Annotated in this window: 50 protein-coding genes (2 of these 50 cut by a window edge); 21 read left to right on the forward strand and 29 right to left on the reverse strand. The window is 71.2% G+C overall.

Translation table 11 applies throughout. The annotated features are described in order from the left end of the window. From OG371_RS34580 to OG371_RS34600, 5 genes are all read right to left on the reverse strand, one after another. Positions 1–1,817 carry the 5' portion of a potassium transporter Kup gene (locus OG371_RS34580; protein ID WP_329059862.1) on the reverse strand. 118 nt of this gene lie to the left of the window's left edge, so 1,817 of the gene's 1,935 nt are visible here — the first part of the coding sequence; it begins with the start codon at positions 1,815–1,817; the stop codon falls past the left edge of the window. A 79-nt stretch (positions 1,818–1,896) separates the two neighbouring features. Further along, positions 1,897–2,766: a class I SAM-dependent methyltransferase gene (locus OG371_RS34585; protein WP_329059863.1), complete on the reverse strand. Its 870-nt coding sequence runs from the start codon at positions 2,764–2,766 to the stop codon at positions 1,897–1,899. Beyond that, on the reverse strand, positions 2,763–3,107 hold the full coding sequence (locus tag OG371_RS34590; RefSeq protein WP_329059864.1) for a VOC family protein: 345 nt from the start codon (positions 3,105–3,107) through the stop codon (positions 2,763–2,765). The genes OG371_RS34585 and OG371_RS34590 overlap by 4 nt, the downstream gene beginning before the upstream one ends. Beyond that, positions 3,104–3,280 carry a CopG family transcriptional regulator gene (locus tag OG371_RS34595; protein WP_329059865.1) on the reverse strand — a complete coding sequence of 59 codons (177 nt, stop codon included), beginning with the start codon at positions 3,278–3,280 and terminating at the stop codon, positions 3,104–3,106. The genes OG371_RS34590 and OG371_RS34595 overlap by 4 nt, the downstream gene beginning before the upstream one ends. Positions 3,281–3,297: 17 nt before the next feature. Continuing rightward, complete coding sequence (locus OG371_RS34600; RefSeq protein WP_329059866.1) at positions 3,298–4,437, reverse strand: winged helix DNA-binding domain-containing protein; 1,140 nt, start codon at positions 4,435–4,437, stop codon at positions 3,298–3,300. Positions 4,438–4,580: 143 nt separating this feature from the next. Between OG371_RS34600 and OG371_RS34605 the strand changes: the two genes are divergently transcribed. Both OG371_RS34605 and OG371_RS34610 read left to right on the forward strand, forming a co-directional pair. Then, entirely contained in the window at positions 4,581–5,783 is a 1,203-nt protein-coding gene (locus OG371_RS34605) for a nucleotide disphospho-sugar-binding domain-containing protein (RefSeq protein ID WP_329059867.1), read from the forward strand. Between the two features lie 95 nt (positions 5,784–5,878). After that, complete coding sequence (locus OG371_RS34610) at positions 5,879–6,841, forward strand: hypothetical protein (protein ID WP_329059868.1); 963 nt, start codon at positions 5,879–5,881, stop codon at positions 6,839–6,841. A gap of 13 nt (positions 6,842–6,854) precedes the next feature. Here the strand turns inward: OG371_RS34610 and OG371_RS34615 are convergent, their stop codons facing one another. The 4 genes from OG371_RS34615 to OG371_RS34630 form a co-directional block, all read right to left on the reverse strand. Beyond that, positions 6,855–7,772: an oxidoreductase gene (locus tag OG371_RS34615; protein WP_329059869.1), complete on the reverse strand. Its 918-nt coding sequence runs from the start codon at positions 7,770–7,772 to the stop codon at positions 6,855–6,857. A gap of 21 nt (positions 7,773–7,793) precedes the next feature. Next, entirely contained in the window at positions 7,794–8,255 is a 462-nt protein-coding gene (locus tag OG371_RS34620; protein WP_329059870.1) for a MarR family winged helix-turn-helix transcriptional regulator, read from the reverse strand. Positions 8,256–8,320: 65 nt separating this feature from the next. Beyond that, positions 8,321–10,711 (reverse strand): excinuclease ABC subunit UvrA, encoded by a 2,391-nt coding sequence (locus tag OG371_RS34625; RefSeq protein WP_329059871.1) that lies wholly within the window; start codon positions 10,709–10,711, stop codon positions 8,321–8,323. 119 nt (positions 10,712–10,830) lie between these two features. Beyond that, complete coding sequence (locus OG371_RS34630; RefSeq protein WP_329059872.1) at positions 10,831–11,181, reverse strand: VOC family protein; 351 nt, start codon at positions 11,179–11,181, stop codon at positions 10,831–10,833. Positions 11,182–11,414: 233 nt separating this feature from the next. Between OG371_RS34630 and OG371_RS34635 the strand changes: the two genes are divergently transcribed. After that, positions 11,415–14,648 (forward strand): TIM-barrel domain-containing protein, encoded by a 3,234-nt coding sequence (locus OG371_RS34635; RefSeq protein WP_329059873.1) that lies wholly within the window; start codon positions 11,415–11,417, stop codon positions 14,646–14,648. A gap of 57 nt (positions 14,649–14,705) precedes the next feature. Here OG371_RS34635 and OG371_RS34640 read toward each other — a convergent pair whose 3' ends face one another. After that, positions 14,706–15,311, reverse strand: coding sequence for a TetR/AcrR family transcriptional regulator (locus OG371_RS34640; protein WP_329059874.1), 606 nt, complete (start codon positions 15,309–15,311; stop codon positions 14,706–14,708). Between the two features lie 109 nt (positions 15,312–15,420). Between OG371_RS34640 and OG371_RS34645 the strand changes: the two genes are divergently transcribed. Beyond that, entirely contained in the window at positions 15,421–16,185 is a 765-nt protein-coding gene (locus OG371_RS34645; RefSeq protein ID WP_329073354.1) for a class I SAM-dependent methyltransferase, read from the forward strand. A 7-nt stretch (positions 16,186–16,192) separates the two neighbouring features. On the opposite strand, the gene OG371_RS34650 is transcribed toward OG371_RS34645, so the two are convergent. Together OG371_RS34650 and OG371_RS34655 are read right to left on the reverse strand one after the other, a co-directional pair. After that, positions 16,193–16,510: a hypothetical protein gene (locus OG371_RS34650; RefSeq protein ID WP_329059875.1), complete on the reverse strand. Its 318-nt coding sequence runs from the start codon at positions 16,508–16,510 to the stop codon at positions 16,193–16,195. 175 nt (positions 16,511–16,685) lie between these two features. Beyond that, entirely contained in the window at positions 16,686–17,162 is a 477-nt protein-coding gene (locus OG371_RS34655) for a MarR family winged helix-turn-helix transcriptional regulator (RefSeq protein ID WP_329059876.1), read from the reverse strand. A 99-nt stretch (positions 17,163–17,261) separates the two neighbouring features. On the opposite strand from OG371_RS34655, the gene OG371_RS34660 reads away from it, so the two are divergent. Next, entirely contained in the window at positions 17,262–18,152 is an 891-nt protein-coding gene (locus OG371_RS34660; protein WP_329059877.1) for a VC0807 family protein, read from the forward strand. Here OG371_RS34660 and OG371_RS34665 read toward each other — a convergent pair. Then, entirely contained in the window at positions 18,136–19,920 is a 1,785-nt protein-coding gene (locus OG371_RS34665) for an RICIN domain-containing protein (protein ID WP_329059878.1), read from the reverse strand. The two genes, OG371_RS34660 and OG371_RS34665, sit on opposite strands and share 17 nt — an antisense overlap. A 306-nt stretch (positions 19,921–20,226) precedes the next feature. On the opposite strand from OG371_RS34665, the gene OG371_RS34670 reads away from it, so the two are divergent. The 13 genes from OG371_RS34670 (at position 20,227) to OG371_RS34730 (ending at position 37,316) form a co-directional block, all read left to right on the forward strand. Beyond that, positions 20,227–21,108: an SIS domain-containing protein gene (locus tag OG371_RS34670; RefSeq protein ID WP_329059879.1), complete on the forward strand. Its 882-nt coding sequence runs from the start codon at positions 20,227–20,229 to the stop codon at positions 21,106–21,108. Positions 21,109–21,110: 2 nt separating this feature from the next. Continuing rightward, the gene (locus tag OG371_RS34675) at positions 21,111–22,010 is read left to right on the forward strand and encodes an ROK family protein (protein ID WP_329059880.1); all 900 of its coding nucleotides are present in this window, start codon (positions 21,111–21,113) and stop codon (positions 22,008–22,010) included. Beyond that, positions 22,007–22,909, forward strand: coding sequence for a 1-phosphofructokinase family hexose kinase (locus OG371_RS34680; RefSeq protein WP_329059881.1), 903 nt, complete (start codon positions 22,007–22,009; stop codon positions 22,907–22,909). Before OG371_RS34675 ends, OG371_RS34680 begins: the two co-directional genes overlap by 4 nt. Positions 22,910–22,919: 10 nt before the next feature. After that, complete coding sequence (locus OG371_RS34685) at positions 22,920–23,774, forward strand: class II fructose-bisphosphate aldolase (protein WP_329059882.1); 855 nt, start codon at positions 22,920–22,922, stop codon at positions 23,772–23,774. A 186-nt stretch (positions 23,775–23,960) separates the two neighbouring features. Further along, entirely contained in the window at positions 23,961–25,343 is a 1,383-nt protein-coding gene (locus OG371_RS34690; protein WP_442876196.1) for an ABC transporter substrate-binding protein, read from the forward strand. Further along, the gene (locus OG371_RS34695) at positions 25,343–26,293 is read left to right on the forward strand and encodes a carbohydrate ABC transporter permease (RefSeq protein WP_091616027.1); all 951 of its coding nucleotides are present in this window, start codon (positions 25,343–25,345) and stop codon (positions 26,291–26,293) included. Before OG371_RS34690 ends, OG371_RS34695 begins: the two co-directional genes overlap by 1 nt. Before the next feature lie 10 nt (positions 26,294–26,303). Beyond that, complete coding sequence (locus OG371_RS34700; RefSeq protein WP_091616030.1) at positions 26,304–27,233, forward strand: carbohydrate ABC transporter permease; 930 nt, start codon at positions 26,304–26,306, stop codon at positions 27,231–27,233. A 6-nt stretch (positions 27,234–27,239) separates the two neighbouring features. After that, positions 27,240–28,310 (forward strand): ABC transporter ATP-binding protein, encoded by a 1,071-nt coding sequence (locus OG371_RS34705; RefSeq protein WP_329059884.1) that lies wholly within the window; start codon positions 27,240–27,242, stop codon positions 28,308–28,310. Next, on the forward strand, positions 28,307–30,175 hold the full coding sequence (locus tag OG371_RS34710; RefSeq protein ID WP_329059885.1) for a DUF5107 domain-containing protein: 1,869 nt from the start codon (positions 28,307–28,309) through the stop codon (positions 30,173–30,175). Before OG371_RS34705 ends, OG371_RS34710 begins: the two co-directional genes overlap by 4 nt. A 205-nt stretch (positions 30,176–30,380) precedes the next feature. Further along, entirely contained in the window at positions 30,381–31,166 is a 786-nt protein-coding gene (locus OG371_RS34715; protein ID WP_329059886.1) for a DeoR/GlpR family DNA-binding transcription regulator, read from the forward strand. A 202-nt stretch (positions 31,167–31,368) separates the two neighbouring features. Next, complete coding sequence (locus tag OG371_RS34720) at positions 31,369–34,488, forward strand: TIM-barrel domain-containing protein (protein WP_329059887.1); 3,120 nt, start codon at positions 31,369–31,371, stop codon at positions 34,486–34,488. A gap of 279 nt (positions 34,489–34,767) precedes the next feature. Further along, positions 34,768–35,886 (forward strand): tryptophan dimethylallyltransferase family protein, encoded by a 1,119-nt coding sequence (locus tag OG371_RS34725; RefSeq protein WP_329059888.1) that lies wholly within the window; start codon positions 34,768–34,770, stop codon positions 35,884–35,886. 56 nt (positions 35,887–35,942) lie between these two features. Beyond that, entirely contained in the window at positions 35,943–37,316 is a 1,374-nt protein-coding gene (locus OG371_RS34730; RefSeq protein WP_329059889.1) for a tryptophanase, read from the forward strand. A gap of 57 nt (positions 37,317–37,373) precedes the next feature. On the opposite strand, the gene OG371_RS34735 is transcribed toward OG371_RS34730, so the two are convergent. The 7 genes from OG371_RS34735 to OG371_RS34765 all read right to left on the reverse strand — a co-directional run bounded on the left by OG371_RS34735 (position 37,374) and on the right by OG371_RS34765 (position 44,862). Further along, positions 37,374–37,928 carry a GTP-binding protein gene (locus OG371_RS34735; protein ID WP_442876197.1) on the reverse strand — a complete coding sequence of 185 codons (555 nt, stop codon included), beginning with the start codon at positions 37,926–37,928 and terminating at the stop codon, positions 37,374–37,376. Between the two features lie 16 nt (positions 37,929–37,944). After that, entirely contained in the window at positions 37,945–38,316 is a 372-nt protein-coding gene (locus OG371_RS34740) for a DUF742 domain-containing protein (protein WP_329059891.1), read from the reverse strand. Then, positions 38,313–38,738 (reverse strand): roadblock/LC7 domain-containing protein, encoded by a 426-nt coding sequence (locus OG371_RS34745; RefSeq protein ID WP_091616049.1) that lies wholly within the window; start codon positions 38,736–38,738, stop codon positions 38,313–38,315. The genes OG371_RS34740 and OG371_RS34745 overlap by 4 nt, the downstream gene beginning before the upstream one ends. A 52-nt stretch (positions 38,739–38,790) precedes the next feature. After that, positions 38,791–41,247, reverse strand: coding sequence for a sensor histidine kinase (locus OG371_RS34750; protein WP_329059892.1), 2,457 nt, complete (start codon positions 41,245–41,247; stop codon positions 38,791–38,793). A 496-nt stretch (positions 41,248–41,743) separates the two neighbouring features. Beyond that, positions 41,744–42,250, reverse strand: a complete 507-nt coding sequence (locus OG371_RS34755) for a hypothetical protein (RefSeq protein ID WP_329059893.1) — start codon at positions 42,248–42,250, stop codon at positions 41,744–41,746. Positions 42,251–42,338: 88 nt separating this feature from the next. Further along, a complete protein-coding gene (locus tag OG371_RS34760; protein ID WP_329059894.1) occupies positions 42,339–43,754 on the reverse strand; it encodes a lamin tail domain-containing protein in 1,416 nt (471 codons plus the stop codon). 220 nt (positions 43,755–43,974) lie between these two features. Then, complete coding sequence (locus OG371_RS34765) at positions 43,975–44,862, reverse strand: RNA polymerase sigma-70 factor (RefSeq protein ID WP_329059895.1); 888 nt, start codon at positions 44,860–44,862, stop codon at positions 43,975–43,977. Between the two features lie 169 nt (positions 44,863–45,031). Between OG371_RS34765 and OG371_RS34770 the strand changes: the two genes are divergently transcribed. Next, positions 45,032–45,517 (forward strand): carboxymuconolactone decarboxylase family protein, encoded by a 486-nt coding sequence (locus OG371_RS34770; protein ID WP_329059896.1) that lies wholly within the window; start codon positions 45,032–45,034, stop codon positions 45,515–45,517. 55 nt (positions 45,518–45,572) lie between these two features. Here the strand turns inward: OG371_RS34770 and OG371_RS34775 are convergent, their stop codons facing one another. From OG371_RS34775 to OG371_RS34815, 9 genes are all read right to left on the reverse strand, one after another. Continuing rightward, on the reverse strand, positions 45,573–46,145 hold the full coding sequence (locus OG371_RS34775) for a S8 family serine peptidase (protein ID WP_329059897.1): 573 nt from the start codon (positions 46,143–46,145) through the stop codon (positions 45,573–45,575). After that, positions 46,135–46,758: a hypothetical protein gene (locus OG371_RS34780; protein WP_329059898.1), complete on the reverse strand. Its 624-nt coding sequence runs from the start codon at positions 46,756–46,758 to the stop codon at positions 46,135–46,137. The genes OG371_RS34775 and OG371_RS34780 overlap by 11 nt, the downstream gene beginning before the upstream one ends. After that, positions 46,755–48,926 carry a hypothetical protein gene (locus OG371_RS34785; protein ID WP_329059899.1) on the reverse strand — a complete coding sequence of 724 codons (2,172 nt, stop codon included), beginning with the start codon at positions 48,924–48,926 and terminating at the stop codon, positions 46,755–46,757. Before OG371_RS34785 ends, OG371_RS34780 begins: the two co-directional genes overlap by 4 nt. A gap of 105 nt (positions 48,927–49,031) precedes the next feature. Beyond that, positions 49,032–49,820 carry an FAD-dependent monooxygenase gene (locus OG371_RS34790; protein ID WP_329059900.1) on the reverse strand — a complete coding sequence of 263 codons (789 nt, stop codon included), beginning with the start codon at positions 49,818–49,820 and terminating at the stop codon, positions 49,032–49,034. Beyond that, a complete protein-coding gene (locus tag OG371_RS34795; RefSeq protein ID WP_329059901.1) occupies positions 49,742–50,437 on the reverse strand; it encodes an FAD-dependent oxidoreductase in 696 nt (231 codons plus the stop codon). The genes OG371_RS34790 and OG371_RS34795 overlap by 79 nt, the downstream gene beginning before the upstream one ends. Then, positions 50,430–51,092, reverse strand: a complete 663-nt coding sequence (locus tag OG371_RS34800; RefSeq protein ID WP_329059902.1) for a VC0807 family protein — start codon at positions 51,090–51,092, stop codon at positions 50,430–50,432. The genes OG371_RS34795 and OG371_RS34800 overlap by 8 nt, the downstream gene beginning before the upstream one ends. After that, complete coding sequence (locus OG371_RS34805) at positions 51,089–51,691, reverse strand: TetR/AcrR family transcriptional regulator (RefSeq protein ID WP_329059903.1); 603 nt, start codon at positions 51,689–51,691, stop codon at positions 51,089–51,091. Before OG371_RS34805 ends, OG371_RS34800 begins: the two co-directional genes overlap by 4 nt. A 116-nt stretch (positions 51,692–51,807) precedes the next feature. Further along, positions 51,808–52,527: a MerR family transcriptional regulator gene (locus OG371_RS34810; RefSeq protein ID WP_329059904.1), complete on the reverse strand. Its 720-nt coding sequence runs from the start codon at positions 52,525–52,527 to the stop codon at positions 51,808–51,810. Between the two features lie 161 nt (positions 52,528–52,688). Further along, on the reverse strand, positions 52,689–52,955 hold the full coding sequence (locus OG371_RS34815) for a GlsB/YeaQ/YmgE family stress response membrane protein (protein ID WP_329059905.1): 267 nt from the start codon (positions 52,953–52,955) through the stop codon (positions 52,689–52,691). A 168-nt stretch (positions 52,956–53,123) separates the two neighbouring features. On the opposite strand from OG371_RS34815, the gene OG371_RS34820 reads away from it, so the two are divergent. Beyond that, positions 53,124–56,096: a hypothetical protein gene (locus OG371_RS34820; protein ID WP_329059906.1), complete on the forward strand. Its 2,973-nt coding sequence runs from the start codon at positions 53,124–53,126 to the stop codon at positions 56,094–56,096. A gap of 12 nt (positions 56,097–56,108) precedes the next feature. After that, positions 56,109–57,671: the beginning of a serine/threonine-protein kinase gene (locus tag OG371_RS34825; RefSeq protein WP_329059907.1), read on the forward strand. 1,839 nt of this gene lie beyond the right edge of the window; the window shows 1,563 of its 3,402 coding nt (coding positions 1–1,563); it begins with the start codon at positions 56,109–56,111; its stop codon lies off the right edge, out of view.

Raw genomic sequence — 57,671 nt, forward strand, 5'->3', positions numbered from 1 at the left:
ATGCCGCCGGGCGGGCCGGGCTCGATGGTGACCCTGGAGAGGAAGTAGAACGCGTTCTCCAGGTCGGTTTCCAGCTCGCTGGTGAGCATGAACGCGTCGCGCAGGGCGGCGGGGATGTCGGCGTCGTCGGAGAAGCCGAAGCGGACCGACAGGTGGACGATGCCGTCGTCGGAGTGGGAGAGGGAGTCGACGGCCAGGCGTTCGTTGCGGGGAACGTGCGGCACGCTCTCGAAGATCACCGAGACGATCACGACGTGCTCGTGGACAGCACCGTTGAACTCGACGTTCGCGCGCAACGCCAGCGGCACCGTCTCCTTCGTCGGGTGCGGGAACACCGCCGTGCCCGGCACGCGCGTCGGCGGGTCCTCGCGCAGCTGGTCGACGAAGTCCGACAGCTTGCCCTCGGTTTCGGTGCGCCGGTCGGTGATCAGGCGGCGCCCGCGCTGCCAGACCAGCATGATCGTGACGGCCATCCCGCCCAGCAGCAGCGGCAGCCAGCCGCCGTGCACGATCTTGGTCAGGTTGGCCGCGAAGAAGGTCAGCTCGACCCCGCCGAAGACGACGGCCACCAGAGTCAGCTGCCACCACGGCCAGTGCCACACCGAAGCGGCCAGGATCAGGAACAGCGCGGTGGTCAGCAGCAGCGTGCCGGTCACGGCCACCCCGTAGGCGGTGGCCAGCGAAGCCGACGAGCCGAACGTCGCCATCAGGACCAGCACGGCGCCCATCAGGATCCAGTTCACCCCGGGCACGTAGATCTGGCCGCTCTCCTCCTTCGAGGTGTGCCGGACGGTCAGGTGCGGCAGGAAGCCCAGCCGGATCGCCTGCCGGGTCACCGAGAACGCGCCGGAGATGACCGCCTGGGACGCGATCACCGTGGCGAAGGTGGCCAGCACGACCATCGGGATCTGCGCCCAGTTCGGCACCAGCAGGTAGAACGGGTTCTTCACCGAGCTGGGCTCGCCGAGGATCAGCGCGCCCTGGCCGAGGTAGTTCAGGATCAGCGCGGGGAACACGACGGCGAACCAGGCCCGGCGGATCGGCGGCCGGCCGAAGTGGCCCATGTCGGCGTACAGCGCTTCGGCGCCGGTGATCGACAGGACCACCGCGCCCATCGCGATGAAGGCGATGTACGGGTGATCCAGGACGAAGCCGATCGAGTACGTGGGGGAGAGGCTCCGCAGGATCCCCGGGCGCTCGACGATGTGCGGCAGGCCGAGCACCGCCAGCGCCAGGAACCAGAGCAGCATCACCGGCCCGAACAGCCGGCCCACCCGGTGGGTGCCGAACCGCTGCGCCAGGAACAGCACGATCAGGATGACCGCGCCGATCGGCAGGATGGACCCGCTGATGCTGGGGGCGACCACGTCGATGCCCTCGACCGCGGACAGCACCGAGATCGCCGGGGTGATCACGCTGTCGCCGAAGAAGAGCGAGGCCCCGATCACCCCCAGCATCGTGGCCACCGCGACCAGCCGCTTGCGGTCCGAGATCTGCCGCCGGATGAGCGCGGCCAGCGCCAGGATGCCGCCCTCGCCGTCGTTGTCGGCGCGCATCACGAAGATCACGTACTTCACCGAGACGACGATCAGGATCGACCAGAAGACCAGCGACAGCACGCCGTAGACGTCGTCGGGCACCGGCTTCACCGCGCCGTTGTCGATCGAGAACACGGTCTGCATCGCGTACAGCGGGCTGGTGCCGATGTCCCCGAACACCACCCCGAGCGCGCCCAGTGCCAGTGCCGCGCCCGCGGACCGTTGCGGATGGCCGGCGCCGTGGGTGGACGGCTTCGCTTCGTTCTGCTCTGAGCTCACCGGGTCAGTCTGCCCGGCCCGGCCGTCCCGGGCGCGCGGGCATCGCCGTGCGTCAGCCGGTGTTCACCTCCGCGGCGGTTCAGGTGGTGGCGACCAGGAAGTCTTCACCGCTGGACGGGCGCAGGCCGTCGGGGCGGCCGGCAAAGTAGCGTTCGGACAGTGCGGTTCCCGGAACGTGCTGGATGTCCGTAAAGCCCGTTTCTTTGGCCATTTCCAGCATTTCCTGCGGTGAATACAGGCTGACGAAGGGCGTGCCGGAGGCCTTCGCGCCGGTGCGGACCTTGGTGAGCCCCGGGCGGTCGGCCTCGTCGAGCAGCTCGGGCGGCAGCAGGAACGTCATGGCCACAGTGGACCCCGCGGCGAGCCCGGCCAGCCGGCGCAGCGTGGCCCTGGTGGTCTCTTTCGCGAGGTACATGCTGACGCCGGTCGAGGCCACGACCGCGGGCTCGGCCGGGTCGAAGCCCGCCGCGACCAGCTGGTCCCACCAGGACTGCCCGGCCTCGAAGTCGACCGGCACCAGCCGCAGCGCCTCGGGCACCGGGTGGCCGAGTTCGAGCAGCCGCCGCCGTTTCCACGCCTGGGTGCCGGGCTGGTCGATCTCGAACACCCGCAGCCGCGCGGTGAGTTCCGGCCGGCGCTGGACGAAGGTGTCCAGGCCCGCGCCCAGCAGGACGTACTGGCCGACGCCCCGCCCGGCCTGCTCGGTGACCAGGTCTTCGACGAACCGCGCGCGGGACACCACGCCCGCCCGGAACGGCCGGGTGCCGTCCGGGTCCATGTCGGGCCGCTGACGCCAGTCTTCCCCGGGATCGGCGAGCCGTAAGGCGAAATCGTCCTCGAAGACGTGCGGTGGGGCGTCGACTTCCAGGTGCAGGGCCCGCCAAAGGGCGACGCGCACGGCAGTGTGATCCGGCACAGTGTCCGCTGACGCAGTGTCCACTGTGCTCATTTCGGCCCGGGCGCTTGCAGGATCCAGATCCGCCCGTCGGGATCGCGGACGGCCATTTCCCTGGTGCCGTAATGGGTTTCCTCGAACGGGGCGACGACCTCGAGGGAGGGGTCCGGCTCGAACGTGTCGGCGTCGGGCACTGTCAGCACTAGCCGCGACCGGGTGTCCTGGCCTTCGGGGACCTCGGCGACGAACACCCGCGGCCCGTCGCCGTTGCGCAGCTGCCCCGAGTTGTGGTCGGTTTCGAAATCCAGCTCGAAACCCAGTGACTGCAGGAACTTCGCCGCCTTGCCCCAGTTGTGGGTCTCCAGGAACACGGCTTCGATCCCTTGGGTGGTCATGTTCGCTCCTTCCGTGTTGGTGGCTGTTCGCGGGGCTCGTCGAGGTAGGCCCGCAGCGCGTCCGCGACCAGGGCCGAGAGGGACGAGCCCGTCTCGATGGCGCGGAACTTCACCTGCTTGATCAAGCCGACCGGCAGGTACACGTTGAACTGCTTGACTTCCTCTTCGCCCACAATTCGATACTAGCATGCTAGCAATCGTCTGTGACCAGCAATTTTTCCTCGGCACTGTCGGAGAGGAACGCGGACAGCCGCTGTCCCTCCTCGGTGACGGCGGCTCGGTCGGCCCGGGAGAGACGGCGCAGCGGGTGGACGGTCACCGTGCCCGCCTCGTCGGTCCAGGTCGCGGAGACGCGGCCGTCGACCAGGACCAGGCGCTCGCCGGCGACGGACAGGCCGCGGTGGGCGTCGTCGATGATGCGGCCGCGGTCGGCGTAACCGAGGACCGCGTTGTCGAACGCGGGCAGGAACCGGACCGGGGCGGGGGTATCGGGGCCGGGCCGCGGCGAGCCGGGCAGGTCCAGGAGTTCCCGGCCGCGTTCGTCGCGAAAGGACACCAGCTCGTCGCGGATCGCGGCCACCGCGCCCGGCAGCCCGGCAAGCCCGCTCCAGCCGCGCAGGTCGGCCGTCGCGGCCGGGCCGTACGCGGCCAGATACCGGCGGGCCAACGCTTTCCCGGCCGAGTCGGCGTCCCCGGATTTCCTTGCCGGGTAGGCGTTTCCGGTCGAGCCGTCGTCGGACGGCAGGGGCTCGACTTCGCGGCCGAGCCAGTCGGCCATCGGCACGTACCGGGCGCCCGCCTTCGTGCGCCACAGCCCGCGCGGCGGCAGCTGCACCGCCGGGATGAGGGCCGCGATCAGCATTTCGCCCAGTGCCCGCGGGCCCGGTTCCGGCCAGCGATCGGCGATGGCCCGTGCGAGTTCGCCCATGGTGCGCGGTTCGCCCTCGGCCAGCACCTCGCGGCCGGCCGCCGCGAGGTGGTCGAGGTCCACCCCGGCCAGCTCACGGCGGTAGGTGCCGAGCACGCGTTGCCGCAGCATGGCGTCGTGCCGCGCGCGCCAGGCCAGTGCGTCATCGGCGGCCACGAGGTGGACAGTGCGGCGCATCAGATGTGTCCGCACCACCTTCCGTGTGGTCAGCAGCTCGTCCAGCGAAGCCGGTTCGAACGCGCGCAGCCGCGACCAGAGCCCGGTGAACGGCGCCTGCGGCTCTTGCGCTTGCAGTCCGCCGAGGTGCGTCACGGCGTCGAGCACCGGCAGGTCGGCGCGGTCGAGCAGGAGCTGCCGGGCGAGCGTCGCGCGGTTGAGCGCCCGGGTGTCCAGCACAGTCATGCGGTGGTGGCTTCCTTCGGTGGTGATCGAGTCGCCGCGATTCTGGCAGGGAAAGCGGACAAAGTGTGGCCGCTACTCGGCGCGGAACGGCGTGGCTGCGCGAAGGTCTCCGCGGGCGGCCCGGTTCTGGCAAGCTCGGGTGGGTGAAGATCCTGTTCTGCTCCGCGCCCGGCTACGGGCTGACCTTGCCGCTGATCCCGTTGATCTGGGCCGCGCGCGCCGCGGGTCACGAGGTGCTGCTGGCCACCACGTCCGAGATGACCGAGGCGGGCGCCCGCGCCGGGCTGCCGGTCTGCGACGTCTTCCCGCAGCGCGACGTGTGGCACGACCTGATGCCTTCGATCGGGCCGGGGGCCGGGCCGCACGACGACCTGCCGGAGGAGTACCGGCTGGCGCGCGAGGCCGGCAACCCGTTCGGGCTGTTCGTGGTGACCATGACCGAGGGCACGATCAAGACCGGCCGCGCGTTCGGCGCGGAGCTGGTCGTCTACACCTCCGACCACGCCGCCGGGGCGCTGGCCGCCGCCGCGCTCGACGTGCCCGCGCTGGAGGTCGGCAACCGCGTCTCCTGGTCGATGCGCGACGTCGACTGGCGCGACGCCGGGCATCACCCGTTCGGCGAGGACGAGGTCAGCGTCATCATGCGGGAGAAGCTCGGGATCGGTGACGCGAAGCCGAAAGTCGTCGCGCGGATCGACCCGCGGGCGCCCAGCATGGGCGGGCTGGACGCGGCCGCGGAGCACGCCGACGAGCGCGACGGCGTGCCGTGGTGGCCGATGCAGTTCGTGCCGTACAACGGCGGCACCGTGGTCCCGGAGTGGGCGCTGCACCGTCCGGAGCGGCCGAGGGTCGCGGTCACGCTCGGCACGGTGGTGCCGGCGATGTCCGGCGTCAGCAGCCTGCGCGTGGTGATCGAGGCGCTCGGCGGGATGGACGTCGACGTGGTGCTCGCCGCCGGCACGGCCGACCTGACCGATCTCGGCGAGCTGCCGTCCAATGTGGACTCCGTCGGCTTCCTGCCGCTTTCGGCGTTCCTGCCGACCTGCGCGGCGATCGTGCACCACGGCGGCTCGGGCACCACCGCGACCCCGCTGTTCTACGGGGTCCCGCAACTGGTGCTGCCGGCGTTCGCGGACAACCCGATGTCGGCCCAGCGCGTCGCCGACCGCGGCGTGGGCCTGACCCACGATCCGGCCACTGTGGACGTCGCCACCGTCCGCGCCCTGGTCGGCCGGCTGCTGGAGGAGGACGCCTTCCGCACCGCGGCCGCGCAGGTCCGGGCCGAGATGGCCGCCCAGCCCAGCCCGAGCGCCGTCCTGGAGCGGGTGGTCGCCGCATTGGGCTGATCGAGTCATCGTCGGGTGAACCGGACCGAGGGGACCACGGCCTCGGTCATCATGGCCAGGGCAGCAGCCACGGACGGCGTCGAGGAGCGGTGAACATGTCCGAAGGTGATCAGGGATCGAATCCGGCGTCGATCGGCTACGTGCCGCCGCCCGATGTCGGCTGGGGACCGGTCCAGGAACCGGTGCCCGACTCCGGGACCGGGTCGACGACGTCGGACGACCCCACGGTGAAAGGTCCGACAGACCGAAGCCCGGACGAGGGCCCGAACCAGAGCCATGAGGAGCCGCCGGTCTCACCGCCGCCGGCGCCGACGGCGTCGCGGCGGCCGGTTTCGCGGCAGCCGCCGTTGTCGCAGGTGTCGCCGCAGAAGCTGGAAGCCGACGAGGCGGAGGTGGTGGCGCGCTTGCTCACCCGGCGCCAGGCCTTGCTGACCGGCGAGCCGTCGACGCTGACGGTCGGTCCCGCGGACGTCTCGCCCACCCTGCCGCTGGCCGTGCCTTCGAGCGGTTTCCGCCGGGCCCTGCCGGTCTCGCTCTACCTGGAGAACGACGAGGACAAGCTCGAGGTGCAAGGCGCCCTGATGGAGGTTCTCAAGGTTTTCGACATCGAAGTGCGCGATCTGTGGCCGGAGATCCGCGGCTCTTCGTTCCGCTCCTTCCTGGCTCGCACGCGCACGAGTATGCGCTCGCCCGAGTTCCGGACCCGGCTCGCGAAGATCGAGCGCGCGGTGGAATTGCAGGCGCTGCACAAGGTTCAGGCGGAGGTCGACGCCGCGCAGGGTGACGCTGTCGCCAAGCTGATCACCGCGCTCGGCTCGACGCCGACCGCGATGATCCAGATCGGCTCGGTACTGCTGATGAAGATCGACGGCGAGGTCACCGTGCGGAACCTGACCCAGCTCGAACTCCTGCATCTCGAACGCAATCCCGCGCTCCTGCGCGCACCGGCCGAGGCGCTGCACGAACTGCAGCGCCTGAACTCGGCCGTGGAAAGCCGGCAGAAACCCGCCGTGGAAAGCGAGCCGAGCAGTCCCGTGCAGGCAGTCACGCAACCGTGATCGCGGCCGGGGGTCAGCTGAACGAGTACCGGACGCCGGTGAGCTCGGTGGAGATCTCCCACAGCCTCGCGGCGGTGTCCGGGTCGGTGGCCCGCGGGCCGGGCCGCAGGACGACCGGGGGACCGTACATCCCGCTGCGGCCGCCCGGTCCGAAGAACTGGCCGCCCTCGACCTCCGGCGCGGTCGCGGCGCGCAGCTGGCTCGCGGCGCCGCGCTCCACCGGCTGCGCCACCAGCGCGTTGCCCACGCGCAACACCAGCCCGGCGAACCCGCGCGCGCCCGAGGACGGCAGGTTCGTCGAGGTGAACCCCGGGTGCGCCAGCACGCTCGCCACCGGCAGCGCGGCCGCGCGCAGCCGCCGGTCCAGCTCGAGTCCGAAGAGGACGTTCGCGAACTTGGACTGCCGGTACGCCTGCACCGGCCGGTACGCCCGCTCGCCCTGGAGGTCGTCGAAGTCGATGGACCCGTCGCGGTAGGCCTCCGAGCTGACCGTGACGACGCGGGCGCCCTTGCCCCGCCGCAGCAGGGGCAGCAGCAGCCCGGTCAACGCGAAGTGCCCGAGGTGGTTGACGCCGAACTGCGACTCGAAGCCCTGCGCGGTCAGCGAACGCGCCGGCATCCCGATGCCCGCGTTGTTGACCAGCAGGTCGATCGGCCGGTCGCGCGCGCCGAGCGTGGCGGCGAATTCGCGGACCGACGCGAGGTCCGCGAGGTCGAGGCGCAGCATTTCCAGCTCCCCGGTGGCTTCGGCGCGCAGCCGTCCGAGCGCGGACTGGCCACGGCCTTCGTCACGCGAGGCCATGACTACGTGCGCGCCGCGGGCCGCCAGGACCCGGCAGGTCTCGTAGCCGAGGCCGCTGTTGGCGCCGGTGACCACCACCGTGCGCCCGCTCTGGTCCGGAATCCGCGAGTCACCCATCGCTCGTTTCATCCGCCCGACGGTACCGGGGAATCAGGTTCCGGTGTGCCGCCGCTGGTTTTCGGTGATGTCGGTGAACAGGCGCTTGAACCGGTCGTACTCCGCGCGCCCGAGCCGCCGGGCGTGGCGCTGCTGGATGTTCGCCATGATGGCGTCCGCGGCCTGTGACTGGGCCAGGCCGCGGTCGGTGGGGCAGACGAGTTTCGCGCGGCGGTCGCGCGGGTCCGGGCGCCGCCGGACGTAGCCGAGCGCCTCCAGCTCGTCGACCAGGGTGCCGATGATCTGCTTGTGCTGCCCCGAAAGCCGGGCCAGCTCGGTGGCGCGGACGCCGTCCGGATCGAGGTAGGCGAGCACGGCGCCGTGCCGGTGGTTCAGGTCGTCGAAGCCCCGCGCGGCCAGCTCGGTGAACAGCTCCCGCTGCACCGCGAACAGCAGCCGGCCCGCCAGCACGCCCAGATCGGGGTCCGTCGCGTTCCGCTCGGCGCGGGTGACCATCCGCCGTTCTCCCCTCGACCAGCCGTTTTCCCGCCCACCTTACCGACCGCCGCCTCCGGTGATCATCAGCCGCCGACGTACGCGGCCAGGTGCTCGCCGGTGAGGGTGGAGCGGTCGGCCACCAGCTCGGCGGGCGTGCCCTCGAAGACGATCCGGCCGCCGTCGTGGCCGGCGCCGGGGCCGAGGTCGATGATCCAGTCGGCGTGCGCCATCACGGCCTGGTGGTGCTCGATCACGAGCACCGACTTGCCCGCGTCGACCAGCCGGTCGAGGAGGGCGAGCAACTGCTCGACGTCGGCCAGGTGGAGGCCGGTGGTCGGCTCGTCGAGGATGTAGACGCCGGCCTTGTCGGTCATGTGGGTGGCCAGCTTCAGCCGCTGCCGCTCGCCGCCGGACAGGGTGGTGAGCGGCTGGCCGAGGCTGAGGTAGCCGAGCCCGACGTCGGCCAGGTGGGTGAGGATCTTGTGCGCCGCCGGGATCTTCGCCTCGCCCTCGGCGAAGAATTCGACCGCCTCGGCCACCGGCATGGCGAGCACCTGGCTGATGTCCTTGCCGCCGAAGGTGTATTCGAGCACCTCGGCCATGAACCGCTTGCCCTCGCACACCTCGCAGGGGGTGGCGACGCCGGCCATCATCGCCAGGTCGGTGTAGATCACGCCGGCGCCGTTGCAGGCCGGGCAGGCGCCCTCGGAGTTGGCGCTGAACAGGGCCGGCTTCACGCCGTTGGCCTTGGCGAACGCCTTGCGGATCGGCTCGAGCAGCCCGGTGTAGGTCGCCGGGTTGCTGCGCCGCGAGCCGCGGATGGGGGTCTGGTCGACGGCCACCACCCCGTCGCCTTGCGAGACCGAGCCGTGGATCAGCGAGCTCTTGCCCGAACCGGCCACGCCGGTGATCACGGTCAGCACGCCGAGCGGCAGGTCGACGTCCACTTTCTGCAGGTTGTGGGTGTCGGCGCCGCGGACCTCCAGCGCCCCGGTCGGCTTCCGCACCGACGGCTTGAGCGAGGCCCGGTCGTCCAGGTGCCGGCCGGTCCGCGTCCCGCTGGCCCGCAGTCCCTCGACGGTGCCCTCGAACACCACCTCGCCACCGCCCGCGCCCGCGCCCGGGCCGAGGTCGACGACGTGGTCGGCGATCGCGATGGCCTCCGGCTTGTGCTCGACGACCAGCACGGTGTTGCCCTTGTCCCGCAGCTGGAGCAGCAGCGCGTTCATCCGCTCGATGTCGTGCGGGTGCAGCCCGATCGTCGGCTCGTCGAACACGTAGGTGACGTCGGTGAGCGAGGACCCGAGGTGGCGGATCATCTTGGTGCGCTGGGCTTCGCCGCCCGAGAGCGTGCCCGCCGGGCGGTCGAGGCTGAGGTAGCCCAGGCCGATCTCGGTGAACGAGTCCAGGGTGTGGCGCAGCGAGCCCAGCAGCGGCGCGACCGACGGCTCGTCCAGCTTGCGCACCCACTCGGCCAGATCGCTGATCTGCATCGCGCACGCGTCGGCGATGCTGGTGCCGTTGATCTTCGACGAGCGGGCCAGCTCGCTCAGGCGGGTGCCGTCGCAGTCGGGGCAGACGGTGAACGTGACCGCCCGCTCCACGAACGCGCGGATGTGCGGCTGCAGGGAGTCGACGTCCTTGGACAGCATCGACTTCTGCAGTTTCGGGATCAGGCCCTCGTAGGTCAGGTTGATCCCGTCGACCTTGATCTTGGTCGGCTCCTTGTACAGCAGGTCCTGCAACTCCCGCTTGGTGAACTTGCGGATCGGCTTGTCCATGTCGAAGAAGCCGGAGCCGCCGAAGATCCGGCCGTACCAGCCGTCCATGCTGTAACCGGGGATGCTGAGCGCGCCCTCGCTGAGCGACTTGCTCTCGTCGTAGATCTGGGTGAGGTCGATGTCGTTGACCGAGCCGCGGCCCTCGCAGCGCGGGCACATGCCGCCGACGATGCTGAAGCTGCGGCGCTCTTTCGTGCTCCGCCCGGCGCGCTCGATGGTGACCGCGCCCGCCCCGCTGATCGACGCGACGTTGAACGAGAACGCCTGCGACGAGCCGATGTGCGGGGTGCCGAGCCGGCTGAACAGGATGCGCAGCATCGCGTTCGCGTCGGTGGCGGTGCCGACGGTGGAGCGCGGGTCGGCGCCCATCCGCTGCTGGTCGACGATGATCGCCGTGGTCAGCCCTTCGAGGACGTCGACGTCGGGCCGCGCCAGGTTCGGCATGAACCCCTGCACGAACGCGCTGTAGGTCTCGTTGATCATCCGCTGCGACTCCGCGGCGATCGTGCTGAACACCAGTGAGCTCTTGCCCGAGCCGGAGACGCCGGTGAACACCGTCAGCCGCCGCTTCGGCAGCACCACGCTGACGTCCTTCAGGTTGTTCACCCGGGCGCCGTGCACGCGGATCAGGTCGTGGCGGTCGGCCTCGTGCGGCGCAGGCGGCTGCGGGCCCGGCTTCGCGGTCTTGCTCATCGGTGTCTCCGTCTCTGTCCTCGGGCGGGCGCGGTCCGCAAACGGCGTCGCTCCTAGGGGGATCTAACCAGGTCCGAGCGCTGCGCCCGGCCAGGTTTCCCCCGGCCGGGCGGGGGTGCTCAGCTGTCCTGGAGCAGCCCGAGCACGTTGCCGTCGAGGTCGGTCACGGTGGCCACGCGGCGGCCGGGGCCGACCTCGCGCGCGGCGTCCTGCACGGTGGCGCCCGCGGCGGTCAGCTCGGCCAGCTTCGCCTCGATGTCGGCCACCTCCCAGTAGGCCACCGGCGAGGTCATCGCCTGCGGCCCGCCCTTGGGCACGAGCCCGATGTGCTGGCCGCCGGCCTCGAACCCGACGTAGTACGGGGAGTCGGCGCTCGGCTCGACACCCAGCAGCACGGTGTACACGGCCTTGGCCTTCTCCAGGTCGGAAACGGGGTGCAGCACGGTCTTGATGCCGGGAGTGGCGTTCATGAGTGGCTCCTGAATTCGTGGTTCGGTCTGTGGTCGCCAACGCTAGGCGGGCTTCGGGGAAGGTGCTTCTCGATTCCTGATCGTTTGCCGGACCGTGGAAAAGGCTGCGGACAGACTGCGGACAGCTTCACCGGCGGCGCTGGACAGTGGCTGTCATCCGCTGCGATCCTGGTGCGCAGATTTCCAACGTTGTAAAAACGTGGGGCGGTGCTGCCCCAGGGATGGAGTCGACGGTGAAAACGCGCACCGTGCGCCGGCTGGTCCGGTCCGCTCGAAGAAAGGTCGCGGTCCTCGCCGCGGTGGGGGTCGCCGCGACCGCTGCGCCGGCCGCTGCCCTGGCTGACCCGGCCGCGGCGCAGCTCGCGGCGGCGACCGTGCTGGCCGGGGACGCGCGGTTCGTCGTCCTCTCGCCGACGCTGATCCGGACCGAGTACGCCGGCGACGGCAAGTTCACCGACCAGGCGACGTTCAACGCCATCGGCCGCACCGCTTTCCGGCCGACGCCTTACAGCGCGCGCGTTTCCGGTGACCTGCTCACCGTCACCACCAGCGCGATGACACTGACTTACGAGAAGGGCTCCGGGCCGTTCTCCGCGAAGAACCTCAGCGTGCAGCTGAAAGCCGGCACCCAGCCGGTGACCGCCGCGCCGTGGCAGCACCTGATCTGCGCGGCCGGCGCGCTGTGCGAGGCGGAGGACCTGGCGTACGGCGGGGTGAGCACCGCGAACGACCACTCCGGCTACGGCGGCAGCGGATTCCTGGCCGGGTTCCAGGGCCAGGGGAGCCGGGTCTCGGCGGACGTCGACGTCGCTACCGCGGGCTCGTACCAGTTCGACCTGCGGTACGCGAACGCCGTCGCCGGGGACGGCCAGCACATCACGCGCACGCTCTCGCTGTCGGTCGACGGCGGGGCGAACCAGACGGTGAGCCTGCCGCCCACCGACACCTGGGACACCTGGGCGCTCGCCGGTCCGAAGCTGTCGCTGGGCGCGGGCCGTCACACGATCACGCTGACCCGCACGGCCGCCGACTCCGGCAACGTGAACGTCGACAGCGTCGCGCTGGTGGCCCCGGACTCGCCGTACCCGTCCGCCGCCACGCGCGCGGTCGTCGACTGTCCTTTCGGGACAACCTGTGAGGCCGAGGTGGGGCGCCCGGCCGGGTCGGCCATCCGGGCGACCAACCACCAGGGCTACTCCGGCAACGGTTTCCTCGCCGAGCTGAACCAGGGCGCGGGCCTGACCGAGCCGGTGGTGAACGTGCCCGTGGACGGCACGTACGCGGTGCAAGTCCGCTACGCCAACGGTGTCGGCGGCGACGGCCTCCACCAGGACCGGACCGCGACCGTCTCGGCCGGCGGCGCGGCGCGGCAGCTGACCCTGCCCGTCACGAAGGACTGGGACACCTGGGGCACCGCTTCGGTCAACGTCCCGCTCAAGGCCGGCGCGAACGCCCTCGTGTTCGGCTGCCCGGACGCCGTGTCCTGCCACGTCAACCTCGACACTGTGGCCGTGACGGCGGCCGGCGCGCCCACCCCGGCGCCGCACCTGGCGCTCGGCGGCTACCGCCGTGGGCTCGACGGGTTCAACGGCGACAACGGCGCCCCGGACACCACGCCGGGCCTGCTGAACCGTGACGGCTGGTACCTGCTGGACGACACCACCTCCGCGCTGTACGACCCGGCCACCCGCCAGGTCACCCCGCGCCCCGGGCACGGCGGACAGTCCTATCAGGACGGTTACCTGTTCGGCTACGGGCACGACTACCAGCAGGGCCTCGGCGACCTGGCCACCCTCACCGGCCCGCCGGAGCTGCTGCCGCGCTGGGCGTACGGCGTCTGGTACTCCGAGTACTTCGACCGCACTGCCGCGGACTACCGCGACACCATCCTGCCGCGCTTCCGCTCCGAGAACGTGCCGCTCGACGTGCTGGTCACCGACACCGACTTCAAGGCGCCCGACACCTGGGACGGCTGGTCGATGGACCGGACGAAGTTCCCCGACCCCAAGGGTTTCTTCGACTGGTCGGCGTCGCAGGGGCTGCACAACACGCTGAACATCCACCCCAGCATCAAGAGCTCCGACCCGAAGTTCGCGCAGGCGCAGGCCACCGCGAAGGGCAAGCTGGCCAGCTGTGGAGGCGACTGCTACACCTTCGACTGGGGCGACCCGGACCAGCTCAAGGCGTACCTGGACCTGCACCAGGAGATGGAGACCCAGGGCAACGACTTCTGGTGGCTGGACTGGTGCTGTGACAACTCGCAGTCCTCTTTGGACGGCGTGACCCCGGACGCGTGGATCAACCAGCAGTACGCCACCGACGCCGACAAGACCGTCGGCCGCGGGTTCGTCATCTCCCGGGCGTACGGCTCGCTGCAGGCCGGCGGCTACGGCAGCCCGGGCGCCCTGCCCACCGGGCCGTGGGCGGACAAACGCTCCACCATCCACTTCACCGGGGACACCTCCTCGACCTGGGGCACGCTGAAAGCCGAGGTCGGCTACACGCCGGGTGAGGCGGTGGCCACCGGGATGTCCGCGATCAGCCACGACATCGGCGGCCACAACGACACCACCGGCCTGACGGGGTCGGAGACCTACGTCAGCGGCGGGCAGACGCACCAGACCGCCAAACTGCCCGACGACATGTACGCGCGCTGGGTGCAGCTCGGCACGTTCCAGCCGGTGGACCGCCTGCACAGCAACCACAGCGACCGGCTGCCCTGGCAGTACGGGGCCGAGGCGAAGGCGTCCGCGGAGAAGTTCCTGACGCTGCGCGAAGACCTGGTGCCGTACACCTACACGCAGGCGCAGCAGGCCGCCACGACCGGCGTTCCGGTGGTCCGCCCGACCTATCTCCAGTACCCGGAGGAGGAGAACGCGTACGCCACCGCGGGCAGCGAGTACATGTACGGCTCGGACATGCTGGTCGCGCCGGTGACCACGCCGGGCTCGACCGCGACCACCTCGGTCTGGTTCCCGCCCGGGCAGTGGACGAATTACTTCACCGGGCAGGCCTACGCCGGCGGCACCACGCAGAACGTGACCACCGACCTCGGCTCGATGCCGGTGTTCGTCCGCGCGGGCGGGATCGTGGCGACGCGGACCAACCACGTCGCCAACGACGTCCAGAACCCGCTCGACCGCGTCACCCTGACCGTGGCGGCCGGCGCGCCCGGCTCGTTCTCGCTGTACGAGGACAACGGCACGAACGCGAAGCAGAACTCGACCACGGCGGTCCACGCGAGCGGGCACAGCGTCCGGATCGACGGGGCCAGGGGATCGTTCGCGGGACAGCCCAGGAGTCGCGTGTGGACGGTCTCGATCCTGGGCGCCACGGCACCGGCGCAGGTGACCGCGGACGGGCGGAAGCTGCCGTCGACGGCGTGGCACTGGGATGCCGCGGGGCACAAGCTGACGGTGGAGCTGCCTCGGCGTGACGTCCATGCGCCGGTGACGGTGACCTACTAACGCCGCGCTGCAGAAGGACTCGTGAGTGTTGAGGACGGTTAGAACCGTCCTCAACACTCACGAGCCTGTTCGTTGGAGGACGTCGGCGAGGACTGCGTTCACCACCTTGCCGACGTCTTCCGGCTCGGCGCTGTCGAGCCGGTCTCCGCCGGCGTACAACAGGTGCCCGGCGCCGATCAGCGAGAGGGCCAGTGACTCGGCGTCGGCGTCGGCGGCGATGCGGCCCAGCTCGCGCTCGCCGGTGAGGTACGCGGCGAGCATGGCGCTCGCCTCGGTCAGGACCGGGATGCCGTGGGCCGGGCCGGTTTCGCGCAGCCGGGCGCGCAGCTCGTCGCGGAAGACGACGAGGCTGACGATGGCCAGCACGAGCGGGTCGAACAGCTCGGTCAACGCGCTGGTGACATTGCCGGCGACGCTGCCGATCCCGGCCGCCGCGCGCAGGAGCGCGGCCTGGTCGCCGACCCGGGCGACGCGATCGCGCACGAGTTCGGCGAGGAAGGCGTCGAAGTCGGGGAAGTGCCGGTGCAGGACCCCCTTGGCGACGCCGGCCTCGGCCGTCACCGCCCGGCTGGTCAGCGCGCCCGGCCCGTCACGCAGCAGAACCCGTTCCGCGGCAACGAAAAGCTGCTGGCGAGCGTCGCGGATGTGGATCCCGGTCGGCACTGGTCTGGCCTCCGCCTTGTTTGAGTGGGCGCGTGCCCACTATGGTGGGCGCATGCCCACTCTACCGGAGCCGTCCTCGCCGCCCGTCCAGTCCCATGAGCACCGGGCCATGGCCGAGTCGTTCGGCGTGGATCCCGCGCGGTACGACCGGGCGCGGCCCCGTTATCCGGACGCGCTGGTGCAGCGGATCGTCGGCGGCAGCCCCGGCCGTGCCGTGCTCGACGTCGGCTGCGGCACCGGCATCGATGCCCGCCAGTTCCAGGCGGCGGGTTGTGTGGTGCTGGGCGTCGACCCGGATGCGCGGATGGCGGAATTCGCGCGGGGGACCGGGGTCGAGGTCGAGCTGGCGACGTTCGAAGCGTGGGAGCCGGCCGGGCGGGAGTTCGACGCGGTGGTCGCCGGGCAGGCCTGGCACTGGGTAAACCCGGTCGCGGGCGCGGCGAAGGCGGCGCGGATCCTGCGCCCCGGCGGCCGGCTCGCGGTGTTCGGCCACGTGTTCGCCGCCCCGCCCGAGGTCCAGTCGGCTTTTTCTGAGGTCTTCCGGCGGCTGGTGCCGGACTCGCCGTTGAACTCCGCGCCGTCCCGGACGCCGCTGGAGACCTACCAGGCGATGTTCGCCCGCGCCGCCGAAGGAATCCGCGAGGCCGGCGGCTTCGGCGAACCGGAGCAGTGGCGGTTCGACTGGCAGCAGACCTACACCCGCGACGAGTGGCTCGATCACCTGCCCACCACCGGCGTCCTCACCCGCCTCCCGCCCGACCAGCTGGCCGAGGTGCTGCACGAGGTCGGCGCCGCCCTCGACGAACTTGGCGGCGGCTTCACCATGCCGTACACGACGTTGGCCGCCACCGCGGTGCGGAGCGGCACCGCCTGAAACGGGGTCAGCAGAGGTCGACGGACGCGACGGTCGGCTCGGCGCCGACGAACTTCAGGCCCTGGCGGTCGCCGGGGGCGATGCTGAAGCAGCTGCTGTCCGGGGCGCGGTTGATCACCACGGTGACCCGGTACTCGCGCGAGCAGTTGTTCGCGACCGTGACGAACAGCGTGGTGCCGACCGAGCCGCCCTGCGAAGCGACCTCGATGCAGGACGGTGCGGCGGCGTTGGTCGCGGCCGACGCGGTTCCGGCCAGACCCAGGCCGGCCAATGCGGCCACGGCGAGACCGGCGAGCGGGGTGGCGAGCGTGCGGGTCTTGATCATGGGTTTGCCTTTCGTCTCGGACGGATGTGCTTCAGTCCGGACGGTAAGGCGGGGTGCCGGGGACCGGTCCCGATCATGAAAGCCGGTGGGCGCGACCGCTCCCTTTAGTCCGTCAAGGACTCCTTGCCTGCGTCCCACGCGGGTAAGGAGTCCTTGACGGACCCGGGGGAGTGCGTCAGGGGTCGATGCCGGAGATCCGCCGGGTGCTGGCGATGAGCGCGCCGGTGGTCCGGCTCGCCCAGTCGAGGATCGCGCGGGTCTCGGTTTCGTTGTAGCGCGTCATGATCGTGCCCAGATCCTCGATGAACGGGCCGAACGCGGTGGCCATCAGCGCGTTCATCCGCTCGTTCGGCAGCAGGTGCACCACGACCTTGCGGCGGTCGTGCGGATCGGGGGCGCGCCGCACGTAACCGGCCTTGGCCAGCCGGTCGAGCATTCGCGTGACCGCGCCGGTGGTGAGCCCGGTGTGCTCGCCGACCGCGCCGGCCGTCACCGGGCCGAGGCGCTGCAACAGGTCCAGGCACTTGCGCTCGACCGCGCTCAGCCCCAGCAGCCGGCCGACGGCCTCGTGGAACACGACGATCGCCGTGGCGAACTCGCGGCCCAGCAACTGGGCGTTCGCTGCCTGGTCGGAGGGGTCGGCTTGCGTCATGGGCCGATGCTACCTTACCCTTGCACTCTCTTAGTAGACGAAATAATGACGAATGCAGGGATTGGGGGAGCGCGATGGCGACCGTGGTGGAGGTGCCTGATGCCTGAGGTGAGCGCGGGCCGCAAAGCGGCGTGGGTGGGCTTGATGATCATGAACGCCGCGGTCGACCTGCTGCTGCCGACGGTGGTGCTGGTCGCCCTCGCGCCGACCGGGTTGTCCGCCGCGGTGCTGCTGTCCATCGGCGGAACTCTGGTGGGGGGCAAGGCCATCGGCGGCCAGGCCGGGTCCGGCCGGTTCCGCTGGCGGCTCGCGCTGCTCGCGGGGCTGGTGCCCACGGCGGCGATCCTCGGCTGTCACGCGGCGGGCCTCGGCGACGTGGCGAGCATGGTGGCGGGCGCGATCGTGCTGGGGGTGATCGTGCTCGCCGACGTCCTGCTCGGGCGTCGCCGGGACCGCGCCGAGGGCCGGGTCGACGTGTTCGCTCTGGTCGTGCTGGCCGAGGTGCTGGCGGGCGTGGTGCTCACCTCGATCAGCGGCGACGCGCGGTTCGTCCTGGCGCGGGTTTCGCTGTACCTGACCGTCGGCGGGCTGGTGATCCTGGCGTCCGCGTGGGCCGAGCGTCCGTTGATGCGCACTGCGCTCAAACCCGTTGCGGCGAAAGGACAACCCGCGCGCGAGGCGGCGTTCGAACGGGCCTGGGCGAACTCGCAGAGGTTCCGCGCGCTCTACCGGGCCATGACGGCCGGGCTGGGCAGCGTGCTGATCATCGACGCCGTGGTGCGGGTGGTGATCATCTACAGCCAGCCGGCGGGAGCGGTCGTCGAATCGTCGCTCACCTCGCAGCTTCCGCTGGTGGTCCTGATCGTCGTGTGGTTCGCGGCGGGCCGCGGCCTCGCGGTGCCCCGCGCCGAGCGGATCCTGGAGGCCGAGCTGGCGAATGCGCCTGCCAGCCCGGAGCCTCCAGTTCCCGCGCCTACGAAACCGCGGTGATCACCAGCGTCTGCTGGGACGCGGTGCGCCCGCCGCCGACCGGGCTGCCCGTCCGGTCGGTCCAGTACCGGGCCGGGGTGGTCTCCGCGGCGCGGCCGGAGAGGCCCAGCACTAGTCCGCTGTAGCGGTTGACCAGCCGGAAGCCGTTCCCGGAGCGCAGGACGAACCACTGCTGGCCGACGCTCGGGCCGCCGGATCCGGCCGGGGTGACCGTCGGCGCGGTACCCCACGCCCGCGTTGCCGGGGACGAGGTGCCGACGCCGAGCAGCCCGCCGCTCGCGCGGTTCACGATCCGGTACGAGCCGTCGCCGTTGGCCTTGAAGGACCACGCCGTGGCGCCCGCCCGGGTGAACTGCGAAGTGGTGGCGGAGCGGCCCGGGACCTGGGCGAGGACCCGGCCGTCACCGCTGGCGATGCGGTACGCCCTGGACTGGTCGAACAGCGGCGCGGCGGGGTGGGGGCCCTCGACGGTCAGGTCGAAGTACGTGCCGGAGGCGTCGCCCGGGCAGCCGAACGCGCAGTAGGACCGGAAGTTCTTCCCGACGATCGACGAGCTGGTTTTGCTGGCCCCGTCGAGGAACCAGCGGTACCACGACGCGTCGGTGTGGGTGCCGGTGTCGCCGGCCAGCCGCCACTTCTGCGTGGCCAGGTTGTCGGTCACGTAGAACTGCTGCGGCGCCTTGCCGCTCTGGTCGACCGCCTGCGGTTCGCCGATGTACAGCCCGAGGTACGCGTTGTAGGCGACGTCCATGACGAACAGCGGTGACGTCGGCGGGGTCTTGCCCGCCGCGACCTGCTCGGTGGTGGTCCCGGTGTTCGCCGGGTTGTACTCCTTCGACGCGGGCGTGTAGCCGGTGCTGCTCGCGCCGTCGACCGGCACCATGTTGCTCTCGCGCCCGCCGACGCCGGGCTCGGACCACTTGCCGTCGTACCACTTCTGCCAGCTGCCTGACGCCATCTTGCCGGCGATCGGCGCCCGGGCGACGTGCTCGTAGAACGCCTTCCAGCCGCCGTTCTTGTCCACCACGCGCGAGCCGTAGTACAGGTAGAAGTAGCCCGAGGCGGTGTCCACCAGCAGCCGCTGGTCGCCGTCGCCGTAGTAGTACGTCTGCTGCGGGAAGGTGGCGGTGTCGCCGCGTTTGGAGCTGTACGGCGTTGTGATCACGTGTGCCTTGATGGCCCAGGTGTGCCCGCCGTCGGTCGAAACCGCGTAGTCGATGGCGTCGTAGTGCAGGCCGTCGCCGAAGGGCTGCGGGGTGAACTCGTTGTGCACCAAGCCGTACCAGTCGCCGGTGTCCGGGTCGACCCACACGCCGGACAGGTCGCAGAAGTTCTTCTGCGAGTAGCCGGAGCCGGCCGGCGGGTCGGTGGCCTCGCGGCCGGTGGGGCTGGTGTTGCACCGCCAGGTCGTGTCGTTGTTCTTGTCGCGCGGCTCGGCGGGGTTCACCGCGTTGCTCAGCTCGCTCGACTTCGTCGCGGAGTCGAAGTCCTGGCCGGAGTAGAACTCCCACTCCCGCGGGGCGTCCGCGCCGTAGTCGGCGGCGGACTGCTGGAAGTAGTAGGTGCCGTCCTTGTCGATATAACCGCTCGCCGGGGTGTCGGTCGGGTAGGCGTAGGTGCCGGTGCCGTTCACCGTCACGGTGTAGCCGCCGGACGGTGCCGCCGACGCCGAAGCCGGGACCAGCCCGCCGACGCACAACGCCACCCCGGTGAGCGCGACGGCGGCTCTCCGGCCGGTTCCACGGGACCTGGGATACGAGACGGGCATGGGCTCCTCATTCCTTCCGGACGCCGGCCGAGGCGGCTGCGGGGACTTGGATGAGCATTGATGTCGGAAAACCAGCCAGAACAAACAAGATCGATCACATTTGGTGTGCAGTGATGATGCCCTCCGGGGTATTTCACTGTCAACGGACGCCAGTCGTTTAACGCCCTATACCCCGGTCATCTGCACGGTTCTGCGCACTTGGCTGCGCCACGACTGCTCGAAGATGCAAAAAGAGAGCATTGACGATGCACAAACCTGCATCTACGGTGACAGCTGTTGCTCACACCTGGCACGGATGGGGAGTCGATGAGCGGGACTTTCATGGCGGCGGAGATCGCGAGCCAGCCGGAGTGCTGGCGGGACGCGGCGAACCTGGCCGCGGCCAACGCGCGGCTGCTGCCGGCGCCGGGCGCCCGGGTCGCGGTGGTCGGCTGCGGGACCTCGTGGTTCATCGCGCAGGCGTACGCCGTGTTGCGCGAGACGGCCGGGCTCGGGGAGACCGACGCGTTCGCCGCCTCGGAGTTCCCACTCGGGCGGGCCTACGACCAGGTCGTGGCGCTGACCCGGTCGGGCACCACCACCGAGGTGCACACCCTGCTGGCCCGGCTGCGCGAAACCACGCCCACCACGGCCATCACCGGGGTCCCGGCCGAGATCGCCGGCGCCGCGGGCACCGTGGTCGACCTGTCCTCTGTGGACGAACGCTCGGTCGTCCAGACCCGGTTCGCCACCTCGGCGCTGGCCATGCTCCGCGCGCACCTCGGCGAGGACCTCGCCCCGGTGATCGCGCAGGCCGAGCGGGTGCTGGCCGAGCCGCTGCCGGCCGAGCTGGTCGAGGCGGGGCAGTTCAGCTTCCTCGGCACCGGCTGGTCGGTGGGCCTGGCCAACGAGGCGGCGCTGAAGTTCCGCGAGGCCTGTCTCCTGTGGACGGAGTCGTACCCGGCCTGGGACTACCGGCACGGGCCGATCAGCATCAGCGAGCCCGGCCGCGTCACCTGGATGTTCGGCGCCGCGCCGGACGGGCTGGCCGAGGACGTCCGCCGGGCCGGGGGCGTGTTCGTCGAAACCGGGCTGGATCCGATGGCCGACCTGGTGCGCGCCCAGCGCGTGGCCGGGGCGATCGCGGAGCGCAAGGGACTGGACCCGGACAACCCGCGGAGCCTCACGCGCTCCGTCGTGCTGAGCTGAGCATGACGCTCCTCGCGGCGGTCGACGTCGGCGGCACCACGGTCAAGGCCGCGGTGTACGAGCCGGGCCGCTGGACGAAGCGGGCCGAGCTGCGGCGTCCCACCGCCCGGGGCGCGGATCCCGCGAAAGCCGTCGCGGACCAGGTCGGAACCCTGATCGCGCAGCTGGAACAGGCCGGGCCGATCGCCGCGGCCGGGGTGGTGGTGCCCGGGGTGGTCGACGAGGCCGCGGGGATCGCGCGGTTCGCGGCGAACCTCGGCTGGCGGGACGCGCCGGTGCGGGACCTGCTGGCCGAACGCCTGCCGATGCCGGTCGCCTTCGGGCACGACGTCACGACGGGCGGGCTGGCCGAGCACCGCTTCGGGGCCGCCCGCGGGTTCGCCGACGCCGCGTTCGTCCCGGTCGGCACCGGGATCGCGGCGGCGCTGCTGCTCGGCGGCCGTCCGCACCGCGCGGCCGGCCATGCGGGGGAGCTGGGCCACGTCGACGTCGGCCACAGCCACCGCTGCGGGTGCGGCGCCACCGGCTGCCTGGAGGCGGTCGCGTCCGCGGGCGCGATCGCCCGCCATTACACGGAACGCTCGGGCCGGGCCGTCGCCGGTGCGCGCGAAGTGCTCGAGGCGGACGACGACGTGGCACACGAGGTCGTCGAGGAAGCCGTGACGGCGCTGGCCGCCGGGCTCCGGCTGCTGGTCACGCTGATCGCCCCGGAAGTGGTGGTGCTCGGCGGCGGGCTGTTCGAAGCGGGCGGCCTGCTTGAGCGCGTCGACCAGAGGCTGGCCGAATCGCTCATTTTCCAGCGGCGGCCGGTGCTGCGCCGGGCGGAGCTGGGTGACGAGGCCGGCTGCCTGGGCGCGGGCCTGCTCGCGGCCGAGCTGCTGGAACCGGCGGTGGCGCCGTGATCCTCACCGTCACCCCCAACACCGCGCTCGACGTGACGTACACAGTGGACAGTCTGGTGCCGGACCAGGTGCACCGGGTCTCGGCCGTGCGGCAGCGCGCCGGCGGCAAGGGGATCAACGTCGCCCGCGTGCTGTACGCGCTGGGCGCCGACACCCGGGCGGTCGCGCTGGCCGGCGGCGCCGCCGGCAGTTCCGTCGCGCAGGAGCTGGCGGCTTCGGGCGTGCCCGCCGAGCTGGTCCCGATCGCGGGGGAGACTCGCCGGACCACGACCGTGCTCTCGGCGGACGACCACGCGGTCACGCTGTTCAACGAGCCGGGCCCGGTGATCACGGCGGGGGAGTGGGCGGCGCTGGCCGCCGCGGCCGCCCGGCACCGGCCGGAAGTACTGGTCTGCTCCGGCAGCCTGCCGCCCGGCGCGCCGCCGGACGGGTACGCCCAGCTCGCCGCGTTCGGTGTCCCGACGGTGCTCGACACCTCCGGCGACGCGTTGCTGGCCGGGCTGGCCGGACGGCCGGCCGTGGTCAAGCCGAACGCCCGGGAACTGTTCGAGGTCACCGGAATCCGCGACGTCGAGACGGCCGCGGCCGAACTGCGGAAGGCGGGCGCGGGCGCGGTGGTCGTGTCGCTCGGCCGGGACGGCCTGCTCGCCGTCACCGCGGCCGGCACCTGGCACGCGGCGCCGCCCGCGGAGCTGAGCGGGAACGCCACCGGGGCCGGTGACGCGGCCGTCGCCGGGATCGCGCTCGGGATCTGCCGCCACGAGCCGTGGCCGCAGCTGCTGCGCCGGGCCGTCGCGCTGTCCGGCGCGGCCGTGCTCGGGCCGCTGGCCGGCGACGTCGACCTCCCGCACTACCACCGAGAACACCCCCGGGTCGCCGTGCGCGCCCGGGCGAGCTGAGGAGGGCCACATGCCATTGGTGTCCACCGGGGACATCGTCGGCGGCGCGGTGGCGCGGCGCCGGGGCTGCGGGGCGTTCAACGCCATCCAGCTGGAGCACCTGACCGCGATCGTGGACGGGGCCGAGGCCGCCGACGCGCCGGTGATCGTGCAGCTGAGCCAGAACGCGGTGCGCTACCACGGCGCGCTCGCCCCGATCGGCGGCGCCGCGCTCGCCGAGGCGCGGGCAGCGGGCGTGCCGGTGGCCGTGCACCTGGACCACGCCGAATCGCGCGAGCTGGTGCGCGAGGCCGTGGACCTCGGCTTCGGCTCGGTGATGTTCGACGGGTCCACATTGGACTACGAGGCCAACGTCCGGGCGACGCGCGAGGTGGCGAAGTACTGCCACGACCACGGCGTCTGGGTCGAGGCCGAGCTGGGGGAGGTCGGCGGGAAGGACGGCGTGCACGCGCCCGGCGCCCGCACCGACCCGGGCGAGGCCGCGGAGTTCGTCGCGAACACCGGCGTGGACGCGCTGGCCGTGGCGGTCGGCAGCTCCCACGCGATGCTGACGCGCGACGCCGCGCTCGACTTCGAGCTGATCGCCGCGCTGCACGCGGCCGTGCCGGTGCCGTTGGTGCTGCACGGTTCTTCGGGCGTGCCCGACGCGGGCCTGGCCGGCGCGGTGGCCGCGGGGATGACGAAGATCAATATCGCCACCCAGCTCAACAAGGTGTTCACCGCGGCCGCGGCGGACGACTGGCGCGAGCACCCCGACCGCGTGGACCCCCGCCGGTACCTCGGCGCGGGGCGGGCCGCGGTGGCGGTCGAGGTGCGGCGGTTGCTCGGTGTGCTCATGCTGGGACACGCGGAAGCCGCCAGGTGACGATTGTGCAGATTTACCGACTGAACTTGTTGACAGATGCGTGAAGTCGCAGAAAACTGCGCGCTAATGCGCAGAAACCGGCGTTATTTCCTAGATCAGGTGGTGGCTGTGGTGGCGATGCGAGGAGCACGAGGCAAGCGTTCCGAGGGGCCCGGGTTGCGGTCCGCCGGGACCTCACGGACGAAGCTGGCGGTGGCCCTCACCGCCGGGGCCGCGCTGCTGCTCGCCGGCTGCGGCGGCGGGGCCGCCGACGCGGGCGGCACGGGCGAGAACGCGCTGCCCGGCGTCGACCAGTACCTCAACGCGCCGTGCCCGGAGCCCGGCGTCAAGCCCGCCACGGGCAAGACGGTCACCTACTGGTCGATGTGGACCGCCGACGAGCCGCAGGGCAAGGTGCTGCAGAAGGCGTTCAAGTGTTTCCAGGACAAGACGGGCGTGCACGTCGACGTCCAGTGGCTGGGCCGCAAGGCCTACACGCAGAACCTGGTGCCCGCGCTGAACACCGACACCGTGCCGGACCTGTTCGACCAGGACGTGAGCAAGGTCGGCGCGGCGATCATGACCCCGGGCGGCACGCAGAGCCTCGACGACGTCTACGGGATGAAGGTCGGTGAGGGCGACAAGACGGTGAAGGACGTGCTTTCGCCCAGCTCGTACGACTTCCCGCAGAACAAGGACCACGAGGGCCACAACTTCATGGTCCCGTACACCGTCCAGTCGAGCGCCTGGTGGTTCAACAAGGACACCGCCGGCGCCGTGGCCCAGCCGAAGACGATGGACGAGCTGACCGCCCTGTTCGACAAGGCGAAGGCCGACGGCAAGGCGGCGATCAGCCTGGACGGGGACATCCCGTTCTACAACATGTACTTCTTCACCCAGCTCGCCGAGCGCTACGTCGGCTCCGGCGGGCTGTACAAGGCGGCCACCGACCCGACCGGCGCGGCCTGGACGTCCGACCCCGGTTTCCTCAAGGCGGCCACCGAGACCGCGAAGCTCCCGAAGTACTTCATCGACGGCTGGGACGCGGCGAAGTTCCCGCAGGTGCAGCAGCGCTGGGCGGACGGCGACTCGCGGTTCCTCTACGTCGGCACCTGGGCGCCGAGCGAGACCCGCGAGTACCTGGACAAGGAGGGCGCCGGCACGAAGATCGCGTACGGCTCCTTCCAGTTCCCGATGCCGCCGGGCGCCACGCACGACACCGTCGAGCAGATGTCGATCGGCTTCGCGGTGCCGAAGAAGGCCAAGAACGCCGAGGCCGCCAAGGCGTTCATCGCCTACTTCCTGAACAAGGACATCCTGTCCGGCATCCCGGCGGTGGCGGACAACCTGGTGCCCCGCGCCGACCTCGCCGTGCCGGACGACCTCAAGCAGGTCAAGTCCGCGATGGACGACCCGAAGAAGGAGCACGTGCTGCAGTACGACGGGATCGACGGCATCGCCGGCGGCAAGTGGCAGACCGACGTGTTCGACCCGGCGGACCTGGCGCTGCTCAAGGGCCAGCTGAACCCGCAGCAGTTCGTCGCGCAGCTTTCGGCCAAGAGCGCCGCGTTCTGGAAGACCCAGGGCTGATGACGGCCGCGACTCGGGTGGTGCGGGCCCCGGCCGCCCGCGCCACCCGCGGGGCGCACCTCGGCCGCAAGCGCCGGCTGTTCTGGCCGTTCGCGGTCCCGGCTCTGGTGCTGTACCTGGCTTTCCTGGTGCTGCCGACGATCGCCACGGTGGTGCTGAGCTTCACCCACTGGGCCGGGGCCGGCGACACCCCCGAGCCCGACGGCGTGACCAACTACGTGCAGATGTGGCAGAGCGACTCGTTCCAGTACGCCTTCCGCAACACGCTGGTGTACGTGTTCCTCGGCGGCATCGGCACGTTCGCCATCGCGTTCCTGTTCACCATGGTGCTGCGGGACATGCGCGGCGGCAAGGTGATCCGGGCGATCCTGTTCTTCCCGAACATCGTCGCGCCGGTGGCGCTGGGCATGTTCCTCGGCTTCGTGTTCAAGTACCAGCCGGGCAAGCAGGGCCTGGCGAACTACGTGCTCGAGCACGTCGGCGCGGACGCGGCGAAGTTCCTCGCCCCGGCGAACGTGACCGGGGTGGTGACCGCTTCGCTGATCTGGGCCAGCTCGGGCTTCTACATCACCATCCTGATGGCCGCGGTCGACCGGATCCCGCCGTACCTGTACGAGGACTCGGACCTGGCCGGGGCCTCGCCCTGGCAGAAGTTCCGCAACATCACGCTGCCGATGACCTGGGACGTGGTCGGGGTCGCCGGGGTGCTGTGGACGATCAACGCGCTGAAGATCTTCGAGCTGGTCTTCGTGCTGGCCGGGCCGGGCACCTACGCGCCGCCGAACCAGGCGTGGACGCTCGGCATCTACGTGTTCGACCGGACCTTCGGCTCCAACGGCACCCCGGACTTCGGCGCCGCCTGTGCCTGCGCGGTCGCGATGATCGCGCTGGTGTCGGTGCTCGTGGTCCTGCTGCGCCGGTTGATGCGCCGTGACGCCATCCAGTTCTGAGGGGGAGACCATGTCCGTCACGGACGCGCCCGCGCCCGCCGCCCGGGCGGCGAAGCCGGCGCGCAAGCCGCCGCGCCGGCCCAAACCCGCGCCCGGCTCCCGGCGCCTGAGCCCGCTGCGGCTGCTCGGCTCGGCGATCGTCTGGCTGTTCACCGCCGGCAACGTGCTGGTGCTGTACTGGCTGCTGTCGGCCTCGTTCAAGACGCCGGTGGAGATCTTCACCAAGCCGTTCGCCCTGCCGTACCAGTGGTTCCACCTCGGCAAGCCGTTCCGGAACTTCGTCTACGCCTGGAACAACGCCGGGTTCGGCAACGCCGTGGTGACCACCGTGGTGCTGGTCGGGCTGGCCACCGTGGTCACGGTCGCGGTGTCCGCGCCGGCGGCGTACGCGCTGACCCGGCTCGGCGTCCGCGGCTCCGGCCCGCTGACCAACGTGGTCGCGATCGGCATGGGCGTGCCGTTCCAGACCGTGATCATCCCGCTGTTCGTGGTGATGAGCAAAATCCACCTGGACAACGAGTACGGCCTCTTCCTGGTCTACGTGGCGCTGTCCATCCCGTTCACCGTGTTCCTGCTGACCGGGTTCTTCCGCTCGCTGCCGGACGAGCTGGAGGAGGCCGCGGCGATCGACGGCGCGTCCCCGCTGCGCACGTTCTTCTCGGTGATGCTGCCGCTGGCGCGCGGCGGGCTGATCACCGCGCTGACGCTGAACGCGATCGGGCTGTGGAACGAGACGCTGCTCGCGATCGTGTTCCTCAAGGACCAGGCGCACTTCACGCTTTCCCGCGCGCTGTTCACCTTCTACGGCGCGGCCAGCTACCAGTCGGAGTACGGCGGCCTGATCGCCGGCGTCGCCATCGTGGTGCTGCCCATGCTCGTGCTCTACCTCGTGCTCGCCCGCCGGATCATCACCGGACTCACCCTCGGCGCCGGAAAGTAGGACCCCATGGCCACCGTGAGCTTCACCGACACCACGCGCTATTACGCGGGGGTCGAGCGGCCCGCCGTCGACGGCCTCGACCTGGAGATCGCCGACGGCGAGTTCCTCGTGCTGGTCGGGCCGTCGGGCTGCGGCAAGTCGACCACCCTGCGGATGCTGGCCGGGCTCGAAGGCGTCGACGACGGCTCGATCCACATCGGCGAGCGCGACGTCACCGACCTGCCGCCGAAGGATCGGGACATCGCGATGGTGTTCCAGAACTACGCGCTCTACCCGCACATGAGCGTGGGCGACAACATCGGCTTCCACCTGAAGATCGCCAAGATGGCGAAGGCCGAGCGGGACCGCCGCGTGCGTGAGGCGGCCGAGTTGCTCGACCTCACCGAGTACCTGGACCGCAAGCCGGCGAAGCTGTCCGGCGGGCAGCGCCAGCGGGTGGCGATGGGCCGCGCCATCGTCCGCGAGCCGAGTGTGTTCCTGATGGACGAGCCACTGTCCAATCTGGACGCGAAGCTGCGGGTGCAGACGCGCACGCAGATCGCCTCGCTGCAGGGGCGCCTCGGCATCACCACGCTGTACGTCACCCACGACCAGGTCGAGGCGATGACCATGGGTGACCGGGTGGCGGTGCTCAAGGACGGCTTGCTGCAGCAGTGCGACACGCCGGTCGGGCTGTTTTCGCGGCCGGTCAACGTGTTCGTCGCCGGGTTCATCGGCTCGCCCGCGATGAACCTGCTCACCACCACGGTGGACGGCGAGGGCGCGCTGGTCGGCGGCACCCGGCTGCCGCTGACCCCGGCGCAGCGCTCGGCGCTGACCGGGCCCGGGATCGTCGTCGGCATCCGGCCGGAGGGCTGGGAGACCGGTGCGGACGGGCTGGCCGCCGTGGTCGAGGTGGTCGAGGAGCTGGGCAGCGACCAGTACCTGTACTGCCGCAGCGAGACCGCCGGCGTGCTGACCGTCCGCACGCCCGGGATGGCGCCGTGGCAACGCGGGGAGAAGATCGGCCTGACGCCGAAGCCGGGTGCGGTGCACCTGTTCGACGAGGCCACCGGCGACCGGCTGCCCGACGCATGACCAGCCTGAGCGTGACCACGCTGGTCCTGCCCGCGGCGGCGCTGGGCCCGGAGAACCCGTTGCCGCCGCTGGTGAAACCCGCGCCGGTGCAGCAGGTGGCGAACCTCGCCGAGCTGCCGCCGGACCTGGCCGAGGGGCTCGGTTACGGACAGCTCGACACGGTGCTGCCGTACCGGCTCCAGGACGGCTACACCCGCTCGCGCACGGAGACCGAGCTGCCCGCGCTGGTGCTGGAGAACGACCGGCTGCGCGCGACCGTGCTGCCTTCGCTCGGCGGACGGCTGTATTCCTTGTGGCACAAGAGTTCCGGTCGTGATCTGCTCTACCGGAACCCGGTGTTCCAGCCCGCGAACCTGGCGCTGCGCGACGCGTGGTTCGCCGGGGGAGTCGAGTGGAACCCGGGCAGCACCGGGCACACCGCGCAGACCTGCGCGCCGATGTTCGCCGCCCGGGTCGAGGGCCCGGACGGCACGCCGGTGCTGCGGCTGTGGGAGTGGGAGCGCACCCGGGACCTGCCCTACCAGCTGGACTTCTCGCTGCCCGAGGGCTCGGACTTCCTGCTGGTCGGCGTGCGCGTGCGCAATCCGCACGCGCACGCGGTGCCGGTGTACTGGTGGTCGAACATCGCCGTGACGCGAGAGCCGGAAACGCGGGTGCTCGCCCCCGCGACCGAGGCCTGGCATTACGGCTACGGCGGGCGGCTCGACCGCGTCGCGGTGCCTGGCGAGCTGACCTACCCGGCCCGCGCGGAGGCAGCGGCGGACTACTTCTTCGAGCTGACGGACGAAACCCCGCGCTGGATCGCCGCGGTCGACGGGCGCGGGGACGGGCTCCTCCAGGCCTCGACCCGGCGGCTGCGCGGACGGAAGCTGTTCGTCTGGGGCGAATCCGCGGGCGGGCGGCGCTGGCAGGACTGGCTGGCGCCGGGCACGCCGGGATACCTGGAGATCCAGGCCGGGCTCGCGCGGACGCAGCTGGAGCACCTGCGCCTCGATGCCGGGGAGTCGTGGGACTGGCTGGAGGCGTACGGCCCGGTGTCGGCCGACCCCGCCGTGGTGCACGGGTCTGATTGGGCCGCGGCCACCGGCTCGGTCCAGGCCTCCACGCCGATGCTCGACGAGCAGTACCAAGAGTGGCTGAAGGTGGCCGATCTGCCACCGGAGTCCTTGCTGCACCAGGGTTCCGGGTGGGGCGCGCTCGAGGTGCACCGCACGATGGCGGTCCTGCCGGGCACGCCGTTCCCGGCGGCCGCGATGGGCCCGGAACAGGAACCGTGGCGCGCCTTGCTGGACGGCCTGCCGCCGTCCGGCTCGCCTTCGGAAGTACCCCCGCCGACGCTCGTCGGCGCGGCCTGGGCGGATCTGCTGGAGCACACACCGGAGAACTGGCTGACCTGGTACCACCGCGGCGTGGCCCGCTGGGCGGCTGGCGACCACGACGGCGCCCGGTCGGCCTGGCAATCCTCATTGGCGGCGGCGGAAAACCCGTGGGCCCTGCGGAATCTGGCCGTGGCGTCGGCGGACCGGCCTGAAGCTGCGGAGTTGTCCGAACGCGCGTTGCGGCTGGCACCGGGCCTGCTGCCGCTGGCCGTCGAGGCGATCACCGCCCAGTTGGACGCGGACCTGCCGGAGCGCGCCGCGGCGTTGCTGGAAGCGTGGCAGGGCGAGCTTTCCGGACGCTTGCTCCTCCTCACCGCGCGCACCCGCCTGGCCTTGGGTGACACGGCGGGCGCTCGGGCGATCTTCGAGGCGGGCTTCGAGGTGCCCAACATCCGTGAAGGCGAGACGTCCCTTTCGGACACCTGGGCCGCCCTCGCCGCCACCCCGCTACCCGCCGCGTACGACTTCCGTATGACACCCTCATGAGCCGCGGTGCAGCGGATGACGCTTTCCCCTCACTGAGCGAGGTGAAGGCGTCATCCGCTGCACTGGGCGGAGCGTCGCTCGGGCATGTCGCGTGCGCGAGGTGTGGCTGGATGCAGCATAATGCTCGAATCAGGGGTGTTGAGCGCATCCACTTGAGCGAAGTGGGCGTGGCACCGGTCCCGCGAGCAGCTAGGGAGTACCGCCGATGGCCCGGCACGAACGGTTGAGCACCCTGCTGGACATGCTCGGCCAGCGGGAGAAGATCGACGTCGAGGACGTGGCCGAGGAGCTGGACGTCTCGGCCGCCACGATCCGGCGCGATCTGGACCACCTGGCCGAGCAGCAGCTGCTCACCCGCACCCGCGGCGGCGCGGTGGCGAACGACCTCGCGTACGACCTGCCGTTGCGCTACAAGACCGCCCGGCACGTGCCGGAGAAACAGCGGATCAGCGCGGCCGCGGCGGCGCTCGCCGAACGTGGGATGGCGGTGGGCCTCAACGGCGGCACCACCACCGCGGGCGTCGCACGCGCGTTGGCGATCCGCTCGGACCTGTCCGGGCGCGGTGACGCTTCGGGTCTGACCGTGGTGACGAACGCGTTGAACATCGCGCACGAGCTGGCGGTGCGGCCGAACGTCAAGATCGTGGTGACCGGCGGGGTCGCGCGCCCGCAGTCGTTCGAGCTGAGCGGGCCACTCGCCACGCGGGTGCTCAGCGAGCTGACCATCGACCTGCTGTTCCTCGGCGTCGACGCGTTCGACCCGGAGGCGGGCGCTTTCGCCCACCACGAAGGCGAAGCGAGCATCAACCGGCTGATGGTCGAGCGCGCCGAGCGGGTGGTGGCGGTGGCCGACGGCTCGAAGCTCGGCCGCCGCGCGTTCGCCCGGATCTGCCAGGTCGGCGAGGTCGACCTGCTGGTCACCGACGTCGACGCGGATCCGGCCGCGCTCAAGGCTTTTGAGGCCGCCGGCGTCGAGGTCCGCGCGGTCTGACGCCGGCCGGAACCCAGCTCGCCTGAAGTCCGTCAAGGCCTCCTTACCCGCGTGCCACGCGGGTAAGGAGGCCTTGACGGTTTTTGCCGTGTGCGCGGCGATGCGACGGAAGTAGGGATTAACCGGTACGGACGCTGACAAGCGCGGTGCCGTCGGCTATACAGAGCACATCATGCGCGTTCATGCGTGAAAGGTGCCGATAATGAGCAGAGTTGCGCAGAAGCTAGGTGTGCTGGTTGCAGTCGCCGTGCTGGGGCTGGCGCCGGCGGCCGCGTCCGCCGACCCGTCCCCGCCGTCCGGGCAACTGGGCGCCCTCACCGGGATCTCCGCGGACGGGCCGGTGGTCACGCTGAATTCGGGGGCCGCCGCCGTGCGCGTGAGCTTCCCGGACGCGGCGGCGGTCCGCGTCTGGCTGGCCCCGGACGGCACCTTCGCCGATCCGGCGGGCAGCAAGATCGTCCTGCCGCGCGGGCCCGGCGTCACGCCGCGCGAGGTCGACAAAGGGGCCTACTGGGCCATTTCCACGCCGAAGGCGACCTTGCGCGCCTACAAGAGCCCGCTGCGTTTCGCCCTCTACGACGGCACGGACACCCAGCGCCGCTGGGAAGAGGCGGCGCCGCTTTCGTGGACCGGGACCACGACCACGCAGACGCTCGTGCGCGGCGCGACCGAGCAGTTCGTCGGCGGCGGGGAGCAGAACGGCCGGTTCAGCCACCGCGACCAGACCATCAAGATCTTCGCCGACGACAACTGGAACGACGGCGGCGCCCCGAACTCCCAGCCGTTCTACGCCTCCACCGCGGGTTACGGCGTGCTGCGCAACACCTTCTCGCCGGGCTCGTACTCGTTCACCGACCCGGTGGAGACCACGCAGGAGGAGCGCCGCTTCGACGCCACGTACGTGGTGGGGGATAGCCTCAAGGACGTCATCTCCGGCTACACCGACCTCGTCGGGAAGCCTTTCGTGCCACCGATTTACGGCCTCGAGACCGGTGACTCCGACTGCTACCTGCACAACGCCAACCGCGGCGAGCGGCACACGCTCGACGCGCTGAAGGTCGCCGACGGCTATGCCCAGCACGGCATGCCGAACGGCTGGATGCTCGTCAACGACGGCTACGGCTGCGGGTACGAGAACCTGCCGCAGACCGGTGAAGGCCTGCGCAAGGACAACATGCAGCTGGGCCTGTGGACCGAGAACGGCCTGCCGAACCAGGGCGACGAGGTCAAGGCGGGCGTGCGGGTGCGCAAGCTCGACGTCGCCTGGGTCGGCCCCGGTTACCAGTTCGCGCTGGACGCGTGCGACACCGCGCACCAGGGCATCGAGGCCAACAGCGACGCGCGCGGCTTCGTCTGGCAGCCGGTCAGCTGGGCCGGGGCACAGCGCTGCGGTGTGCTGTGGAGCGGCGACCAGTCCGGGTCCTACGACTACATCAAGTGGCAGATCCCGACGTACGCGGGCGCGACGACGTCCGGCATCGCCTACAGCACCGGCGACATCGACGGCATCTTCGGCGGCAGCCCGCAGACCTACGTCCGCGACCTGCAGTGGAAGACCTTCCTGCCGGTCGCGATGACCATGGACGGCTGGGCCTCGTCGGACAAGCAGCCTTGGCGGCAGGGCGAGCCGTACACCTCGATCAACCGCCAGTACCTGCTGCTCAAGGAGCGGCTGCTGCCCTACACCTACAGCTATTCGGTGCAGGCCAGCAAGACCGGCGTCGGCCAGGTGCGCCCGCTCGCGCTGGAGTATCCGAACGACCCGAACGTGTGGACGGACAAGGCGAAGTACGAGTTCCTGTCCGGCACCGACTTCCTGGTCGCGCCGGTGTACGAGAACTCGAACGTGCGCAACGGGATCTACCTGCCGAAGGGCACCTGGGTTGACTACTGGAGTGGGAAGACTTACACCGGTCCGACCACTGTGGACAATTACGACGCGCCACTGAACAAACTGCCGTTGTTCGTCCGGGGCGGTGCCGTCGTGCCGATGTGGCCCGAGGGCACGACTTCGTGGCAGACACGGGACAAGTCCGAACTGGATCTTGACGTCTACCCGCAGAGCCAGGGCGGGTTCACCCTGACCGAGGACGACGGGGTCACGCGGGCGAACCAGCAGGGGGCGCAGGCCACCCAGCGGTTCACCGTGGACGCGCCGAAGTCGGGCCCGGGCACGGTGACCGTCGGGATCGGGGCGAGCACCGGCTCGTACGACGGGAAGCCGGCCTCGCGCAAGTACCAGCTGACCGTCCACACGGGATCAAAGCCGGCCCTCGTCCAGGCCGGGAACGGGTTGCTGCGCCAGTACGGCAGCCGCGCCGAGCTGGACAAGGCGACCACCGGCTGGTTCTACGACGGTTCGGTGGTGCGGGTGAAGACCGCGCCGATCGCGGCCGGTGACCGGCAAGACGTGCGGCTGTTCGGGACGAGCGCGGTCGGCGGGGTCTTCCCCGCGGACCAGAACGGGGTGGTCGCGCTGACCGCGCCCGGGTTCGTCGCCCCGGGCACGCCCGCGCCGGCGTCGGTGAGCTTCACCAACGGCACCCCGCTGCCGGTCAGTGACGTCTCGCTTTCGGTGCAGGCTCCGGCCGGGCTGCGGGCCGACGTCGGACGGGTGCCCGGCGGGCTGGTGTGGCCAGGTCAGACGGTCACGGTGCCGGTGACGCTGACGCCGTCGGCCGGGCTGAAACCGGACGACTACCAGCTCACCGCGTCGGCGGGCTACCGCGCACGGCTGATTCCGCATCAGGCAACGGATTCCGCGACGGTGACGGTGCCGCACGCCTCAGTGGTTGAGGCTTCAGGGAACGTCGGCGTCACCGACGCCGCGCATCTGGCCGCCGGCGACCTGGACGGCGGCGGGGGCAGCTTCCGCGCCGAGGGGCTGGCGCAGGCCGGCCTGAGCCCCGGGGCGAAGTTCACCGCGGCCGGCGTGGCGCTCACCTGGCCGGACGCGGGCACCGGCAAGCCGGACAACGTGGTCGCGGCCGGCCAGACGATCGCCGCCACGGGCAGCGGGAGCAAGCTGGTGCTGGCCGGGACCGGCACGGGCACCGCGAAGGGCACGGTGGTCGTCCACTACGCCGACGGCAGCACCGGGCAGGCCGACGTGTCCTTCCCGAACTGGTGCTGCGCCGACGCCGGCAGCGCGACCATCGTGGCGAGCGTGCTGGGTAAGAACACCCCGACCGGCCCGGCCTACCCGACGGTGCCGTACCGCGTCTTCGCCGCGACGGTCCCGCTGACGCCCGGCAAGGAGGTCACCGCGTTCACCCTGCCGACGAACTCCGCGATGCACGTGTTCGCGGCGGCTGTCGGCTGATTCACCGTCCCTGAGAAGCAGCGGTGCCCTCCACACGTGTGGAGGGCACCGCTGCTTCCTTGTCAGGACAGCGGGACGTAGAGTCGTCGCTATCAGGAGTGTCCCGCTGTGTCGAGACGATGTTCAGGTGAACTCTCCGAACCACGGGCCCATTCAGGTACTGCTCGAGTAGTCCGGATCACTCGTCAGAGCTAGCGTTGCAGCATTTGTCCGGCTATCGTGTTCGACGGTCCACTTGTCCGCCCGCCAAAGGGGGGCACCGTTGGGCCGAACGCACGAATGAACGGTGAATACTGCGCCATGGTCGGAGTGAGTGTGTCGATGGCTGATTTGTCGATGTTCACCCACGTCAGCGGACAACTCGACCGGCTTTGCCGGATAGTCGGTTTCGATGATGCCCGGGGCCGTCACTTGGATCTTCTCCGGGGCTTACTGGGCTCGCACGGGGATAAGAGCATTTCCGCGGGATCGCCTTTCCCGTGCAATGTGGCGGATGACACATCTCCCATTGAGTTCTCGGTGGCATTCGACGCCACGGGTGAATGCGTGGTGCGGGTTCTCGGGGAGACGGTCGGGGCGGGGTCCCCGAGGGAGTTCCTCGACCGGGTGGCCGGCGAGTACGGCCTGGCCACGGACCGGCTCGACGCCGTCGCCGGGCTGTTCCTGCCGCACGAGGAGCGGCAGGGCCCGTTCACGATGTGGTACTCGCTGATCTTCCGGCCGGGCCGCGAACCGAAGATCAAGGTGTACCTCAACCCGCAGATCAGTGGCCCGACGATGGCCGATTCCCTGGTCAGCGAGGGGCTGCGCCGGTTGAACATCGCGGGAGCGTTCGACCCGATGATCGAGCACGCGCTGCGCCGCGGGGAGCGGGACAACTTCTCGTTCTTCGCGCTCGACCTCGACGACGACCCGCTCTCGCGGGTGAAGGTGTACGTGTCGCACGAGGCCGCGGACTCGGCCGACGCCGAACGCGCGGCGGAGCTGGTGCCCGGCACCGACCCGCTGCTGATCAGCGAATTCCTCGCCGTGCTGGGCGGCCGGAAAGGCCCGTTCGACGGCCGGCCGCTGGTCTCCAGTTATTCGTTCGTGGAAGGCTCCGGGGAACGCCCGGCCAATTACAGCGTCTATCTTCCCATTCGCAGCTACGTGCCCGATGACGAAGTGGCTCGCGCCCGCGTTCAAGCCGTTCTCGCGCAGTACGGGTTCGACCGGACAAGAATGGACAAAGCCCTGGCAGCGGTGTCGCGGCGGCCGCTGCGCGAGGGTGTCGGGCTGATCTCGCACGTCGCGCTGAGAATGGGTGAATTCGGCTCCGGAATCACCGTGTACCTGTCCTCCGAAGCTTATCGGGTCATGCCGCCCCAGAAACGACCGGTGCTCGGCCTCGTTTCGTGACTTCAGTAATTTTTTGCCGGCACCTTTGCCGGAATCTTTGACAGTGGAGGAAACAGATGCGGAGCTTCCCACCGTACCGGGCCCAGGTCGTCGCCGAGATCCCGGTGACCACCCGCGCCGAACGCGAGCGGGCGCTCGCGGCCGCGGGATACAACGCGTTCAACCTGCCGGCCAACATGGTGACGATCGACCTGCTCACGGACTCGGGCACCGGTGCGGTCTCCACGGCGCAGGAGGCGGCCGCCGCCGCGGCGGACCGCTCCTACGCGGGCTCCGACTCGTTCTTCCGGTTCCGCGACGCGGTGAGCGAGCTCACCCACTACCCGTACATCCTGCCGGTGCACCAGGGCCGCGCGGCTGAGCGGGTGCTGTTCACCAATGTGCTGCGGGCCGGGCAGATCTCGGTGAGCAACACCCACTTCGACACCACCCGCGCCAACGTCGAACTGCTCGGCGCCGAGGCCCGCGACCTGCCGTGCGCGGAGTTCGGCGACCTCGACAGCCTGGAGCCGTTCAAGGGCAACATCGACCTCGACCGGCTGGAGCAGCTGCTCACCGGGCCGGAGGCCGGCCGGGTGGGCATGGTCCTGGTCACGATCACCAACAACGGCGGCGGGGGCCAGCCGGTGTCGATGGCCAACCTGGCCGCCGCGAGCCGGCTGGCGCGGGCCCACGGGGTGCCGATCTTCCTCGACGCCGCGCGGTTCGCGGAGAACGCCTGGCTCGTGGTGCAGCGCGAGGAGGGCTACGCGGGCAAGACCCCCCGCGAGGTGGCCGAGGAGGCGTTCGGTCTCGTCGACGGTTCCGTGGCGAGCCTGAAGAAGGACGGCATCTCGCCGATGGGCGCGTTCATCGGCCTGACCGACCCGGAGCTCGCCCAGCGGTGCGAGACGAACCTGATCGCCACCGAGGGCTTCCGGACCTACGGCGGCCTCGGCGCCCACGACCTCGACCGCGTGGCGAGGGGCCTGCACGAGGTGCTGGACCCGCACTACCTCGAGGCGCGCGCCGACGAGGCCGCCAGGCTGGCGCAGGCCGCGAACGACGCCGGCGTCGACATCGTGCAGCCGCCGGGGATCCACGCTCTCTACCTCAACGCCGGGCGCCTGCTGCCGCACCTGCCGGCGAGCCGCTTCCCGGGCCACTCGCTCGCCTGCGAGCTGTACCTCGAGGGCGGGATCCGTTGTGTGGAGCTGGGTTCGCTCTACCTCGGCACGCTCGACGAGAACAACGAGCTGGTGACCCCCGCGCCGTTCGAACTCGTCCGCATCGCCCTGCCGCGCCGGGTGTACACCCAGGGCCACTACGACTACGTGGCCGAGGTGCTGGGCGACATCGCGAAGAACCCGGACCGGGTGCCGGGCTACCGCATCGTCGACGCGCCGAAGATGCTGCGCCACTTCAACCTGAAGATGGCCCCGGTGTCCTGACCCCGTCCGTCCACACCGGACAGTCACCGGCCGGTCACCGGGCCGCGCCGCAGGACCTCACGCGGGTGCCGGCGCCATGCTCATCGCGTGCTTGACCAGCCTGATCAGGGCCAGTTTGCTCGACTCGCGGTCGCGGGCGTCGCACATGACGATCGGCACGCGGTCCGGGACGACCAGTGCTTCGCGGATCTCCGCGGCGTTGTACCGCGGCGCGTCGTCGAAGCAGTTCACCGCGACGATGAACGGGATCTTGCGGCGCTCGAAGAAGTCGACCGCGGCGAAGCTGGTCTCGAGGCGGCGGGTGTCGACGAGCACGACGGTCCCGATCGCGCCGCGGGCCAGGTCGTTCCACATGAACCAGAAGCGCGCCTGCCCCGGGGTGCCGAACAGGTACAGCACGTGCCGCGGCGAGAGCGTGATCCGGCCGAAGTCGAGCGCGACCGTGGTGGTCTTCTTCCGCTCCACGCCGGACAGGTCGTCCACGTCGGTGCTGGCCTCGGTCAGCACCTCCTCGGTGGTCAGCGGCGGGATCTCGCTGACCGAGCCGACCAGCGTGGTCTTCCCGGCGCCGAACCCGCCGGCGACGATGATCTTGACCGGGGCCGGGACCAGGTCCACCGCGGATCCGTCAGTACTTGAGAAGGCCATCGAGAACCGCCTGGAGAGTTTCGAGGTCCGGCGCGCTCGCCGGAGAAGGGTTGGGGGAGCGGGTGATCACGAGGCCGCGCTCGATCAGGTCGCCGCACAGCACCCGCACCACCCCGAGCGGAACCTTGACGTAGACCGCGATCTCGGCCACGGACACCGGGCGGCGGCACAGCTGCACGATCGCCAGGTGCTCCGGGCCCAGCCCGGTGGGCTCCTGCTCGGTCCGCAGGGTCATCACCTGCGTGGCCAGGTCGAGCCGCGCGGCCTCGCCGGGCGTGCGGCCGCTGGTGATCGTGTAGGGCCGCACGAGCGGCCCCGCGGCTTCGTCGTACCAGCTGTCGTCCCCGCTCATGTGGCCTCCCGTAACAGGCGTGCGGCGTCGCGCGGCGCGGACGCGAGGTAGTCACCGACGCGGTTGACCAGCCGGTTCATCTCGTAGGCGATCATCTCGACGTCCACGCTGTCCGCGGCCAGCACGGCGAGGCAGGCGCCCTGGCCCGCGGCCGAGACGAACAGGTAGCCGCGTTCCATCTCGATCATGTTCTGCAGCACCTGCCCGCGGTGGAACTGCCTGCTGACCCCCTTCGCGAGGCTCTGCAGGCTCGACGCGATGGCCGAGAGCTGGTCCGAGTCGTCCTTGCTCATGCCGGCCGACTTGCCCAGCAGCAGGCCGTCGGCGGACAGCACGATGGCGTTCTGCGCGCCGACGACGCGGTGCACCACGTCGTCGAGCAGCCAGTTGAGATCGGGTTTCGCGTTCCCGTACTCGTTCATGCTCCTGAAACCCTGACTTTCCTGTGTGGACTGTGCGGGATGTGGTCGCGGGTCAGGCATCGTCGGCCCCGTCGCGGGCCCGGCGGGTGCCCTTGTGGAAGGCAGCGAGCGTGCGCGCGGTGCCTTCACCCGGGGCCACTTCGCGCGCGGCGTCGTCCTCCGGCTCGTCTTCCAGCTGCGTGACGAGGTTCTGCTGCGGCTCCCGGCGCGGCAGCCGCGGCCGGTCGTCCGCCCGCGGCGGCTCGGCCTGCGGCTCCGCGACCGGCACGGCGGGCACCGCCGGCACGACGGGTCCGGCGGCCGCTGCCGGGTCGGGCTCGGCCGCGGGCGCCGGGTCGAGCTGGGCCAGGGAACGGGCCGCGTACGGCCTCGGCTCCACCTCGCGGTGCATCGGGATCTGGGCCTCCCGCCTCATCGGGATCTGACCGGTGAACGAGCTGGGCGCCTGGCCCGCGGGCCGCGCGCTCTCCTGTGCCTGAACCGGGGGCGCGCCCACCGGTGCGAAGACCGCGGTGTCCTCGGGCGGGACAGACCCGTCGTCGGCCTCGCCCGGCCGCGGCTCACCGGCGAGGTGCTGGGCCGGGATGAGCACGGTGGCGCGCAGGCCGCCGTAGCGGGACGGGTCGAAGGTGACGGTGATGCCGAGCTTGGCCGCCAGCCGCGCGACCACGAACAGGCCGAGGCTGGAGTCCGCGCGCAGGGCCATGGCGTCGAATTCCGGCGCCTCGGCCATCATCCCGTTCGCCCACTGCCGGACGCCCTCCTTCATGCCGAGCCCCTGGTCCGACACGTCGACCACCACGCCGCGCGCGACCGTGCGGCTGGTGACCTCGACCGGGGAGCCGGGCGGGGAGAAGGAAGTCGCGTTGTCGACCAGCTCGGCGACCAGGTGGACGGTGTCGGCCACGGCGGCGCCGGTGATCGACACGTCGGCCACCTGCTCGACCTGGACCCGCGCGTACTGCTCGGTCTCCGAGACCGCGGCACGCAGGACTTCCAGCAGCGGCACCGGCTTGCGCCAGCGGCGGCCGGGCTGCTTGCCGCCGAGGATGATCAGGTTCTCGGTGGTGCGGCGGGCGCGGGCGGCCAGGTGGTCGAGCTGGAACAGCGACGCCAGCTGGGTCGAGTTCTCCTCGCGGCGCTCCAGCTCGTCGAGGATCTGCAGCTGCTGGTGGACCAGCACCTGGTTGCGGTGCGCGATGCCGAGGAACACGTTGTGCACGCCGCTGCGGGCCTTCGCCTCGCTCGCCGCGGCGTTGACCGCGGTCAGCTGCGAGAGGTTGAACGCCTCGGCCACCTGCCCGATCTCGTCCCGGCCGTGGTCGAGCCGGGGCAGTTCCTCGGCCACGTTGACCGGATCGCCGTTCTTGAGCCGGGAGACGATGCCCGGCAGGCGGTTGCGCGCGAGGTCGAGCGAGTCGTCGCGCAGCCGCGCCAGGCGGGTCATCAGCGCGCGGTCGACGAGCGAGCGGGACACCCGCACCGCCACGATGATCGCCGCCAGCGAAGCGAGCAGCGCGACGATGCTGCCGATGATCGCGTTGCGCAGCTGGGCGTCACCCGAGTCGATCGCGGCCGCGGAAACCTTGTCCGCCTGCGCGATCGTCAGTGCGTTGAGGCCGTTGGACACCTGGCCGGTGAGGGTGCGCCAGTCGGCCGCGGAGACCGGCACGGTTTCCAGCTGGTCCGAGTTCCACGGACCGTGCTTGACGATCGCGGTTTCGGTGTCGGTCAGCTGCTTCCAGGCCGGGCTCGCGGCCAGCGCCTGGAAGTTGTCGCGCACCTGCGGCTCGAGGAACGGCGCGATCTGGGTGAGCTGCGTGCGGTAGAAGCCGGACAGCCGCGTGAACTGCACGAATTCGTCCGCGTTGAAGGAGCCGCTGGTCAGCGCCGTGGACACCAGCGAGGTTTCCCGCGACATCAGGTCGCTCGCGCGGAACAGCGAGGTCGCGCCGATCGCGCCCTGCACGGCCGTCGCGTCGGGGACGATGCGGGCCTGGGTGTCGAACAGGTCCGCCGCCGAGTCGAGCACGCCGTTGTAGTACCGGTTGACCTGCGCGCGGTCGATGCTGCGGAAGCCGACCTGCGAGCGCAGCACCGGCAGCTGGTCGAGCTGGCCCTTCAGCGCGGTGACCTTGGCCGCGATCGCGTCGGGCGCGCTGGAGATCGTGGACGCGAAGGCGTCCTGCAGGCCCTTGAGCTTCTCGTCCGTGCTCTGGCGCTGCTGTTGCAGCTGGTCGGCCCCGGTGCCCGGGCTGTCGAGGAACTGCAGCGCGGCCTGGCGTTCCTGCTGCAGCGCGGACAGCGCGGTGACCGCGGGGATCGACACGTCGCGAACCGAGACGGCGACCAGGCGCACGTACACGCCGTTGACGAAGAAGTACGAGGACACCGCGATCCAGAGCACCAGCAGGGTCACGCTGGGGATCAGGACGGTCCTGGTCAGCCGCTTGCGGATCGACTTGTCGTACGGCCTGTCGGACTCGTCTTTGTCGTCTTTTTTCGACACGGGGTTCACAAGCTCCTGAGGGACAGACGGCGAACAACAGTTACCCGGCAGGGGAAGAAGGAGCCACGGACGGCCGAGACAAGTGCGGGAGTCACCAGCTCTTGCCTCCACTGTCAGTCTGGTCGGGTCAGTTTTTTACCATGAACCAGGGCGTCATGGGGGGCTGGGCCTGCGGGGCGGCGGCCGGTGGTGGATCACCGAGTGGATCACTAGGCCGAATGGTGGAAACGCCGAGGGCAACGGGGCGGGTAAAAAGAGGCAGGGCAAGGGGTGGCGGGTGTGACGGCGGTGACACCGATTGCTGAGTCGGCCCGGGCGCGGCGAACGGGCCATGGCCGGACGGGTATGTCCACAAAGGACTTCCGGTGAGACGGTCCGCCGCGCGTTCGGCAGCTTGCGGTCACGCGCCTGGCTCAAAGCGCCCCAATGTGGCGTTGGTTGCGTTGAACGCACCGAACGCCACATTGGGGCGCAACACAGGCCGGGTCGCCAGAATCTAGCGGGAAACCGCAGCCAGGACCGCGTCGGCCACTTCGGCCGGAGGCTGTCCGCCGTCGATGAGCGTCGCGCCGAGGCGGCGGTAGGTGGACTCCGCGCGGTTGTTGTAGTCGAGGGCCGCCGCCAGTTCCTCCGGGTGCTTGCCGAAGGAGTTCGTCGTGCGGGCCAGCAGCCGGTCTTGCAGGGTCCGGTTGTCCAGCGTCAGGCAGACCACGAGGTCGAAGAGATCCCGCACGTCCGCCTCGTTCTCGGCCAATCCACAAAGGAACGCGGTCTGCTCGCCCATCCCGGCGGCGAGCGCCTCGACCTTCGGGCGGCTGATCCGCCAGGCGAAGCGGCCGAGCCAGCCGGCCGGCACCGGGTCGGGCGGGTCGGCCACGGGCTGTCCGCTGATCCGGTCCACCCAGTGGTTGTAGCCGTCCCAGTTGGCGTCGAACGCCGGCTCGCCCCGGTCCTTCAGCAGCGCGCACACCGTCGATTTTCCGGTGCCAGAGCTACCGGTCACCCACACCACTGGCATCGGCCGAGCATCGCACAGGAACCGGGGCCGGACGGGCCGCCCTGGCCGCTACCGGCCAGGGCCCCGCCGTTCCTCAGCAGCTGATGCTGCCCTTGCGCAGCGCGTGACCGCCGTCGTTGCTGTCGTCGGACCAGTACACGGGCTTGCTGCCGCCGGTGCACTCGCCGGCCGCGGCCAGGGAGAAGCCCTCGTTGTTGTAGTTGGGCATCCCGCTCGGGCGCTGGTAGACCGCGGTGGTGGCGAACGCGCCGGACGCGTTGACCTGCATGGTCCGGTGCTGCCCGTCGCAGGTGTTGTCGCAGACCACCCACAGGCGCGAGGCCTGCGGCTCCCACTGGAGCTCCATCACGCCGGACATCCCGCTGCTGATCGACGCGACGCGGGTGAAGGCGCCCGAATCCTGAAGCACGTAGCCGTAAACCGTGCCGGTGCCTTCGACGCCGACGAAGAACACGCCGCCCGTGTGCGCGGAGTACCGGCTCGGGTCGTAGGCCGCGCCGGTCGAGGAGTCCTTGAAGCCGGCGGAAGTGAGGCTCGCGTCGGGGACCCAGGTGACGCCCTCGAGGCCGGAGTTGGCGTCGACCGCGGGCAGATCGCCGGTCAGGTCCCATTCCTTCGTCGCGGACAGGCTGGTGCCCGAGCCGCTGACGTCGTAGCGCAGCACGGAAAGGCGGCTGGTACCGGAGTTGTCGCCGTCGCGCTCGTTCGAGGTGTAGACCCCGCCCGAAGAACCGGCGCCGGTCAGCGTGACGCCCTCGTCGTCGGGCGTGCCGGAGCCGTCCGGGTAGTGGACCTTCTTGCCGGTGCCCCAGCCGCCGGCGGTGTCGGGCTTCCAGCCGCCGGAGCCGTCGGGGACCAGCCGCCAGATCTTCCCGGAGTTCTGCGCTGCCCACATCACCCCGCCCTCCTGGTAGAGGCCGCTGAGGTCCTCACCGAACACGTTCGAGCCGTCGGCGGTCGCGACGGAGCTGCCGCCGGGCCACTTCGCCGGGGACGGGTCCGTCTTGCCGCCGCAGTTGTTGGCCGCGCCCAAGGTCAGCGAGGTCTGGGTGAAGCTGCCGGTGCCGTCGGGGCAGCGCGACCACGACGGGGCGGAGTGCGTGGTCCAGCTGTAGCTGTCGACCAGGGTGCTGCCGTCCGCGAGGTAGAGGCGCGCCTGGTCCGCGGAGCCGAGGCCGAACGCGCCGTGCACGTCGAAGGCCTTGAACCCGCCGGGCGCCAGCTTCGTCCCGGCGGCGATCTGGTACTTCGAGCTGTCCTTGTCGTCCTTGAGGATCCAGCCCGACACGTCGACGGCGGCGCTGCTCTTGTTGTACAGCTCGACGGAGTCGTTGACGTCTCCGGTGGTCACCACCTCGTTGATGCGGACGTCGTCGGCCGGGGCGGCGAGGGCTGACGGGGCGGCCACGGCGCCGAAGACCAGCGCGGGTCCGGTGACGACAACGAGGCAGCGGCGGAGGCGGCTTGGCCACCGGCGGGTTTCGGGCACGGGGTTCCGTCCTGGGGTCGGTCGGGCAGGGATCGGGTCAGCCACCCGACATTCCCGGCCCGGACCGAACGGCCGCCTTCCCCGGCGTGAGCGCGGCGTGAACGGTGAACGAACTGGAGCGCGCAGTGGTGAAACGCACCCTAACAGGGTTGTCCACGTCCGATCGGACCTTGATTTCCCGCGGCCGGCGTGCTCGGTGTTTCGCGATGCGGCAACGGTTTCAGCGGCGCAGCGCGGTCTCCTGCGCCATCCGTGACAGCTTCTCGGGGTTGCGCACCGCGTACAGCCCGGTGATCAGCCCGTCGTCGATGCGCGCGGCCAGCACGGTGTCGAGCTCGCCGCCGCGCCGCAGGACCAACGCCGGGTGCCCGTTGACCTGGGCCAATTCCAGCGAGGCCTCGGACTGGACGCGGGTCAGCACCCGCGCCACCCGGTCGGCGCCCACCAGCGGCTTCAGCACCGCCTGCACGATCCCGCCGCCGTCGCCGAGCAGGACGACGTCCGGGGCCAGGATGTCCAGCAGGCCTTGGAGGTCACCGGTTTCGACCGCGCGCTGGAACGCCGTGAGCGCGTCGCGGGTTTCGTCCCGGGAGACCGGGCCGCGCGGCCGGCGCGCGGCGACGTGCGACCGGGCCCGGTGCGCGATCTGCCGGACCGCGGCCGGGTTCTTGCCCACGGCGTCCGCGATCTCCTCGTAACCCAGGTCGAACACCTCGCGCAGCACGAACACCGCGCGCTCGGTCGGGGTGAGCGTCTCGAGCACCAGCAGCATCGCCATCGAGACGCTGTCCGCCAGTTCGACGTCCTCGGCCACATCGGCCGTGGTCAGCAGCGGTTCCGGCAGCCACGGGCCGACGTAGGACTCCTTGCGACGGCCGAGGGTCCGCAGCCGGCCGAGTGCCTGGCGGGTGGTGATCCGGACCAGGTACGCCCGCTGGTGCTCGACCTCGGCGAGGTCCACCGACGCCCAGCGCAGCCAGGTTTCCTGCAGCACGTCCTCCGCGTCCGCGGCCGAGCCGAGCATCTCGTAGGCCACCGTGAACAGCAGGTTGCGGTGGGCGAGGAAGGCCTCGGTGGCGGCGTCCGGGCTCTGGGCGGGCTCGGTCATGGTGGCTCCTTCCTGCGCACGGCTGGGTCGCCCATCGGACACCGGCAGGTGCCGCTTTGTGACAGCCGCGGTCTGTGGCGTGGGTCACGACCCGGGGTTGTCACAAGCGGCGGGGCAGCGGCATCTCATGGCCATCAAGCACACCTTGAAAACGAGTGAGGACAATCCCATGGAAGCCCGATTCCCCCTGTCCACCAACGAGTTCGGCATGAAGTTCGGCAAGCGGTTCGCCGGCGTCGCGCTGCTGCTCGACCAGTCGGCGCTGCCGAAGGGCACCCAGGAGCTGGTCAAGATCCGGGCGAGCCAGATCAACGGCTGCGGCTTCTGCACCGACATGCACACCAAGGACGCCACGGCCGCGGGCGAAACCGCGACGCGCCTGCACCTGGTCGCCGTCTGGCGTGAGGCCACCGTGTTCACCGAGGCCGAGCGCGCCGCGCTGGCGCTGACCGAGGAGGGGACCCGGATCGCCGACGCCCACCACGGCGTTTCGGACGAGACCTGGGCCCAGGCCCGCAAGCACTACGACGACGACCAGCTCGCCGCGCTGGTCTCCCTGGTCGCGTTGATCAACGCGGCCAACCGGATGAACGTCATCGCGCGCACCCCGGCCGGTTCCTACGAGGCGGGGATGTTCGCGGACTTCGTGAAGTGAGCCCCGCCGAGGGGGTGGTGACCGGGGATGGCGGTCACCACCCCCTCGGCGAGGGTCAAAAGGCGGCCAATCCGTTCGGGGTGCCGTTGCCGGTGGGCGCGTCGTAACCGGGGACGGCGGTGCAGAGGTAATCGCCGCCGCAGTCCTCGCCCTGGACGTTGCTGCCGCCGACGGTGTCGTTGAGCTGCGCGGCATTCGTGTACAGGCGCGAGGCGTCCGGGTACTGGCCGTGGTGCCCGGCCAGCGCGATCACCCCGGCGATGAACGGCGAGGACGCGCTCGTCCCGCCGATCACCGCCCAGCCGGCCTCGATCGTCGTCTCGTAGACGGCCGGGCCGGTTTTCGGGTCGGCCACCGCGGACACGTCGGCGACGGTGCGGCCGGGGCAGTTCGGGTCGGCCTGCCAGGCCGGTTTGGCCACCCAGGCCGAGCAGCCGCTGGTCGCCTTCTGCCAGGCCGATTCGGCCCAGCCGCGCGGGTTTCCGGACCTGGTCAGCGAGGTGCCGCCGACCGCGACGACGTTCCCGTAGACCGCGGGCGCGTTCGGCACGGTGAACCCCTCGTCGCCGCTCGAGGCGACCATGGCCACGCCGGGATGGTTGTAGTGGGCGGCGAAATCACCGCTCACCCGGCTTTCGGGGGCGCCGTAACTGTTGTACCACGGTGGCGCCGAGTGCCGCCGCGGTGTCCACGGCGGTGCCGAGCGAGTCGAACGACGCGTCGTCGCCCACGACCAGCAGGATCCGGCACTGCCCGCAGGCCGCGGAGGCCAGGTCGAGGTCGAGCGCGATCTCCACCGGCCAGGTGCCGTCCACCGGGGGCAGCGGCGCGGTCCCGCCGTGCTGGTTGACCTTGCGGAAGCAGCCGTTCTCCGTGGTGCACGGCGGAAGCCCGTAGGTTTGCCGGTATACGGCCAGATCCGCTTCGGCGGTGGGGGAGTCCCCGGCGTCGACGATGGCGATGGTCTCGCCCGTCCCGCCGGTATCCGGCAAACGGTAGGCGGAACGCAGGTCGGCCGGGCCGTACCCCGAGGGCAACGCCGTGCCCGCCTGGCCTCGCACCCCGCGCCCGCCGGACGGCCGGTGGTCCACTTGCGCGAAACACCGTGCGGTCCCCTCGGCGGCGGGGCCGCAGACCTCTCGTGGCTCAGCGTTGGCGGGCTCGGCTGGGACGAGCGCGGTGATCGTGACGAGGGCGGCGGCCAGCAGGGCGGACCGGCGGCTTTGGCTCCCCGCGGTCATTTTCCGGCCTTCGCGACGGTGTAGGCGCTGGTGATCGTCTGGCTGATCGCGTTGCCCGCGCGGTCCTGCGCGGTCACCTTCAGCGACGGCGAGGTCCCCGCCGCCGTGGCCGGATTCCGCCACACGGCGGCATATTCGCCCAGCGCGCCGGCGACTTGCGCCGGCTTCCAGGTGACGCCGTTGTCGAAGGACACCGAGACGGTCACGGCGCTGATCGGCGAGCGCGAGCCGGCCCCGCTGTAGGCCACGTGGCCGACGTGCAGGCCGAGCACCTGGACCGGTGCGTCCGAGGTGGTGGTGAGGTCGGCGTCCAGGTCGTAGTCGACGGTGAGCGCACCGAGGATCCGGCAGGCCTGGGCGGGATCGGCGGCCGTGCAGGAGTGCGGCCCGGGCAGCGGGGTGTTCTTCGCGCCCGGGTCGTACTTCACGGTCAGCTCGGTCCGCAGCTTGCTCGCTTGTCCGACGCCGGGGATCGCGGTCCGGTCGACGTCGAGCACACCCCGGAAGGTGGCCGGGGTGGTGGGCACCTGGACCACGGCGCCGTAGACGCCGTCCTGGTCGAAGACCTGCTTGCCGTCCTGGTAGAGCGAATAGTGCGTCCGGGGAACGAAAAACAGCGGGATCGCGGTGTGGTCCGGCACGCTGTCCCGCACCGCCGGGATGGCCAGCGAGACCGTGCCGCCGGCGAAACACGCGTCGCAGAGCTGCTGGGCGGTCCACTGCCCGAGCCCGGCCGACAGCGGGCCGCGCGACCAGTCGGTGGTCGTGGTGGTGCCCGGGTGGTAGGTCCGCGGGTCGGCCGTCATGAGCTGGTACGACGAGCCTTTCTGCTCGAACTGCGCCCATTCGGTGGTGTGGCTGGTGCCCAGGTAGTCGGTGAGCACACCGGGCGCCGGGACGTAAAAGCCTGCGCCGCCGAGGCCGTGCGCCAGGATCACCGGGTCCAGCGGGCCGTTGTCGATCGCGACGGGCATCGTGTCGGCCGGATCGGAGTGCAGCACGTCGCGGACCGTGGCCAGCTCGTTTTCCTTGGTGGAGAAGGACTGGTCGGCCGCGATGCCCTCGGAGGCGAACGACAGGTCGACGCGGTAGCGGTCCTCGGGCTTCGGCGCCGCGCCACCCCATTGCACGACGTAGTGCAGCCGGCCGGTGGACGGCTTCGGCACCGGCGTCACGTACTGGGGGAGGCGGTAGCCCGCGATGGTGAAGGCGAATCCACGGCCCGCCGGGTCCTCGCGGTAGACGCTCACCTGGATCAGGTCCTCGGTGACGGGCTTCGGCGAGGTCACCTCGACCAGCGACGTCGCGGTCCGCTCGTCGACGGTGAGAGTGCTGGTCACCGGGGCTTCGGGGACGACAAAGCCTTCCACCGCAGCGGTTCTCGTGGCGGTCACGGTTCCGCCGGCGTCGCGGTCGACGAACGTCGAGTACGCCGCGTAGTGACCGGCGGGCACAGCGATCCGGGTGGGGCCGTCGACCTCGACGTCGCGGTCCAGCTTGGCGGCCGAGTCCGTGTTGACCAGGCTCACGCTGCCGTTGACCGGACGTCCGGCCAGATCGGTGAGGGCGATCTCCAGGAAGTGCAGCGGGTATTTCGGCTGCGCTGCCGGGTTCTCCGCTGACGCTCCGGCCAGCTTGATCGTGGCAGGCAGGGGAGTGCTGCCCGCCGGGCGCCCGGCCGCGACGTCGTCGGCGATCCGCCGGTGCAGCTCGGCCCCGAACGCGCTCGCGGATTCCCGGGTCAGGTATCCGGTCGCGTGGCCGGGAGTGGTGGAGGTCAGGGTGATCCCGGCGGGGGCTGTGCCATCGGGGAACGACAGTTCGAGCGGGATTTCCCCGGTCTTTCCGACCCCGGCCTTCGCCAGCGCCGTGACGTCGAACAACGACCGGTCCAGCTGCCCGAGATAGGGCGCGGCATCGGCCGGAATGATGTACCGGTCCCCGCCGTCGGCCTGGAACGATTGCGCCGCACGGAGGTTCGGCGACGGCGACAGTGGGTAATTCGTACCGCCATTCGGCCCAGGGAAAACCGTGACCTGGTCACCGGTGATCAGCGTGACCTGCTGCGCGGCCGGAGCGCTGTCAGTAAACGCGGTGGCCGAAAAGCTTTCCGCGCCCGCCGGTGCCGCCAGTGCACAGGAAACACCGGCGGCCAACGCGATAACCATGCCGTGACGGCGGGCTTTCCGTAAGCTGGATCCCCGTCTGCGCATGCTCGATGCTCCATTCCAGCCGGGGGGCCCGATTGCTGCCCCGATGCTGGACTGGACCATTTACCGCGTCAATGGATAACCCGGTTTCTGTCCATTGTCCGGTCTCATTGTCATCCGGCCCGCGGAACTGTCCACTAAGGACTCGACTGGCGGCCCGAACCACTGCCGCAGCGCCGCGTCCAGACCGGGTCCACCGGCCCAGGCGACGTAGCCGTCCGGGCGGACGAGCCGTGGCTGCGGGCCGTCGCGGGTCTCGACGCGGTCGGCCCAGCCCTCGGGCAGCGGTGCGCCGACCAGCACGGCACGGCCGTCGGGCGAGGCCGGAACGTCAGTGGCGCGGCCGAAAGTGGCCGGGTAGCCGATCCCGATGCCGGACAGCTCCAACGCGGTGGCACGGCGGGCATCGGGAGTGGCGAGCAGCCCGGTGATGATTTCGCGGACGGCCATGGCGTCCGGGTCGGGCACGCCGAGCACCCCCTGCGCGCGGGTGCTGAGCAGCACTCGCGCGGCGACCGGGTGCCGTTCGTCGTGGTAACTGTCGAGCAGTCCGCCGTGCCCGTGGACCGTCCGGGCCAGCTTCCAGCCGAGGTTCGCCGCGTCCTGAAGCCCCAGGTTGAGGCCCTGGCCGCCGATCGGGAGGTGGATGTGCGCGGCGTCGCCCGCGAACAGGACGCGGCCGTGGCGGTACCGCTCCAGTTGCCGTGCCGCGTCGCCGAATCGCGAAGCCCAGAGCACCTCGCCCACCTCGATCCCCGGCCCGTGCGCGGCGGTCAGCCCCCGCTGTAGTTCCTCGGCCGTGACGGGCGCGTCCCGGCCGAGCCGCTGCTGCTCTTCACCGGCGACGACCACCCGGTGCCGCCCGCCCGAAAGCGGTAGCAGGAACCCCGATCCGCCGGATGGCAGGTGCCAGTCTTCGCCCAGCCCGCTGGGTTTCCGGCCAGGACGAGGTCGGCGACGACCAGCGAAAACCGGGCCGGCGTACCGGGAAACGCCCCGCCCAGCAACGTCCGGACCGTGCTGTGCCCACCGTCGGCCGCGACGAGCCAGCCCGCGCGATAATCACGCCCGCCCGCGGTGACGGTGACCCCCTCGGCGTCCTGCTCGACAACGGTGACGGCCGCGTCGCGCTGCACCGGCGTCCGCAACCGCGCCTCGATCGCCGCCGCGACGTACGCCTGCTCGACGCCGAGCTGGTACGGAAACGGCGTCGGCAGGTCGGAGTAGTCGATCGGGATGCCGGAGAAGTGCCCGCCGGGCAGCCGCGCCTCGACGTGCGGCTCGATCGCGGCGAGCAGGCCGCGGTCGGCCAGCACCTCGACTGACCGCGGCTGCAGGCCGAGCGCCTTCGACTGCGTGGCGGGCCGGGCGTCGCGTTCCAGCACCAGCACATCGAGCCCGGCGCGCTCAAGCTCGAACGCCGTCAGCAGCCCGGTCGGGCCGCCGCCCGCGACCAGCACGTCAGGCATCGAGGTTCTCCTTCTTGAGATACCAGACGTGCCACACGATCAGCCCGGCCAGCGAGGCGAACCAGACCACGGTGGTGACCACGGAGATCAGGTCGATCGGCAGTGCGTAGACGAGCACCACGTGCACCACCGCGCCGGCCAGCAGCACCCCGCCCCAGGCAGCGGTGTTGATGCGCAGGCCGCGGCGGAACCGGGCGTCGGTGTCCCAGCGGCCCGCCCACGCGGCCGCGCCCTCGGCCCCGCGCTTGATCTCGGCGATCGTGCGGCCGAGGGTCAGCTGGGCCGGCCGGCCGACGAACACCGTGACCAGCATCCACGCGCCGAACAGGCCGCCGAGCGCGGCGGTCCAGCCCTCCCGGATCGCCAGCGTGCGCGGGTCGTCCGAGAGCAGGCCGAGCACCACCGACAGTACGATGACGCTCATCGTGACCAGTGCGACGAGGTCGACCCGGCGATTGCGCACGACCGTCCAGGCCACGTACGGCGCGGCCACCAGCACGCCGGCCATCATCGCCCACCACTGGCTCACGCCCCCGGCTCGCAGGCCGTAGAACAGCACCATCGGCACGACCACTTCGAACACCACGGCCAGCACGTTGGCCCGGACCACGCGGCGCAGACCGGCGTCGGCCACCGGCTTTTCGTCGATCATCATGTGGTTTCCCCCTCAGGAACGGGTGCGGTCGCCCGCACGTACAGGTCGGCCAGTTCACGGCCGATGCGAGTGAGTTCGGCGGGTTCGGGAACGTTCGCGGTCGCGGTGGCGACGACGGCGTCGAGGCCGGTGGTGAGGGCGATCGCCGCGGTCCGCGCGTCGAACGGGCCGAAGACGCCCGCCGCCTGCCCGGTGCGGAAGTGCTCCTCGAACAGCGCGAGCCGCCCGTTGACGGACTCACTCTGCGAGCCGGCGTTTTTCACCAGGTCGATCAGCGCCCGCACGGCGGCCGGGTGCTCGCCGACCAGCGCGACGTTCGCCTCGACGAAGGCCCGCAGCTGCGCGACGTGCCCGACCGCGGCGTCGACGCGCGGGTTCATGAACGCGCCGGCCACCTGCTCGATCTCGGCCACGCAGGCCGCGAGCAGATCGTCCTTGCCGGCGAAGTGGTAGCTGATCATGCCGGTGCTGGACAGCCCGGCGTGCTTCGCGATCCGGCTGAACGACGCCTTGGCGTACCCGGCCTCGGCGATCACCTCGATCGCCGCCGTCACGATCTGGGCCCGGCGGCCGGACTCGGTGAAGGTCTTTGCTCGCATGAGCAAAAATTAGCTCAGTCGAGCAAAAATGGCAAGTCACCTGTGCCGAAAGCCGTCAAGGCCTCCTTGCCCGCGTCCGACGCGGGCAAGGAGGCCTTGACGGACCTTGCGGTGGTTCAGGCGCGGTCCGGCGCCGCACCCAGCAGGGCGACGCGGCGCATCACGTCGATCTGGGCGGGGTTGTAGAGGTCCAGCACGGCCACGCCGACGGTGCGCTGCGCGCCGGCCGGAACGTCGAGGTCCAGGATCCCGGGGTGCTCGACCAGCAGGTCCTGGACGTGGGGGTGCAGGCGCCGGGCCAGTTCGTCGCGGATCTGCTCGCCGGCGTCGGCGGGCAGCCGGTCGAATTCGGCCGCCTCGGGCGTCGACTGGTACGAGTGCAGCAGGTCCGAGTAGGCCTGGAGGCCGCGCGGCCCGAGGACCTGGGCCAGCACGACGACGAGGGAGCGGTCCGTGCCGGACAGTCCGGTCCGCCCGGTGGCCGGGCCGGGGCGGGACGGCAGGTCGGCGGGCGCGGTCCGGTTCATGATCAGCGCCAGCTCGAGCCGGACCCGCTCCAGCCGATCGATGGTGCCGGCGAGTTCGGCGTCCAGGGTGCGCAACGCCTGTTCGGGATGCTCGGCCGCGTCGCCCATCGCGGAGATCTGGGCCAGCGAGAACCCGAGGTCGATCAGGCGCTTGATCCGCAGGACCCGCACCAGGTGGGCGACGCCGTACTGCTTGTAGCCGTTGGCGCGCCGGACCGGCTCGTCGAGGAGGCCGACCTGGTGGTAATGCCGCACGGCCCGAACGGTCGTGCCGGCGAGCTCGGCGATCTCGCGGGTACTCCAGGCCACGCCCGGCCACCTCTTCCCGAAACTGGGGTCCGCGGGCGCGATCGCGCCCGCGGACCCCAGTGAAGACCGTGCCCTCGCGGCATGGTCAAGAGCCGGAGCCCCGAGGTGAACGGAAGTTTGACCGCTCGGCCGGGCCCGGCGCCGGGTCGGCTGGGGTCGGCTCAGTGGTGGCGGTCCCGGTGGAACAGCAGCCGGTAGACGACCAGGATGATCAGCGCGCCGAGCACGGCCAGGCCCCACGTCCGAAGGTCGAAGAAGGTGCCGAGCTGCACGTGGAACAGGGTCTTGCCGACCCAGCCGCCGACGAACGCGCCGCCGATCCCCAGCAGGATGGTGATGATGCAGCCGCCGGGGTCCTTGCCCGGCAGGAGGGCCTTGGCGATGACGCCGGCCACCAGGCCCAGCACGATCCAAGCGATGACGCCCATGTACTTCCTCTCGTCCGGAAACTGCCAATCGGTAGACGCGCCGCGGTGACGGCTGGTTGCGTCTGGTCCCAGCCGGGCCGGGACCTCTCCTGGCCCGGCGTGGCAGTCTGACGACGGGCGCGCGGCGGAGCGTAGCCGCGCCGGCCGGCGAGCGTGAGGAGGACCTGGGTGTCCAGGGAGTGGCGGCTGTTCGGGCGCAAGAGCCGGGGCCCGGCGCGGAATCCGGACGAAAGCGCGGGAACCGGCAGTTCTCCGGCGAACGCCGTGGCCCCGCCTGCGGAAGTCGACGCAGCTCAAGCGGCGGCCACGGAAGCCGAGGCCGCCGCGTTGCTGACGCAGACCCGCGCCTGGCTGGACCTGCCGCCGCACCCGAACCTGCGTGCCGCCTACTACCTCCGAGTGGAAGACGGTCACCCGCAGATCACCGCCGAGGACGTCACCGGCGACGACCTCGCGACAGCGGCGCACGCTGGGCGGCTCGGCACCCCGGGTGAGATCGTCGACGCGGCCGTCCAGCTCGCCTGGGGACTCCAGGCGGTGCACGAAGCCGGTCTGTCCCACGGCGACGTCCGGACGGCCACTGCCGTGCTCGCCGAGGACGGCGTCGTGCAGCTCACCGGATTCGGCTCGCTCTCCTCCACAAAGGACGGTGGAGACCTGCGTGCGCTGGCTGCCGTCGTCACAGAGCTGTTCGACGGGCTGGTCATGCCCGAAGCCGTCGCGGCCCTGCTGCGTGAATCGCCGCCGACCGCCCGCGAGTTCGCGGACCGGCTCATCGCGCTCTACCCCGAGCTGACCGGCAGCCCGTATCCCCGCGAGGCCCCGCAGCCCGTGGCGCAGTCGGCGAACGAGTGGAACAACCGCGCCGCATCGCTGGCACTGGCGGGCGAGCACACCGAGGCCGAGCAGTACTGGGAGCAGGCCCTGCGCGAGGACCCGCGGCACCCGGACGCGACGTTCAACCTCGGGCTTTCCTTGTGGCGCACCGCCCGCATCACCGACGACGAGCTGATGCGCCGGCTGGAAGCGGCCGGGCAGGCCAGTGCGCACCAGCCGCACAACCGCGTGGTGCGGCTGGCCGGGCTGGCCGACGGCGAGCGCGGCCGGCCCTGGTCCGAAGAGGACGGCGAGGACCCGCCCCTGACGGCCCGGTGCAAGGCCGGCTGGCTGTACGCCGTGGCGCTCACTCCGGACGGACGGCACGCCGTCTGGGGCGCGGAGGACGGCGTGGTCCTCTGGTGGAACTTCGACGGCGGCGAGATCGTCAAGCTCACCGGGCACACCGAAGGGGTCTGGGCGGTCGCGGTGACCCCGGACGGCCGGTTCGCCTTGTCCGGCGCCGCCGACAACACGTTGCGCTACTGGGACTTGACCACCCGACGCTGCCTGCGAGCCCTCAAAGGACACCGGCAGCGGGTACGCGGCGTTGCGATCAGCCCGGACGGCCGGTTCGGTGTCTCCTGCGCGGAGGACGGCCGCGTCCTGCGCTGGGATCTGGCCAGTGGCAAGGAGACGGGCACGATCACCGAGGGGAAGATCGGCCTGATCGCGGTCGCGATGACCCCGGACAGCCAGTACGTCGCGGTGGCCGGCAACCACGGCTCGCTGCAGTGGCGGGAGGTCCGGACCGGCCGTCTCCTGCACGAACTCGCCGGCCACAGCGACGACGTCTACGCGGTCGCCGTCACCCCCGACGGCCAGTACGCGCTCTCCTCGGACGGAGAGCGGGAGGTGCGCTGGTGGAATCTGCGCACCGGCGAGTGCCTGCGGACGATCACCGGACACCTCGCCACGGTCGCGGCGGTGGCCATCTCGGCCGACGGACGGCTGGGCGTCAGCGGGAGCATGGACCGCACGGTGCGCCGCTGGGACCTGGCCACCGGCCGTTGCCTGCGCACGATCGAACACGATTACCTCGTCCTCGGCGTGGGCATGTCCGCCGACGGCGGGCGTGTGGTCTCCACCGCCACCGACCGCAAGCTGCGGGTCTGGGACCAGCCCGCCGCCGTGATCGCGCCGTGGAGTTACGGCACCACCGGCAGCGCGCGCGAACTCAAGTCGTGGGGACGGGAATTCCGGTCCGAGGTGAGCCAGATCCGGTACCTGCTGGCGAACGCGGCGGTCCCGGCCGCGACCGAGCGGCTGCTGAAAGTGATGGACCTGCCCGGCTACGCGCGGCACCCCGAGGTGCTGGAGCTGTGGCGCGCGGCGGGCCGGACCCGGCGGCGCACCGCGTTCATGGACATCCGCCGCGTCCGCACGATCGAAAACCCGGCTGGCCTCACCGCGCTCGCGCTCGCCCCGGACGGCCGGCGGGCGCTGGCCGCGGGCTGGGACTACACACTTCGCCTGTGGGACCTCGAAACGGGGGAGTGCCGGAAAGAACTCACCGGCCACCAGGACTCGGTCACCTCGATCGCCTTCGCGCCGGACGGGAGCACGGCCGTGTCGGCGAGCGCCGAGCACACCCTGCGAGTCTGGGACCTGAACACGGGTGTCTGCCTGAAGGTGCTGTCCGGGCACGCCGACGAGGTGACCGCGGTCGCCGTGGCCGCATCGGGACACGTGCTGTCGGGGAGCGCCGACCACACGCTGCGCTGGTGGGACCCGCGCACGGGGGAGTGCCTGCGAGTCCTTTCCGGACACACCGGCCCGGTCAGCTCCCTCGCGCTCACCCCGGACGGCCGTCACGCCGCGTCTGGGGGCGCTGATGCCACCGTGCAGTGGTGGGACCTCGGCACCGGTGAGTGCCGCAAAACCTTGCGCAGCCACAAATGCGGCTCACGGGCAGTCGGGGTGACCCCGGACGGGAGCCTCGTGGTGTCCGGCGAGGACTGCGGGAACCTCTCCCGGTGGGAGCTGCCGAAGGGGCAGGGGATCTCCTCGCTGACCGGGCACCAGGGCGCGATGCTCGGCCTCGCCGTCACCGCCGACGGGGCGCACGTCCTCACCGTCGGCGCGGACCGCGACCTGCGCGTGCGGGAGCTGCGGTCCGGCCGGAACCTGCGGGTGGTGACCGGGCACGACGACGAGGTTTTCGCGGTCGCGATCGCCGCGGACGGCTGGTCCGCGGTCACCGGCAGCCGGGACGGCACGGTGCTCGCCTGGGCCCTCGACTGGAACCACGAACCCCGCGAGTGAGGTGACGCGAGGATGCGCCTGCCCTGGCAGCGGAAGAACAGCCCGGCTTCACAGCGCGACGGCGTGCGGGCTGACCCGACCCTGACCGGGCCCGAGGAGCGGCCGTCCGGCGAATCCGGCCCGATCTCTTGGGGCGTCGGCGAAACCGTGCTCGGCACGTACCGGATCGAGGCGAAGCTCGGCGCCGGCGGCATGGGCGTGGTCCACCGGGTGCGGCACCTGGACTGGGGGCTGGACCTCGCGGTGAAGAGCCCGCTGCCGCGGATGTGGCTGTCCGGCGTGCAGGCGTTCGTCGACGAGGCCGAGGTGTGGGTCGGCCTGCCGCCGCATCCGAACGTGTGCACCTGCCACTACGTGCGGGTGCTCGGCGGGGTGCCGAGGATCTTCGCCGAGTTCGTCGAGGGCGGCACGGTCGCGGAGGCGCTGGAAGCCGGGCGGCTGCGGGACCTCGACGGCATCCTCGACGTCGCGATCCAGCTGGCGTGGGGGCTGCGGGCCGCGCACGAGGCCGGCGTGGTGCACCAGGATGTCAAGCCCAGCAACGCTTTGCGGAGCGCCGACGGGCTGGTGAAGATCACCGACTTCGGACTGGCCCGGGCACAGCAGCGGTCCGAAGGCGCCGACAGCGTGGCAGAACCGGAGTCGATCCTGGTCACCCACCGCGGCCTGACGCCCGCGTACGCGTCGCCGGAGCAGTCCCGCGGACAGCGCGCCGGACGGCCCGGTGACGTGTGGTCGTGGGCGGTCACCGTGCTGGAGCTGTTCACCGGCGAGGTGACCTGGACGCTCGGCGCGTTCGCCGGCGCGGCGCTGGACGAGTACCGCGCCCGCGGGGCCGCGCCGGGCCGGCCGGTCATGCCGGGCGAAGTCGCGGCCCTGCTCAAGGAGTGCTTCACCGTCGACGCGGCCGCGCGCCCGGCCGACCTCAGTGCGCTGGCGGACCGCCTGGTCACCGCGTACGCCACCCACGTCGGGCGGCCGTACCCGCGGACGGCCACCAGCCCGATGGCCGTGCGCGCCGACGGGTTCAACAACAAGGCACTGTCCATGCTGGACCTCGGCCGGACCGGGCAGGCGAGGCAGTTCTGGGGCCAGGCCCTGGAAGCCGACCCGCGGCACCTGGACGCGACGTTCAACAGCAAGCTCGGCCAGTGGCGCGAAGGCGAGCTGACCGACCTCCAGCTGATCGCGCACCTGGAGCGGTTTCGCTTCTCCCTGCCCGAATCCGACCCCGGCCGGGCTCGCCTGGCGTACGCGCTCGGCGTGGTGCACCTGGAACGCCGTGACCTCGCGGCAGCCAAGGCTCAACTCGGCGAAGCGGTGTCCGGCGACCCCGATGTCGCAGCCGCCCTCGACGCTGTCGACCGCGCCGAGCCCGTCCGGCTGCGGACGCTGGAGCTGCCCGAGCAGGAGGGCAAGACCTGTCCGCTGGCCATCGCGCCCACCGGCCGGTACGCCGTTTCCGGCGGCGAGGACCGGACCGTCCGGTGGTGGGACCTGGCGACCGGCCGGTGCCTGCGGATCCTGACCGGCCACACCGACCTGGTCTGCGGGGTGGCGTTGGCCGAGGACGGC

Origin of the sequence: Amycolatopsis sp. NBC_01480 (assembly GCF_036227205.1) — a bacterium.
Lineage (GTDB): Bacteria > Actinomycetota > Actinomycetes > Mycobacteriales > Pseudonocardiaceae > Amycolatopsis.

Coding starts and splice junctions, on each gene's coding strand:
- OG371_RS34765 (WP_329059895.1), bottom strand. CDS start 44,862: ATGACCGAGCCCGCCCAGAGCCCGGACGCCGCCACCGAGGCCTTCCTC.
- OG371_RS34675 (WP_329059880.1), top strand. CDS start 21,111: ATGACGCTCCTCGCGGCGGTCGACGTCGGCGGCACCACGGTCAAGGCC.
- OG371_RS34730 (WP_329059889.1), top strand. CDS start 35,943: ATGCGGAGCTTCCCACCGTACCGGGCCCAGGTCGTCGCCGAGATCCCG.
- OG371_RS34660 (WP_329059877.1), top strand. CDS start 17,262: ATGCCTGAGGTGAGCGCGGGCCGCAAAGCGGCGTGGGTGGGCTTGATG.
- OG371_RS34715 (WP_329059886.1), top strand. CDS start 30,381: ATGGCCCGGCACGAACGGTTGAGCACCCTGCTGGACATGCTCGGCCAG.
- OG371_RS34630 (WP_329059872.1), bottom strand. CDS start 11,181: ATGAACGCCACTCCCGGCATCAAGACCGTGCTGCACCCCGTTTCCGAC.
- OG371_RS34695 (WP_091616027.1), top strand. CDS start 25,343: ATGACGGCCGCGACTCGGGTGGTGCGGGCCCCGGCCGCCCGCGCCACC.
- OG371_RS34615 (WP_329059869.1), bottom strand. CDS start 7,772: ATGAAACGAGCGATGGGTGACTCGCGGATTCCGGACCAGAGCGGGCGC.
- OG371_RS34625 (WP_329059871.1), bottom strand. CDS start 10,711: ATGAGCAAGACCGCGAAGCCGGGCCCGCAGCCGCCTGCGCCGCACGAG.
- OG371_RS34610 (WP_329059868.1), top strand. CDS start 5,879: ATGTCCGAAGGTGATCAGGGATCGAATCCGGCGTCGATCGGCTACGTG.
- OG371_RS34620 (WP_329059870.1), bottom strand. CDS start 8,255: ATGGTCACCCGCGCCGAGCGGAACGCGACGGACCCCGATCTGGGCGTG.
- OG371_RS34600 (WP_329059866.1), bottom strand. CDS start 4,437: ATGACTGTGCTGGACACCCGGGCGCTCAACCGCGCGACGCTCGCCCGG.
- OG371_RS34720 (WP_329059887.1), top strand. CDS start 31,369: ATGAGCAGAGTTGCGCAGAAGCTAGGTGTGCTGGTTGCAGTCGCCGTG.
- OG371_RS34645 (WP_329073354.1), top strand. CDS start 15,421: ATGGCCGAGTCGTTCGGCGTGGATCCCGCGCGGTACGACCGGGCGCGG.
- OG371_RS34685 (WP_329059882.1), top strand. CDS start 22,920: ATGCCATTGGTGTCCACCGGGGACATCGTCGGCGGCGCGGTGGCGCGG.
- OG371_RS34795 (WP_329059901.1), bottom strand. CDS start 50,437: ATGCCTGACGTGCTGGTCGCGGGCGGCGGCCCGACCGGGCTGCTGACG.
- OG371_RS34670 (WP_329059879.1), top strand. CDS start 20,227: ATGAGCGGGACTTTCATGGCGGCGGAGATCGCGAGCCAGCCGGAGTGC.
- OG371_RS34700 (WP_091616030.1), top strand. CDS start 26,304: ATGTCCGTCACGGACGCGCCCGCGCCCGCCGCCCGGGCGGCGAAGCCG.
- OG371_RS34725 (WP_329059888.1), top strand. CDS start 34,768: ATGAACGGTGAATACTGCGCCATGGTCGGAGTGAGTGTGTCGATGGCT.
- OG371_RS34650 (WP_329059875.1), bottom strand. CDS start 16,510: ATGATCAAGACCCGCACGCTCGCCACCCCGCTCGCCGGTCTCGCCGTG.
- OG371_RS34800 (WP_329059902.1), bottom strand. CDS start 51,092: ATGATGATCGACGAAAAGCCGGTGGCCGACGCCGGTCTGCGCCGCGTG.
- OG371_RS34780 (WP_329059898.1), bottom strand. CDS start 46,758: ATGACCGCGGGGAGCCAAAGCCGCCGGTCCGCCCTGCTGGCCGCCGCC.
- OG371_RS34665 (WP_329059878.1), bottom strand. CDS start 19,920: ATGCCCGTCTCGTATCCCAGGTCCCGTGGAACCGGCCGGAGAGCCGCC.
- OG371_RS34745 (WP_091616049.1), bottom strand. CDS start 38,738: ATGAACGAGTACGGGAACGCGAAACCCGATCTCAACTGGCTGCTCGAC.
- OG371_RS34740 (WP_329059891.1), bottom strand. CDS start 38,316: ATGAGCGGGGACGACAGCTGGTACGACGAAGCCGCGGGGCCGCTCGTG.
- OG371_RS34770 (WP_329059896.1), top strand. CDS start 45,032: ATGGAAGCCCGATTCCCCCTGTCCACCAACGAGTTCGGCATGAAGTTC.
- OG371_RS34590 (WP_329059864.1), bottom strand. CDS start 3,107: ATGACCACCCAAGGGATCGAAGCCGTGTTCCTGGAGACCCACAACTGG.
- OG371_RS34705 (WP_329059884.1), top strand. CDS start 27,240: ATGGCCACCGTGAGCTTCACCGACACCACGCGCTATTACGCGGGGGTC.
- OG371_RS34710 (WP_329059885.1), top strand. CDS start 28,307: ATGACCAGCCTGAGCGTGACCACGCTGGTCCTGCCCGCGGCGGCGCTG.
- OG371_RS34805 (WP_329059903.1), bottom strand. CDS start 51,691: ATGCGAGCAAAGACCTTCACCGAGTCCGGCCGCCGGGCCCAGATCGTG.
- OG371_RS34655 (WP_329059876.1), bottom strand. CDS start 17,162: ATGACGCAAGCCGACCCCTCCGACCAGGCAGCGAACGCCCAGTTGCTG.
- OG371_RS34585 (WP_329059863.1), bottom strand. CDS start 2,766: ATGAGCACAGTGGACACTGCGTCAGCGGACACTGTGCCGGATCACACT.
- OG371_RS34815 (WP_329059905.1), bottom strand. CDS start 52,955: ATGGGCGTCATCGCTTGGATCGTGCTGGGCCTGGTGGCCGGCGTCATC.
- OG371_RS34785 (WP_329059899.1), bottom strand. CDS start 48,926: ATGGTTATCGCGTTGGCCGCCGGTGTTTCCTGTGCACTGGCGGCACCG.